Annotated in this window: 31 protein-coding genes and 2 riboswitches (1 of these 33 cut by a window edge); of the genes, 23 read left to right on the top strand and 8 right to left on the bottom strand. The window is 61.3% G+C overall.

The window, feature by feature from the left end; genetic code table 11:
• Nucleotides 1-1,322: 1,322 nt before the first annotated feature.
• Nucleotides 1,323-2,489: a tyrosine-type recombinase/integrase gene (locus SIN04_RS01005; protein ID WP_322843426.1), complete on the bottom strand. Its 1,167-nt coding sequence runs from the start codon at nt 2,487-2,489 to the stop codon at nt 1,323-1,325.
• Nucleotides 2,490-2,645: 156 nt separating this feature from the next.
• Between SIN04_RS01005 and SIN04_RS01000 the strand changes: the two genes are divergently transcribed.
• Together SIN04_RS01000 and SIN04_RS00995 are read left to right on the top strand one after the other, a co-directional pair.
• Nucleotides 2,646-2,942, top strand: a complete 297-nt coding sequence (locus SIN04_RS01000) for a hypothetical protein (protein WP_134493262.1) — start codon at nt 2,646-2,648, stop codon at nt 2,940-2,942.
• Nucleotides 2,932-3,516 carry a type II toxin-antitoxin system VapC family toxin gene (locus tag SIN04_RS00995; RefSeq protein WP_134493260.1) on the top strand — a complete coding sequence of 195 codons (585 nt, stop codon included), beginning with the start codon at nt 2,932-2,934 and terminating at the stop codon, nt 3,514-3,516. The genes SIN04_RS01000 and SIN04_RS00995 overlap by 11 nt, the downstream gene beginning before the upstream one ends.
• Nucleotides 3,517-3,618: 102 nt before the next feature.
• On the opposite strand, the gene SIN04_RS00990 is transcribed toward SIN04_RS00995, so the two are convergent.
• Entirely contained in the window at nt 3,619-4,041 is a 423-nt protein-coding gene (locus tag SIN04_RS00990; protein ID WP_134493258.1) for a type II toxin-antitoxin system VapC family toxin, read from the bottom strand.
• Nucleotides 4,038-4,316 carry a type II toxin-antitoxin system Phd/YefM family antitoxin gene (locus SIN04_RS00985; protein WP_134493256.1) on the bottom strand — a complete coding sequence of 93 codons (279 nt, stop codon included), beginning with the start codon at nt 4,314-4,316 and terminating at the stop codon, nt 4,038-4,040. Before SIN04_RS00985 ends, SIN04_RS00990 begins: the two co-directional genes overlap by 4 nt.
• A 601-nt stretch (nt 4,317-4,917) precedes the next feature.
• On the opposite strand from SIN04_RS00985, the gene SIN04_RS00980 reads away from it, so the two are divergent.
• The 4 genes from SIN04_RS00980 (at nt 4,918) to metE (ending at nt 9,958) form a co-directional block, all read left to right on the top strand.
• Nucleotides 4,918-5,493 (top strand): Uma2 family endonuclease, encoded by a 576-nt coding sequence (locus tag SIN04_RS00980; RefSeq protein WP_134493254.1) that lies wholly within the window; start codon nt 4,918-4,920, stop codon nt 5,491-5,493.
• A gap of 62 nt (nt 5,494-5,555) precedes the next feature.
• Nucleotides 5,556-6,629 (top strand): RHE_PE00001 family protein, encoded by a 1,074-nt coding sequence (locus SIN04_RS00975; protein ID WP_244606057.1) that lies wholly within the window; start codon nt 5,556-5,558, stop codon nt 6,627-6,629.
• Nucleotides 6,626-6,985 carry a hypothetical protein gene (locus tag SIN04_RS00970; RefSeq protein ID WP_134493252.1) on the top strand — a complete coding sequence of 120 codons (360 nt, stop codon included), beginning with the start codon at nt 6,626-6,628 and terminating at the stop codon, nt 6,983-6,985. The genes SIN04_RS00975 and SIN04_RS00970 overlap by 4 nt, the downstream gene beginning before the upstream one ends.
• Before the next feature lie 299 nt (nt 6,986-7,284).
• Nucleotides 7,285-7,498, top strand: a riboswitch (cobalamin riboswitch).
• Between the two features lie 105 nt (nt 7,499-7,603).
• On the top strand, nt 7,604-9,958 hold the full coding sequence (metE, locus tag SIN04_RS00965) for a 5-methyltetrahydropteroyltriglutamate--homocysteine S-methyltransferase (RefSeq protein WP_134493250.1): 2,355 nt from the start codon (nt 7,604-7,606) through the stop codon (nt 9,956-9,958).
• Between the two features lie 80 nt (nt 9,959-10,038).
• Here the strand turns inward: metE and SIN04_RS00960 are convergent, their stop codons facing one another.
• Together SIN04_RS00960 and SIN04_RS00955 are read right to left on the bottom strand one after the other, a co-directional pair.
• The gene (locus tag SIN04_RS00960; RefSeq protein ID WP_134493504.1) at nt 10,039-11,172 is read right to left on the bottom strand and encodes a ribonucleotide-diphosphate reductase subunit beta; all 1,134 of its coding nucleotides are present in this window, start codon (nt 11,170-11,172) and stop codon (nt 10,039-10,041) included.
• A gap of 23 nt (nt 11,173-11,195) precedes the next feature.
• On the bottom strand, nt 11,196-14,066 hold the full coding sequence (locus SIN04_RS00955; RefSeq protein ID WP_134493248.1) for a ribonucleoside-diphosphate reductase subunit alpha: 2,871 nt from the start codon (nt 14,064-14,066) through the stop codon (nt 11,196-11,198).
• A 102-nt stretch (nt 14,067-14,168) separates the two neighbouring features.
• Nucleotides 14,169-14,394: riboswitch (cobalamin riboswitch) on the bottom strand.
• Here SIN04_RS00955 and SIN04_RS00950 point away from each other — a divergent pair.
• The 4 genes from SIN04_RS00950 (at nt 14,390) to scpB (ending at nt 16,967) form a co-directional block, all read left to right on the top strand.
• Nucleotides 14,390-14,689 carry a hypothetical protein gene (locus tag SIN04_RS00950; protein WP_166796076.1) on the top strand — a complete coding sequence of 100 codons (300 nt, stop codon included), beginning with the start codon at nt 14,390-14,392 and terminating at the stop codon, nt 14,687-14,689. (Overlaps the previous riboswitch by 5 nt.)
• A 45-nt stretch (nt 14,690-14,734) precedes the next feature.
• Complete coding sequence (locus SIN04_RS00945) at nt 14,735-14,977, top strand: hypothetical protein (protein ID WP_166796075.1); 243 nt, start codon at nt 14,735-14,737, stop codon at nt 14,975-14,977.
• Between the two features lie 239 nt (nt 14,978-15,216).
• Nucleotides 15,217-16,272 (top strand): DUF1403 family protein, encoded by a 1,056-nt coding sequence (locus SIN04_RS00940; RefSeq protein ID WP_322843388.1) that lies wholly within the window; start codon nt 15,217-15,219, stop codon nt 16,270-16,272.
• A gap of 2 nt (nt 16,273-16,274) precedes the next feature.
• Nucleotides 16,275-16,967 carry an SMC-Scp complex subunit ScpB gene (gene scpB, locus SIN04_RS00935; protein WP_134493244.1) on the top strand — a complete coding sequence of 231 codons (693 nt, stop codon included), beginning with the start codon at nt 16,275-16,277 and terminating at the stop codon, nt 16,965-16,967.
• Nucleotides 16,968-17,406: 439 nt separating this feature from the next.
• On the opposite strand, the gene SIN04_RS00930 is transcribed toward scpB, so the two are convergent.
• Nucleotides 17,407-18,963, bottom strand: coding sequence for an ISL3 family transposase (locus tag SIN04_RS00930; protein ID WP_134493242.1), 1,557 nt, complete (start codon nt 18,961-18,963; stop codon nt 17,407-17,409).
• Nucleotides 18,964-19,038: 75 nt separating this feature from the next.
• Here SIN04_RS00930 and SIN04_RS00925 point away from each other — a divergent pair, with 75 nt between their 5' ends.
• The 13 genes from SIN04_RS00925 to SIN04_RS00865 all read left to right on the top strand — a co-directional run bounded on the left by SIN04_RS00925 (nt 19,039) and on the right by SIN04_RS00865 (nt 38,594).
• The gene (locus SIN04_RS00925; RefSeq protein ID WP_166796074.1) at nt 19,039-19,206 is read left to right on the top strand and encodes a hypothetical protein; all 168 of its coding nucleotides are present in this window, start codon (nt 19,039-19,041) and stop codon (nt 19,204-19,206) included.
• Between the two features lie 163 nt (nt 19,207-19,369).
• Nucleotides 19,370-20,245 carry a helix-turn-helix transcriptional regulator gene (locus SIN04_RS00920; protein WP_134493240.1) on the top strand — a complete coding sequence of 292 codons (876 nt, stop codon included), beginning with the start codon at nt 19,370-19,372 and terminating at the stop codon, nt 20,243-20,245.
• Entirely contained in the window at nt 20,242-23,658 is a 3,417-nt protein-coding gene (locus tag SIN04_RS00915; RefSeq protein ID WP_134493238.1) for a DEAD/DEAH box helicase family protein, read from the top strand. The genes SIN04_RS00920 and SIN04_RS00915 overlap by 4 nt, the downstream gene beginning before the upstream one ends.
• On the top strand, nt 23,659-25,182 hold the full coding sequence (locus tag SIN04_RS00910; RefSeq protein WP_134493236.1) for a type I restriction-modification system subunit M: 1,524 nt from the start codon (nt 23,659-23,661) through the stop codon (nt 25,180-25,182). It begins immediately after the preceding gene.
• Complete coding sequence (locus tag SIN04_RS00905) at nt 25,179-26,384, top strand: restriction endonuclease subunit S (RefSeq protein WP_134493234.1); 1,206 nt, start codon at nt 25,179-25,181, stop codon at nt 26,382-26,384. Before SIN04_RS00910 ends, SIN04_RS00905 begins: the two co-directional genes overlap by 4 nt.
• Nucleotides 26,385-26,393: 9 nt before the next feature.
• On the top strand, nt 26,394-28,073 hold the full coding sequence (locus SIN04_RS00900) for an AAA family ATPase (protein ID WP_134493232.1): 1,680 nt from the start codon (nt 26,394-26,396) through the stop codon (nt 28,071-28,073).
• Complete coding sequence (locus tag SIN04_RS00895) at nt 28,073-28,999, top strand: hypothetical protein (protein ID WP_134493230.1); 927 nt, start codon at nt 28,073-28,075, stop codon at nt 28,997-28,999. Before SIN04_RS00900 ends, SIN04_RS00895 begins: the two co-directional genes overlap by 1 nt.
• 113 nt (nt 29,000-29,112) lie before the next feature.
• Nucleotides 29,113-30,417: an SIR2 family protein gene (locus SIN04_RS00890; RefSeq protein ID WP_134493228.1), complete on the top strand. Its 1,305-nt coding sequence runs from the start codon at nt 29,113-29,115 to the stop codon at nt 30,415-30,417.
• A 7-nt stretch (nt 30,418-30,424) separates the two neighbouring features.
• On the top strand, nt 30,425-32,536 hold the full coding sequence (locus SIN04_RS00885; protein ID WP_322843387.1) for an ATP-binding protein: 2,112 nt from the start codon (nt 30,425-30,427) through the stop codon (nt 32,534-32,536).
• Nucleotides 32,533-33,765, top strand: coding sequence for an exonuclease SbcCD subunit D (locus tag SIN04_RS00880; protein WP_134493503.1), 1,233 nt, complete (start codon nt 32,533-32,535; stop codon nt 33,763-33,765). Before SIN04_RS00885 ends, SIN04_RS00880 begins: the two co-directional genes overlap by 4 nt.
• Before the next feature lie 3 nt (nt 33,766-33,768).
• Complete coding sequence (locus SIN04_RS00875; protein WP_322843386.1) at nt 33,769-37,554, top strand: AAA family ATPase; 3,786 nt, start codon at nt 33,769-33,771, stop codon at nt 37,552-37,554.
• Between the two features lie 47 nt (nt 37,555-37,601).
• Nucleotides 37,602-38,153, top strand: coding sequence for a hypothetical protein (locus SIN04_RS00870; RefSeq protein WP_134493501.1), 552 nt, complete (start codon nt 37,602-37,604; stop codon nt 38,151-38,153).
• A 3-nt stretch (nt 38,154-38,156) separates the two neighbouring features.
• Nucleotides 38,157-38,594 carry a hypothetical protein gene (locus SIN04_RS00865; protein ID WP_322843385.1) on the top strand — a complete coding sequence of 146 codons (438 nt, stop codon included), beginning with the start codon at nt 38,157-38,159 and terminating at the stop codon, nt 38,592-38,594.
• 102 nt (nt 38,595-38,696) lie between these two features.
• Here the strand turns inward: SIN04_RS00865 and SIN04_RS00860 are convergent, their stop codons facing one another.
• Together SIN04_RS00860 and SIN04_RS00855 are read right to left on the bottom strand one after the other, a co-directional pair.
• Nucleotides 38,697-39,599, bottom strand: a complete 903-nt coding sequence (locus SIN04_RS00860; RefSeq protein ID WP_134493499.1) for a hypothetical protein — start codon at nt 39,597-39,599, stop codon at nt 38,697-38,699.
• Nucleotides 39,600-39,657: 58 nt separating this feature from the next.
• On the bottom strand, nt 39,658-41,157 hold the 3' portion of the coding sequence (locus SIN04_RS00855) for an AAA family ATPase (RefSeq protein ID WP_134493498.1). It continues 1,125 nt past the right edge of the window; only the last 1,500 of its 2,625 coding nucleotides appear in the window; the start codon falls outside the window, past its right edge; it ends in the stop codon at nt 39,658-39,660.

The following is a 41,157-nucleotide window of genomic DNA, read 5'->3' as shown; positions in this document are numbered from 1 at the left end:
TGACGAGTGCAGCCCGACCTGACGCCCAGAAGTCACTTTATTGCCTGATGGTCGTCAAGATAGGCCATGATTCTCTAATTTCGTCCAGCAAAATTGTACTAACAGAGTATTAACAGGCAGAATCGCGCATCTCTTCGCACTAGGTCGCAAAGGAAGGGTTGCTGGATCGAGGACGCCGCGGGCGCTCGGTCGAGTTTTGGGATCGGCCTCGTCCGATTCGTTTCCATACAAGGCGTCGGCCATGCCCGGGGCGTCAGATGGAGTTACTCCTTGTCGTTCGGGACTGAACCACATCCACAGCAACCAAAAGGACGCTTGCCGCCGCCATGGTGGCCTGTGCTTCGTGGCACTGCTCGAAGGTACCTCCGCCCGCGAGGCATGATGCTCACCTGCATCGAGCTTCGAGCGCATCTGCGAGTTTGTGCAAACAACCCTCGCACCGCGTCAGTTCATCCGGCACGGATATCCCGCCGGCAATATCTGACGTATGCGCCGCAGCGACTTTGGCCATCGGATCGATCCTACCGCCCTTCAATTACGCCTCGATCTTGGCTGGGTGTTCCGAAGGCCGCTTGCTGCGTCGGATAGCGCTGGAGTAGATCTTCGTGCCGCCCGAGCCTGATTGCTCCGATTGTTCAGCAGACCAGGCTGCACGCCAACGGCAGCCCCCAAAGAAACTGCGATTGGATCTGTGTCAGAAGCTGCTACCGGAGCGCCGCGATCATATTTTGGTGGCGATAATTGTTAGCCGCGACGAACCGGAATGCCCGTGCATCATAAGTTCGGACGATCGAGCATGAGGTTCGAAAGCAGGCTCGTCGTCTAGCCTAAACCCAAATGCCGAGAGACATTTGTGGCAGATAGGTAGCAGAACCAGAACCGCAGAAAATGTCGCTCATGGCAAATAAGTTGAGCCAAGCAATCACCTCCACATGCAAGCGCGTCAGACGCTTCTCAGGAAGCCATGCCTCCGCGTGAGGCGAAAAGCTTGTCAGTTGACAAGGTTTGGGCGCGTCTACCGCGTGTGGCAGGTCACCCCTCCCTTCCATTCCCGGCCAGAGCCGCGGCGCGGATGCCTGCTGGCCACCAAGACTAATCGATGAAAGCAGGCGCGCGGGCGCGCCGTTAACCTCCTGACCGCGGACAGATGGAGTGTTCGGGCGCGGCGTTGCTGGCGAATTGGAAAGTCCAAAGGCATTCGTCGGATACGTCGGAATGGAGGCCACTTACCTGAGAGTGCCGAGAATTAGCGGAGAACCCTGTCAGCTGACAAGGTTTCAGATCCAGCAATAGGGCCTTGCTGGAGGTCAAGACAGCTGGCCCTAAACCAGCCGCGCGGCCTTCCCGAGCCGCCGCTCGGCGTCATTGTAATAGCTCGCTGCCTGCTGCACCGAGCGGTGCTGCGATTGCTGCATGGCCTCCGGCAGCGACACCCCTGCCCTGGCCGCCTCGGTCAGATAGCCCGAACGCAGCCCATGCGCCGAGTAAAGCTTCGGATCGAGACCCGCCGCCGCGACGCGCCGTTTCAGGATCGCATTCACCGCCTGCGGCGTCAGCGCCCTGTCGTCGAGCCCGCCCCATTGGTCGATCGCCCGAAAGATCGCGCCTTTCTCGATGTCGGCGCGCAGAAGCCATTCCCGCAGCGCCTCTACCGGACGACCAACCAGAAGCACACGGGCGTCGGCGTCGGCCTCGGCCGTCTTGGTGCGGCCAAGGCGGATCGAAAGACACGGCAGCGCCGGCGAATTTGGCTCGCTCGGGTCTTCGAGGACCGCTTGTTCCTCGACGAGCTGCTCGACGCGCAGGGCCGCCACTTCGCTGCGCCGCCGCCCGCCGGAGGCGAAGGCGACCAGAAGCAGCGCGGCGTCGCGCGTATCCGCCAGCCGGTCGGAGCCGCAGGTGGCGAGCAAGGCCTCGAGCACGTCGCGCGTCACCGCGCGCTGGCTTTTGCGCATGCGCGGCCGCGCCGTCGCGCGCACCGAAAGCCGGAGCGCCGAACGCAGCGCAGGCGATTTGAACGGGCCCAACGCTCCCTTCCAGTGATGCAGGGTCGACCAGCTGGCGAGGCGCCGACGCACCGTCGCCGGCGCATGCGGTCCTTCGACCCGTAAGAGATCGCGCGCCCGCAAGGAGTCCGCCACCTCGGACGGCATGCCATGAGCTGGCTCGCTCTCACGCCGGGCAGGATCCCAAAGATGATGCGCGACGAATTTCAGCGCCAGCGCTTCGGGCGCCGGCCAGGGCAGGGGGCTACCGGTCGACGCCAAAGCCCAGGCCTCGAGATAGGCGAGATCGGAGGCGAGCGCGCGCAGGCTGTTCTCGCCCATGCCTTCCCTGGCCAGATGTTTTAAGGTGGCGACGTCGTCGTCGGTCAGGATCTCGGCGAGCCGGTCGCGCCGGTCCATCGGCAGGATCGCCGCGAGGGCATCGAGCTCTAGCGCGCGGCGCGTGACGGGATTGCGCGAACGGGCAGGGGAGGGGGCGGTCATTTGTCGTCCTTGGGCCGACTCAAACGTCGCGTCAGCATAGCCGCTTCGGGCCGCCGCGTGAATCGGCGCATCCGGCCCGCGAAATGGTCTTTTCCCCCACGGGCTTGCGCTCTTGTTGAACATTTCATAGTATTTGTTTAACAGAAGGAGATGGCCATGACGGCGCATGCGCCCCCGGCGCCTACCACGGAGGAGGAGATCGCGCGGGCGCGCAATCGGCTCGTGCTCGATCAGGCGCGGGCCGTCGGCCTGCTGGGCTCGGCCAAAAGCGCCCGCCTGTCGGGCCGCGTGCCGGCGAGCCTGATCGAAGCCGCCAAGCAGCGCGCGCATGTCGCCTCGGACACCGAACTCCTGGAGCTCGCCCTGGCGCGTCTGGCGCTCGAAGACGACTTTGGCGCGCGGCTGGTACGGCGCAAGGGAAGCGTCCCGCCGGACCTCGATCTTGAGCTTTGATCTTGCCGGGTCTCTGCGCACGCTGAAACCGCAAAAGCGAACCGAGCCGCTGCGGCGCCGACCGGACGGCGATCTGTTCTGGGCCGAGGACGCGCCCTTGATCGGCGGCGCGCTGCTGCTCGATACGTGCGTCTATCTCGACGTGCTGCAGGGCCGCACGCCCGAGGCGGCGGACGCGCTGCTGTCCTATCGGGTCTGCTATCATTCGGCCGTCTGCCTCGCCGAACTGACGCATGCCTTCGGGCGGCTGGATCCCGCCCATTCCTCCACCAAAACGGTCCTGAAAACGATCGGCGACGTCTTCGCCGACATTCCCGGGCGGCGCCTCCACGCGCCGGAGAGCGCCGCCTGGGGCGAGGCCGGCCTGCTCGCCGGCGCGCTGTTTCGCCTGAGCGGTCTGCCGCGCGGGGCGGGGCACGAGCGAAAGCTCCTCAATGATGCGCTGATCTTTCTGCAGGCGCGGCTGCTCGGCGCCAGCGTGCTCACCGCCAACGTCCGCGATTTCGACTTTCTGAGCCAGCTCGCGCCGAACGGGCGCGTCATCTTCTACCGGCGTCCCGGACTCGGCCCCTGACGATTCGGGCCGGGCGTCCGCGGCCCCCTGGCTCCCGGCGAGAGGCGGCCTACAAGAAGGTCCCCGATCGAGGCGGCGTCCGGCGGTCGGGCCGGTTTTCCCTCAATCCTCCCAGGGGTTGAGCAAAGCCACGCCGAAAGGCGCAAAATCCTTGACGTTGCGGGTGACGAGCGTGAGCTCCCTGGCGAGCGCCGTCGCCGCGAAAAAACCGTCCATGGCGGAGAGCGCGGTCCCGGTTTTCCGGCTCTCGGCCATCAGGTCGCCCCAGCGCTCCGCAACCGCCTGATCGATTGGGAGAATCCGGCCGCCAAACCGCGCCGGAAGATCATTGGCGAGCCAGGCGGCGAGCGCCGAGCGGCGGCGGCCCTCATCAAGCAAGGCGACGCCGCGCCGGAGCTCGGCGATCGAGGCGACGCTCAGGAAGACGCGGTCCTCGTCGATGGCGTCGAGCCAGGCGAGGGCTCTGGCGCTTGGCGTTGGCCGCTGCGCCTCCGACAGCACATTCGTGTCGAGAAGGAAATTCATAGGGCGATGTCGCGCGGCGCGTCGCGCTGGCGCTCGAGGTCGAGCCCGGCGCCGCGAAGCGGAGAGGCGAGCAGGAACTCGGCGAGCGTGCCTTTTCGGAGGGTCTTCTTCGCCCATTCCTCGGCCGAGACGATCACGGCGGCCGGCTTGCCGTTGCGGGTGATGAGCTGAGGCGAGGCCTGGGCGCGCTCGACCACTTCGGAGAGGCGCGCCTTGGCGCTGGCGAGCGTCCAGGCGCCGGCGGCCGGGGCAGCGGTTTTGTCGGGAGCGGGCATGGCGGACCTCATGTGACTATCATGACTATAATAACCATATGCGCGCCGCGGCTCATCCGCAAGGGGCGACCGGGACGGAATCCGGAGCGGAGGCGGGCGCGGCCCGGATGTGGCCCGGATGTGGCCCGGATGTGGCCCGGATGTGGCCCGGGTTCGGCCGCATGGTCCCGAAATTCCGCCCGAGGCGCCTAAAATCGCGCCCGCGGCAGGCCAAATTCCGCCAAAACCCGGCCGAATCGCGCCAAACGCCGTCGCCATCGATAAGCTATACTTATCGATGGTGATAAACTCCGGAAACGGCTTCCCGGGTGACGGAAGCGATGTCTTCATTCGCTTCCTTTTAACTATTTTTACTTTATTTATCAATATGCTTTAAATTATCAAGGGACGCTGGGGCCGGCTTGACGTTTAAGAGTCCAGCCGAAGCGGGCAACGGACCCTTAGCCTTCCGATCAAGTGGCCCAAGGGACCAAATGAGGCGCATCAACGGAAAATCGCGATCCCGCGATCTGTCCCCATGAAGGAGGAGCCGGAACCGGCGCCCTCTCTTGCCGATTTCGAAGGCTCGTCTTAGACTCTCCTGATCAGAAAGGATCCCCCCATGGGCGCGATTTTTGATCGTCCGCAAATTCCGACGAAGCATCGCTTTGATGTCGATGCCTATTACAAATTGGCCGAGGCCGGCATTTTACCAAACCCCCATCGCGTCGAACTCATCGACGGGGAGATTATCGATTTGAATGCGATTGGCAGTCCGCATGCCGCAATCACGACGCGTCTTACCCGGCAGTTCATCCGCGCGGTCGGGGACCTCGCCATTATCAGCGTTCAAAACCCGCTTCGCCTCGATTCCTATAACGAGCCAGAACCCGATCTCCTGGTGCTGCGGCCGCGCGCCGATGATTATCAGGCGAATCATCCCGGCGCGGCTGACGTTCTGCTCTTGATCGAAGTCTCAGAAACCTCACTCGGCCATGATCGCGGGCGCAAGCTGGCGCTTTACGCGAAATTCGGCGTCCCCGAGGTCTGGATCGTCGACATCGCGGGAGCGGCCGTCGAAGTCTGCCGCCAGCCCAAGGACGGCGCCTATGTTTCGCAGGAGCGCCGGACCAGCGGCATGCTCGCGCCGGCTCTCGTCAAGGGAATAGAAATCGACGTCGCCGCGCTGCTCGCGTGAGGCGCGCCAATGCCGCGGCCGATGCGTCGGCCGAGTGTTGGCGCGGACTTGGCGAGGGGCGCTTGCTGGATGCGCTGAAGGCGCCGCTCGCCGCCGCCGAGGATGCGCTGGCCCGCCTCGACGAGCGCGTCCGCGCGAGCCAGATTCGAGAGGGGTTCGTTAGCCGGTCGCATTTTGGGGACGCCTGCGCCAGCCTCTGGCTCGCCGGCGAGCTCGTCATGCTCGAGGACCTCGTGCTGCACGACGCCCGCATGGACATAAGGTCGCCGACCCACGAGGTGACCCGCGCCCAGGCGGTGCTGCGGACGCGCCGCCAGATCGCCGGGGCCGCGCCGGACTGGGCTTTGAGCCCGGACGGCCTCAAAATTTTGCGCGGCGATAGCGAAAGCAGGACGGAAGAAGCGACCCGGGTAGGGGAGGGGCTGGATGGCGCCGACGCGGCGGCGCTGGAATTGCCCGGCGGCGCCGATCCGCTCGCCGGCGAACTCGCCGCGCTCGAGCGCGCGCTCAACCGCAGCGACAAACTCCTCGCTGGCGACGCCGCCCGGGCGAGGGGCCCGCGCGACCCGCTCATCTATGATCCCGATTGGGAGGGTGACGAGAAGCTGGAGGCCTGGCGGCGCGCCGGCGCCGCGGCGCCGGCCGAACCGCCGCTTCTGGCCGCAGCCCTGCTGTGGGACGCCTGGGAGACCAACCCGCCGCTCGAGCGCCAGGCCTGGCTCGGCGCTCTGCTCGTCGCGGCGACGCTGCGGGCGCGCCAGAAAACCCGGGCGCATCTTTGCTGCGTGAATTCGGCGCTGAAGCTCGTTCCGCGTGAGCGGCGCCGGTCCAGGGACCGCACAGTCCGGCTCACCGCCTTTTTGGAGGCGATCGCGGCCGGCGCGGAGGCCGGGATGGCCGACCACGACCGCTGGCTGCTGGCGCGGCGGCGCCTCGAGGGCAAGCTGAAGGGCCGCCGCTGCTCATCCCGACTGCCCACCCTCGTGGAGTTCATGCTGGCGCGGCCGATCGCCTCGGCCGGCATGATCGCCGCCGCGCTCGGCGTCACCCCGCGGGCGGCGCAGGACATGGTCGCCGAACTCGGCCTGCGCGAAATGACCGGCCGCGGCCGCTACCGGGCCTGGGGCATCTTGTGACGATCTTTGGCGGCTGTCCGCTTCCTTGTCGATTCGCGCCGGGCGTCGACGCCGATCGGCGCGTCAAGACCGCGTTGCGGTTCATCGAAGCGAGGTCGCTGCATCATGCATTTTACCTCGGGAGTTTCGCCGGCGGCCTTGACCCGGACGAGCGCCGCAAGGCGGTCAACTCGTTTCAGATCGGGCTTTCGCACGGGATCGCAGGCAAGCTGAAAAGCATGAAAGCCGAGCGCGACGCGGCCAATAAAATATCGTCCGGACGCGATCTCGCGCCGTTGAAGACATCCGTCATCGACGACGAAATGGCGAAACTCGAATTGTCGTTCGAGGCCAGAAGCCGGGCGCGCAGAAAGTAGATTTTGGTCGACGCCTATGAAGCCGGGCAAGTCGCCGGACGCCGCTTCGAGGTCAGGGCCGCCGTCGAGACGGGCGCCGCCGACGCGTAACCCGGTTAGGCCGCGTTTTGACTGTTGCGGCCGGGGCCGAAACATCCTTTTGATGGGCCCAGTCGGCAGCGGCGCTTGGCGACCGACATCTCGCACTATCTCCAAACCGAGGCAACGCTGAGCCGAACGCCCACAGCGGCGATGGCGTCGTAGACATAATCACATAAGGATATCCTTATATTTGCCTTGACTTGGATCGAGCCGTGCCGGTAAGTTGATTTCGCCACGGTTCTCTGAGCCCCCCGGGGGCGTCAGAGCTAAGAGGGAATCCGGTGCGCCGCAAGGCAATGCCGGAGCTGCCCCCGCAACTGTAAGCGGCGAGCCGAAGTCCACCATGCGTCACTGAGGCCGATCGGCTTCGGGAAGGCCGGACGGAGGCGACGACCCGTGAGCCAGGAGACCTGCCGCGGCGCCATATCGTCCCTGGGCGGGGTGTCCCGGTGGTTCGCGTGCGATCCGCCGGCATTTCGCTGGCGGCTGCTCAGCGTCCGCTTTGGCCTTTGCCCCCAAACATTTTGGGGTAAGCCGATGTCTATTCCTTCTCTTCCCGTCAGTACGCTCGGAACGCCGCGAATCGGTCCGCGCCGCGAACTCAAATTCGCGTTGGAAAGCTTCTGGTCCGGCAAATCCGGCGAGGCTGCGCTGCTTGAGGCCGCGGCAGGTCTTCGCGCCGCCAACTGGGCGCGTCAGCGCGCGCTCGGCGTAACGAACATTCCGTCGAATGATTTCTCTCTATACGATCACGTGCTGGACACGAGCGTCATGGTGGGCGCCATACCGGACGCTTACGGCTGGAACGGCGGCAAGGTCTCGCTTGCAACCTACTTCGCCCTTGCGCGAGGATCCGAAGGCGAGACCCAAGGCGCGGCCTGCGCCAGCGGCTGCGGCGCCCATTCGCATGGCGTTCCAGCGCTCGAAATGACCAAGTGGTTTGACACCAACTATCATTATCTGACGCCTGAATTTACGAAGGGGCAGGTCTTCACGCTCGCCTCGACGAAACCGGTCGATGAATATGTCGAGGCGAAGGCGCTTGGCTATCAAACCCGCCCCGTCCTCCTGGGGCCGGTGACTTTTCTCAAGCTTGGCAAGAGCAAGGATCCGGCTCTCGATCCGCTGTCTTTGCTCGCCAACCTGCTGCCGGTCTATGTCGATGTCCTGCGCCGCCTCAAGGCCAATGGCGCCGAATGGGTTCAGATCGACGAGCCCTGTCTCGTTCTCGATCTCGACGACGCGACGCGGCAGGCGTTGCGCGCGGCTTACGGCATGTTCGCCCACGCATCGCCCGCGCTGAAGCTCATGCTGACCTCATATTTCGGCGGCCTCGGCGATAATCTCGCCGATGCGCTCGCTCTCCCGGTCGCCGGCCTCCATCTCGACCTCGTGCGTGCGCCGGAGCAGCTCGACGCTGTTCTCGCGCGGGCGCCGCGCGGCCTTGTTCTGTCCCTGGGCGTGATCGACGGCCGCAACATCTGGCGGGCGAACATTCCCTCGATCCTCGATCGCCTCGCGCCAGTCGTCGCCAAGCGAGGGCCGGATCATATCGAGATTGCGTCATCCTGTTCGCTGTTGCACGTTCCGATCGACCTTGATCTCGAGACGGACCTCGACCCCGACCTGAAGAACTGGCTCGCCTTCTCCGTGCAGAAAATGGGCGAGCTTGCGACGCTCGGCAGGGCGCTCGCCGGCGGTGGAGATGCTATCGCCGCGACGATCGCCGATTCGGCCAGAGCCTTCGCCGCCCGTGCGGCGTCAAAGAAAGTGCATGATCCGGCGGTCGCGGCCCGCATCGCTGCAATCGCGCGTCAGATGGCTGAGCGGGCGAGCCCGTTTGAGATTCGCCGCGAATGGCAGCGGCGCGCGCTCGATCTGCCGGATTTCCCAACAACGACGATCGGCTCCTTCCCGCAGACGCCGGAAGTGCGCAAGGCGCGCGCCGCTCACGCCAAGGGAGCGCTCACGGATGCGGACTACGACGCATTCCTGCGCGCGGAGACGAAAGAAGCGGTGCGCTGGCAGGAGGAAATCGGCCTGGACGTGCTCGTGCATGGCGAGTTCGAGCGCAACGATATGGTGCAGTATTTCGGAGAACAGCTCTCAGGCTACGTGTTTACCCAACACGGCTGGGTGCAAAGTTACGGCTCCCGCTATGTCCGTCCTCCGATCATCTTCGGCGACGTGTCGCGCCCGAAACAAATGACCGTCGCGTGGTCGACCTACGCGCAATCGCTGACGAAGCGGCCGATGAAGGGAATGCTCACCGGCCCGGTGACGATGATGCAATGGTCCTTCGTCCGCGATGATCTTCCAAGGTCTGAGGTCTGCCGCCAGATCGCGCTGGCGCTGCGGGACGAAGTAACCGATCTCGAGGCCGCGGGCATCCGGATCATCCAGATCGACGAGCCGGCGATTCGCGAAGGCTTGCCTCTGCGGCGCGCCGACTGGCCGGCCTATCTCGCCTGGGCGGTGGAATGCTTCCGGCTCGCCGCTTCGGGCGTAAGAGACGACACGCAGATCCACACGCATATGTGCTATTCGGAGTTTAACGACATCATCCAGTCCATCGGCGCCATGGACGCCGACGTGATCTCAATCGAAACCTCGCGCTCGAAAATGGAGTTGCTCGACGCCTTTGTCGCCTATCGCTATCCGAACGAAATCGGCCCGGGCGTCTACGATATTCATTCGCCGCGCGTGCCGCCTGTCGGCGAGATGACCGAACTCCTCGTCAAGGCGACGAAGAGCCTGACGCCTGACCAGATCTGGGTCAATCCTGACTGTGGCCTCAAAACCCGCAAATGGGAAGAGGTGCGTCCCGCGCTCGTCAACATGGTCGCAGCCGCGAAGGACGTGCGCGCGGCGCTCGCGAAGGCAGCGGAATGAACGGTCCCAGGCAGGATCGCGGCTAAGAAATCGTGCACGAGATCCCGGCGGAGGACGTCCGCCGCCGGGATTGGCGCCGCTCATTCCCATGAGAGGGCGCCGCCGTTTTGATATTCGATGACGCGCGTCTCGAAGAAGTTCTTCTCCTTCTTGAGATCCATAACCTCGGACATCCACGGAAACGGATTGTCCGTCTCGGCGAAAACAGGCGCAAGGCCGAGTTGGGCGCAGCGACGATTGGCGATGAAGCGCATATATTGCTCGCATAAAGTCGCGTTGAGGCCGAGGAAGCCGCGCGGCATCGTATCGCGGCCGTAGGCGGCTTCGAGTTCCGCCGCATCCCGCAACATGCCGCGCGCTTCATCCTGAAACGGCCTTGTCCAGAGATGCGGGTTCTCCGCCTTGATCTGGTTGATGACGTCGATGCCGAAGTTGAGATGGATGCTCTCGTCGCGCAGAATATATTGGTACTGCTCCGCGACGCCAACCATCTTGTTGCGCCGGCCAAGCGACAGGATCTGCGCAAAGCCCGTATAGAACCACATCCCCTCGAAGACGACGTAGAAAGCTATCAGATCGCGCAGAAGCGCCTGGTCGGCCTCCCGCGTTCCCGTGGAGAAGGACGGATCCATGAGGCGGCGGGTGTGATTTATCGCCCAGGCCGCCTTGTCGGTGATCGAGGGCTGCTCGCGATACATGTTGAAGAGTTCGCCTTCGTCGAGTCCGAGGCTCTCCACGATATATTGGAATGTGTGCGTATGAACCGCCTCCTCGAAAGCCTGGCGCAGCAGATACTGGCGGCATTCCGGATTGGTGAGATGGCGATAGATCGCCAGCACGATGTTGTTGGCGACGAGGCTCTCGGAAGCGGCGAAGAATCCGAGGTTGCGTTTGATCGCGCGCCGCTCGTCCTCGGTCAGCCCATCCCTCGATTTCCATAGCGCGATGTCCGCCTGCATCGAAACTTCGGTCGGCATCCAATGATTGTTGCAGGCCGCGAGATATTTTTCCCAGGCCCAGCGATATTTGAGCGGCAGAAGCTGGTTTACGTCGGCGCGGCAATTGATCATCGCCTTGTCGTCGACCGAAACGCGCGCGCCGCCGCGTTCGATTGCGCCGAGGCCCGTAGCATCAGCCGCGGCCGCCGGATTGGCGGAAAAGCTTGGGTGAATGGCGCGGGCGGGATCGACCCTTGCTTCCGACCAGTCGAGCATGGTGGAATCTCCGGATTCGCTGATCATTGGCAGGCCTCGCAGGAGGGATCGTCGATCGCGCATGAGGCGGGCGCGGACAGAATGATCTGATCGGGCGCGGCGGCGACGGGCGCGATCGCCGACACCGCGTTAAGCTTGCCGTCCGTGCCCTTCAGCGTCGATTTTTCGACATGGGTGGCGGAGCGCGAGCGCAGATAATAGGTCGTCTTCAGCCCGCGCCTCCAGGCGAGCCGATAGAGCGCATCGAGCTTTTTGCCAGAGGGGTTCGCGATGTAGAGATTGAGCGATTGCGCCTGGTCGATCCATTTCTGGCGTCGCGCGGCAGCCTCGATGAGCCAGGACGAATCGATCTCGAAAGCCGTTGCATAAAGGGCTTTGAGATCGTCCGGCGCGCGGTCGATTTCGCCGAGGCTCCCGTCGAAATACTTAAGGTCCGAGACCATCACCTCGTCCCACAGCCCCCTCGCCTTCAGGTCATGCACGAGAGCGGCGTTCACGACCGTGAAGTCGCCCGACATGTTCGATTTGACGTAAAGGTTCTGATAAGCGGGCTCGATCGACTGGGCGACGCCACAGATATTCGAGATGGTCGCGGTCGGCGCGATCGCCATCGTGTTCGAATTGCGCATGCCGACGGATTTTACGCGCTCGCGCAGCGCCGCCCAATCGAGAGCAGCGGAACGATCAAGGTCCAATTCGCCCCGCGCGGCGGCCAGCAACTCAATGCTGTCGATCGGCAATATGCCTTTCGACCAGAGCGAGCCCTCAAAACTTGGGTAGCGCCCGCGCTCGGCGGCGAGGCCGACCGACGCCGAAACGGCGTGGAAGCTGATCGCCTCCATGCTCTCGTCGGCGAAGCGAATGGCCTCATCCGAGGCGTAGGGAAGCCGCAGGATTTGCAAGGCGTCCTGGAATCCCATCAGGCCGAGCCCAACGGGACGATGGTGGAGGTTGGAGCGGCGCGCCTCGGGAATCGTGTAGAAATTGACATCGATCACATTGTCGAGCATTCGCATCGCGATCCTGATCGTGCGCGCCAGACGCTCGTGGTCCAGCCCCGCCGCCGACACATGCGCCGCGAGATTGACCGAGCCGAGATTACAGACAGCTACTTCGTCGTCGGAAGTATTCAGCGTGATCTCGGTGCAGAGATTGGAGGAGTGCACGATGCCTGCATGACCTTGCGGTGAACGGATGTTGCAAGGGTCCTTGAACACAATCCAGGGATGGCCGGTTTCGAACAGCATGGTCAGAATGCGCCGCCAGAGATCAGCGGCGCGAATTTGCTTGAAGATGCTGATCTCGCCACGGGAGGCCTTCGCCTCATAGGATTCATAAGCCGCCTTGAAAGCGGGGCCATAGAGATCATGGAGATCGGGCGTCTCGTCTGGCGAGAAGAGCGTCCAGTTTGCGTCGGCCTCCACGCGCTGCATGAACAGATCCGGTACCCAGTTCGCCGTATTCATGTCGTGGGTGCGGCGACGGTCGTCGCCGGTGTTTTTGCGAAGGTCGAGAAATTCCTCAATGTCGATATGCCAGGTTTCGAGATAGGCGCAGACGGCGCCCTTGCGCTTGCCGCCCTGATTGACGGCGATCGCCGCATCATTGGCCACCTTGAGGAAAGGGACGACGCCCTGGCTCTCGCCGTTGGTGCCCTTGATATGCGCGCCAAGGCCGCGCACGCGTGTCCAGTCATTGCCGAGTCCGCCGGAATATTTGGCCAGCAGCGCATTGTCCTTGATCGATTTGAAGATGCCGTCGAGATCGTCGGGCACGCTCGTCAGAAAGCAGGAGGAGAGCTGCGGCCGCGGCGCGCCGGCGTTGAACAGCGTGGGCGTCGACGTCATGAAATCGAATGACGACAGCAGATCGTAGAACTCTATGGCCCTCGCCTCGCGATCGATTTCGCGCAGGGCGAGACCCATCGCGACGCGCATGAAGAAAGCCTGGGGCAGTTCGAAACGCGCACCGCGCACATGCAGGAAATAGCGATCGTAGAGCGTTTGCAGGCCGAGATAGTCGAATTGAAGATCGCGCTCCGGCCGCAAGGCGCCGGCGAGGCGCGCGAGATCGAAGCGGGCAAGTTCGGGGTCGAGCCGTTCCGCCGCGACGCCGACCCGGACGTAGGCGTGAAAATAATCGGCGTATCGCGCCGCCATCTCGGCTTGCGTCGCCTCTACCGGCTGGCCCGCGACGAAGGTCAGGGCCTCGCGCCGCAATTTGTCGAGCAACAGCCGCGCGCTGACCTTGGCGTAGTTCGGCTCGGTTTCGATGAGCGTGCGGGCGGCGAGGATCGGCGCCAGCGCCAGCTCCTCCCGGCTGACGCCGTCATAGAGGTTGCGTTGGGCCTCCGCGAGTATCGCATCGGCCGAAACGCCTTCAAGTTCGGCGCAAGCCTCCTCGATGACGCCGGCGAGGCGTGCGGCGTCGATCGTGGCGAGGGATCCGTCCGCAGCCTTCATCCGGAAAGCTGACGCCGCCGCCGGCTCGCCGGCGCTCGCCTTGGCGCGTTCGCGGGCGCGCTCCTCGCGATAGAGCACATAAGCGCGGGCGACCTTGTGATGCTCGCCGCGCATCAGGGCAAGCTCGACCTGGTCCTGCACATCCTCGATATGGAAGGTGCGCCCCGCGTCCACGCGACGGGTAAGCCCCGCGACGACCTGGTTCGTCAGCCCAGCGACGATGTCGTGCACGCGGCGCGACGCGGCGGCGGCGCCCCCCTCGACGGCGAGAAACGCCTTGGCAAGCGCAACTGCGATCTTCGACGGATCGAATGGCGTGACGACGCCGTTGCGGCGAATGACCTGATAACCCGGCTCGGCCGATGGTTTCGGCGCCGGCGGAGCTGGATGCGCGGCGCCCGTGGCGCGCGTGGTTTCGATCGTGAGAGACATCGGCTTGAACCCCAAACGTTGGGGGCAAAGGCCGAGCGGACGCGTGCAGGACGGCGGGCGCGGGCGCCCGATGCAAGCGAACCACCGGGACACCCCGCCCAGGGACGATACGGCGTCGCGGCAGGTCTCCTGGCTCGCGGGTCGTCGCCTCGGTCCTGCCTTCCCGAGATCGCATCGATCTCAGTGACAAATGGTGGACTTCGGCTCACCGCTTACAGTTGCGGGGGCAGCTCCGGCGTTGCGTGGCCCTGGATAGAGACCTCGCGCACCGGATTCCCTCTTAGCCCTCGATCTTGCGACTCGAGAGACCGTGACTACTAGATATGGTGGCAACTTTTGAGAATGGCGTCAATATCTATGATGCAATCAAGCGCCCGTCACGGATCATCGAGGTTTTTCTCTTTCCGTCGCAGCGTGTGCCCGGCCTCGCGCAGGCGATCGCGCTCTTCGTCCGGACGATCGGCGCCGACGCCCCAATCGAGCGCATCGTCCTGCGCATAGCGTATGCCGAGCGCGAAAGCGATCTCGGCCTTGGTCAATTCGGCGCCGAGATAGAAGGCGTGTCCGCCATCGGTCTAGACGTCGAGGTCGGAAACAGCGAGAAAGCGCCTTTCGCGATATGATGACCGTCACGATTATAGATATGCACGCCATCGACCGCAGTAGTGATGCGGAACTTCGAGGCCCGAGCGAGCGAGCCGTCGGCCGGGCAGACGTTGCTGGAAACTGTCATCGGAGCAATGCTCACGGCGCAAGCTGCTCCACAATCGGAATACGACAAGCTGCACAAAACCATGTTGGCGATTGCGCGCGATGACAAGATCTGCAGCCGACTGATAACGGATCCGGGCGTTGGCCCCGTCGTGGCGATCAGGTTCAAGACGGCCGTCGACGAACCGAGACGTATTTAAAGATCGAAGGGTGCGGCCCGTTGTTCGGACTGACGCCGAAGAAATTCCAATCGGGCGAGACGGACGTAACAGGAGGGATCACGCGCGTTGGCGACAGGATGGTTTCTACACTACACACCATTGTAGGCGAGTTTGCGCGCGATAATGCAATCTTATCGGACATTTCTAGCGCAAGACAAGCGCGGCGGAAATGCGCCATTTTACTCGCCATAAGCGCCGCCATGCGTTAGCCTGCCGGCATGGCGCCACGTCCCCGAATCAGCCTCGCCGCCCCGCCGGCCTTCCCCCCTTTCCCCAGCTGGGCGAGGAGTTTTGCGAGCCAAAACTCCGAGGGGAGACCGCGCCAAGGTGCGGGCGAGGGGAGGATCGACGCGAGGCGTCGATCCGAGGAGAGGGGTTTTGCAGACAAAAACGGCGCGGCGGGGCAGGCCGCCTCGGGAGAAGACGTTGCGGAGGCCGCCTTCCGCGCCGGCGCGGCGCTCGCCGCGCTGCATCCAATCGCCCGCGCCGAACACCCGCTCGGCGCCCTCTGGCGCCAGCGCCTGGCGCTCGCCTGCGCCGCGGTCCTCGCGCGGCAGGGCGGGCGCACGGAAGACGAGGCCGCGCTGCGCGACGCCTGGTATCTGCGCCGCGACGGCGACGATCCCGGGCCCGCCGGCCGCATCCTCAAAGCCTGGCGACGCCTCGGCGAGCCCGGCGCCATGCAAACCGACGACTGGACGCTTCGGCTGCCGGTCCTGCTCGAATTGCGCCGCGACGATGTGTTTGAGGACGTCGTCGCGATCGCCGCCGGGCTCGCCAAAGGGCAGGGGAGCGCCGTCGCCGCCGCCGCCGAGATCGCGGCGGTCACCCTACGCTTGCGGCCGGACGCCGAGGCGCTCGCCCTGTGGCTCGCCGACGCCGTGCTGGCGCATCGCCTGAACTGGCCGGCGCCTGTCCCGATGATCGCCGGCGAGATGCGGCGAAGCGATCTTTCCCGCGCGACGCAGCGGCAGGGCGACGGCGGTTGGCTCGCCGCATGCTCGCTCGCCTATTCCCGCGCGGCCGCCGTCGCCGCGGACCGCTACGCCGAGCTCGCCCGCCGCGCCGAGCGGCTCCTTGCGGTTGCGCCGCAACTGCGCGGCAAGGATGCGGATCTGATGATCGCCATCCTGATTGGCGAGGACGCGCAAGCCGCCAGGACCGGAAAGACCGTGACCGACCGTTCGAGCCGTCGGCTGTTCGATCGCCTCGTCGCGCTCGGCGCCGTGCGCGAACTGACCGGCCGGCCGACCTTCCGGCTTTACGGGCTCTAGCGATGGCCCGGCGCGCCAAACTCGAAACTGCGCTCGATGCGGAGCTCGCCGACCTGCCGCCCGAACTGAGATGGCGCGAATGGATGGGCCGGGTCGAAGCCGTGATTTTCGCCGCGTCCGAGCCCGTGACGCGGGAGGTTCTTGCCCGCGTCGTCGGCCGCGACTGCAATCTCGATCTTCTCATCGCGGACATTCGAGACGAGCTGCGCGGCCGGCCGTACGAATTGGCCTCGGTCGCCGGCGGGTGGCAGCACCGCACGAAGAAAGGGTTCGCGGACGCGATCCATGCCGCAGCAGGGAGCGGCGCCGGCGTTCGGCCGCTGTCGCGGTCGGAATCTCTTGTGCTGATGGCGATCGCCTATTTTCAGCCGATCGCGCGCGGCGAGCTCTCGGAATTTTTCGGCAAGGAGGTCAGCCGCGACCTCATCGGCGGCCTGCGCGCCATGGGCCTCATCGCCGCGGGGCCGCGCAGCCCGCGCCCCGGCGCCCCCTACGCCTTCGTGACGACGAAAGAATTTCTGGCGCAGTTCGGCTTCGAGTCTCTGCGCGACCTGCCCGACATCGAGATGCTGGAGGACGCCGGCCTGCTCGGCAAAGATAAGCTCCTGGCCGGGGCGTTTCCAATCTCACGCAATGACGAATTGGGTGATTTTGAAGGCGAGGACATCGATGCGTCGCCCGCGTTAAGCCGATAGCGAGGGTTCGAGGATTTCGAGGAAGACGTTTGAATCCCTCCGGCTCCGCCACATTGTCTAAAACGGCCCTATTGACGAACGACTTACCGCCGAAAGCCGCCGATAGCCGTCTTTCGGATGGGGTGTTTGTTTGGAGACGGTCGGCATGCCCGTGCATGGATGGATCACTGCATCCAGAGGCAGTTCAGGCCTGATTTAATCCGGGTATTATTGACGATTAAATTCTACCCGGGTATTAATTGCGCCGTCCTTTTTAGATGAGCGCTTCATGACCGATCTCCTGTCAAAACCCTGCACGGCATTCGAAGATCACAGATTGCAGCTCTCGGGTCCCTTGGCTGATGTCGCCATCGCCGTTAGACGGTCGGCCGAGAAGGGGACGGCGAGCGCAATTGTGAATAAGCATGGAATAAGGGCTCTGACACATATTTGGTGCACGTCATCCTGCTCCGATCAGGCGAGCTTCGAGTAGGTCGAGTTTTGCGCGTCCATACATCTGCCGTTTCACGAGTTTGAGCTTGGTGATCTGGCCTTCGGTTTGGCCGTTGGACCAGTGCGACGCGATGGCGGCGCCTATCGCGCTCTTGTCCTTCGCGACGCCCTTGGCAAACGACGTGACCAGACTTGATTTCGCACGTTCGATCCACGGGGCGAGTTCCTCGCCAGCGCGCTTGCGGATCATCGCATGGAACGCATTGATGACGGCTCGCGCTTCGATCAGCGGCGCGACCCCGCCTTCGATCGCGGCGATGGTCACGGTCTCCGACTTCGTGAGATTGTCGCGGCCCGTCGTCATGAGGCGCGCGATGGTTCGAGCCGACGGAACGCGGCGCAAGCTGTCGGCGTCGGCTTTTTCCGCGCGTCGACGTCGCGCCGTCCATTCCGAAACGACCCGCAGACATCCTCGGAAGCCTTGGCACTTCAAGCGCCGCCAAAGTTCGCAACCGTTTCGAGCGCCGGCCTGCCACTGGGCGTCGAGCCATTCGAGATAAGGCTCCAAGGAACTCTCACGCGACCGGAAGACGTCCGAACGCTGGCCCCTCAGCACCCGACGCACGAGGCCCCGGCTGTGGCCCGTGTCGCGCACGATCTCCTTGATCGACGCGCCGCCTCTGGCGCGCGCGAGGATCGTGGCGTTGATGTCCTCGCGTCTCAGGTAACCCTCATATTGGAGCCGTTCGGCGGCAGTCAGCAATTCGGGATTGATGATCGCCGCGCCCATGGCGGCGCGGATCTGGCGCATCGATTTGCGCACGGCGTCCAGAAAGGCGTGGCTTGCGTTTTCCATGAGATGCCAACGATCGGCGACTTGCAGGGCCGACGGGAGCGCCTTTGACGCTGCGAGGGAATAGCTGCCGCCGCGATCGCGCGCGACGACGGCGATTTGCGGCTGGCCGGCGAGCCACGCTTGCGCGGTCGCGGATTCACGATCCGGCAGGAGGCGTATTGGTCGCCGCCGTTCGAGATCGCAGATGATCGTGCCGTAGCGCTGGTTGCGCTTCCACGCCCAATCGTCGATGCCGACGACGGTGGGCGCGGGAAAGGGCGGACAGCCTCGCCGACGAACAACCCGCAGAAGGGTGTCGTTGCTTACCGGCACCATCAGCCGGCGGGCGAAACTCGCGGCCGGGCGCCCGCCGAGGGCAAGTCCGAGGCAATGGACGATGCTCTCCAGGCGCGCGGTTCGCCGCGCCCAAGGCGCCAGGACGTCCTTGCCGAAGCGCTCCGTGAAGATTGCGCGCGGACAGGATGGCGCGTCGCATCGGAAACGCCGTGCGACGACGATCAGGCGGACTTGTCGTCCTCCGAGCGGCAGATCCGCAAGCCGTCTCGAATAGCGGCTATCGACCCGCTCGGCGTCCGCCGCGCAACCAGGACAAGAACTGGATTTGCCCGTATGGCGCACGGTTATGATCGTCACCGCGCCATCGTCGACGGCGCTTTCAACCCGAAATCCAGGCGGCACAATCGTAGAGGGATGAAGGGTTCGCGACATCGGGCTGTTTCCTTTTTGGATTCAACGCGAGTCGGCGCCCCAACTGCATCAAATTTGAGTCTGAGCCCTTATTCCATGCTTATTCACAAGGCGGCTATCGGCGAACTCACGGTGCGGCTCGCCGAGCACGCCAAAACGCTGCGCCTGCCGGCGTTTGCAATTCCATCTGAGGCGGCAACCGCAACGCAGGACAAGATGATCGCCATCATTGGTGAGCGATGCGTCGCCCTCAGCGGCGAGTGAGCCGCGCTTAAAGCGCGGAGCCGCCCCTGGAGCTCCGTCCAGCGCTAGCGAAGTCAGGCCAACCGAGATCCTGCCAAACGTCACTCTTGACAGGTCCAATTCGATCAGTATAAAAAAACGATGGATAAAGAAACAAGTCTAATGGATCTTGGGGCCGAATTTGATGAACGCCGCGGACACAAAAGGATTTCGATGGGGGGTCGAGCGTAGGCTCGAATTCGTCGAATTCCGCCTGTTCTGGGAGGGCGGCGTCAACCGGTCGGATATCGTAGACGAGTTTGGTGTATCGGTTCCGCAAGCCTCCAAGGACCTCGCGCTTTATCAGGAACACGCACCCGACAACATTGTCTACGATCGCAGCGAAAAGCGGTACTTTGCGTCTGATGCGTTTCGTCCGAGATTTATCGAACTGGACGCTGCGGCTTATCTCGATCGCTTAGCGCCGAGGCCGACGGCGACTGGCGCCAAACCGGAAGACAGTGCACACGGCGCTCTGGTCGCCGATAGACTACCTATCCCCCAACGTCGCGTCGCTTCCAATGCTCTGCGGGCCTTGCTGGAAGCCGTGCGTGGAAATCGCTCGATTGAGATTTTGTATCAGTCAATGAGTGCTGCGCGTCCGGAACCGGTTTGGAGGCGAGTGTCGCCTCATGCGTTCGCAAGTGATGGGCTTCGGTGGCACACAAGGGCCTATTGCCATATTGATCAGAAGTTCAAGGACTTCATTCTGTCCCGGTGCCTCGATTGCCGAAATATTGGCGAAGCCGGAAGCTTCCCGAGATCTGACGACCTCTGGAACTCTCATTTCCAGGTTATCTTGATCCCGAATCCGAAGCTGACTGCATGTCAGCAGGGCGTTATCGCGCAGGACTATGCCATGATGAATGGGCGCGTTGTGGTGCCTGTTCGCCATGCCATGCTTTATTATTTCAGCAAACGGCTTCGTCTCGATCTTGCGTCAAGTGATCCACGAGAAACGCCGGTTGTCGTGTCCAATCGCGAGGAGTTTGACTCCGCGCTTTCGGAGGCGATGAGATGAAATCTCGTAACTTCGAAATCCTGCGAGGAGTTTGGCCCGAACTCGCATCGCTTGGCGGCTTTGCCGAGGCGTATACTCACGATGATCCTGCCAGTGCGCTCGTCAAGCTGCGGCTCTTTGCGGAAAACCTTACCAAGGACATCTATCGTGACCTGGGTTTGCCCAAGCCCGAGCACGCAACCTTTGTCGATCTGCTGGGAAATCAGTCCTTCGCTGCCATCACGCCGAAGGTGGTTCTCGACAAGCTCCACGCCCTTCGAATTCACGGCAACAAGGCTGCGCACGGTGAGCCTGCGACAACCCGAAGCGCGCTCTGGCTGTTGCAGGAAGCATTCGATCTGGGGCGGTGGCTATTTGTTCAGTATGGCAAAGGCGATGCCGCGCATATTCCGACTTTCGAGCAGCCAGTCCCACAGGGAGGTGACGACAGCAAAGGCCAGCTGAAGGGCGAGAAGCGGCGGGTTCTTGAAAAGCTTGCTGCGCAGGAAGCGCAGATGGAAGCGCTTCTGCGCGATTTGGAAACCGCACGGTTAGCTACAGCGACCGCGGAGAAGAAGGTCGAGGAGATCCAGGCGCTGGCATCCTCCAGCGCGGCAACGGCCAATCTGCTCGAGTTTAACGAGGCAACCACCCGGGCCAGAATCATCGACAGTCTCCTCGCAACGTCGGCCTGGAACGTCGCCCCGGGCGAAGCTGGCACCGCAGAGGTAGGCAAGGAGGTTGAGGTCAAACATCAACCCACTGCATCGGGTCTTGGTTATGCCGACTATGTGCTTTGGGACGACAATGGCAATCCGCTGGCGGTCATCGAGGCAAAGAAGACTGCCGTGGACCCGGAGCGGGGTCGGCAACAGGCGAAACTGTATGCCGATGGGCTCGAAAAGATGCACGGCCAGCGGCCGGTCATCTTTTATACCAATGGATACGACATTTGGATGTGGGATGACGTTCTCGGTTATCCGCCCCGGAAGGTTTTCGGCTACTATTCAAAGGACAGCCTGCAGTATCTTGTGAATTTTCAGCGCGCCGGTCGGAAAGCTCTGAACTCGCTCGAACCGAAGGTCGAGATCGTCAACCGGCTCTATCAGATCGAGGCGATCAAGCGCGTTTCCGAGCGCTTCTCTGACCGCCATCGGAAGGCGCTCATCGTTCAGGCGACCGGCACAGGCAAGACCCGCGTTGCGATCGCCCTGGCGGAGCTGCTCATTCGCGCCGGCTGGGTCAAGCGCGTTCTATTCCTTTGCGATCGTCGTGAGCTGCGCAAGCAGGCCAAGAACGCCTTCGGTGATTTCCTATCTGAGCCCATTCGCATCGTCAGCTCACATGTGAATCAATCGGCGAGCGAACGGATATTTCTCGGGACCTACCCCGCCATGCAGAAGGTGTACCAGTCCTTTGATGTCGGGTTCTTCGATTTGATCATCGCCGATGAGTCGCATCGCAGCATCTACAACGTCTATGGCGACATGTTTCACTACTTCGACTGCCTTCAGATCGGCTTGACGGCTACTCCTATTGATTTCGTGTCGCGCAACACGTTCAGCCTCTTTGGGTGCGAAGGGCAGTTGCCGACAGCGAATTACGATCTTGAGCAGGCGGTGCAGGACGGCTTCCTGACGCCGTTTGAAGTTTTCGAGCACACGACCCAGTTTCTGCGCGAGGGGATCAGGCTCGACATCCTGACCAAAGAGCAGATTCAGGAGCTTGAGGAACAGGGCGAAGACCCCGCGCAGTACGATTTCTCATCAGAGCAGATCGACAAGATCATCTACAACAAGGACACCAACCGCGCGATCCTCCGCAATCTGATGGAGAACGGGCTGCGCGACGCCATTGGGCAGCTTCCAGGCAAGAGCATCATCTTCGCGCGGAACCACCAACATGCTGTGCTCATGCGGCAGATGTTTGATGAGATGTATCCGCAGTACGGCGGGCGCTTCTGTCAGGTGATCGACAACTACGATCCGCGCGCGGAGCAGCTTATCGACGATTTCAAGGGTGACGGCGCAAACTCCGAGCTAACGATCGCGATCTCGGTCGATATGCTCGATACCGGCATCGACATCCCAGAAATCCTGAACCTTGTCTTCGCCAAACCAGTCCGTTCGCCTGTCAAGTTCTGGCAGATGATCGGGCGCGGAACACGTCTGAAGCCCGATCTGTTCGGCCCCGGCAAGGACAAGAACATCTTCCGGATTTTCGATCATTGGGGGAATTTCGAACGCTTTGAAATGGGCTACCGGCCGGCCGAGCCGACCCAGTCGAAGCCCTTGCTCCAGCTGGTATTCGAAGAGCGTGTCTTGCTCGCCGAGACGGCACTTCGCATGAGCGAAGTCGCGATATTTGACGAGGTGATAGAGCTCATCGCGAAAGACATTGAGGCACTGCCCGAGGAATCCGTCTCGGTGCGCGAGAGATGGCGTGAGAAGCGCGCGGTTTCCGTTCCGGCAACGCTCAAAGCCTTCGCGCCCGCGACCGTTGCGATGCTTCGACAGGTCGTCGCACCTCTTATGCAATGGCGAAACGTTCGCGGATTGAGCGATGCCTACGCGCTGGATCTCTTGATGGCTCGCGCCCAGATCGCAGTGCTGCGTAAGTCCGCTGATGTCGCCGATCTAAAGATCGATCTGCTCGATCGACTCTCGGCACTCCAGATGCACCTCAACCCGGTCCGGGAAAAGGCTGAAGTCATCAAGCGGGTAAAGTCCAATGAGTTCTGGAACGGCGTAACCGTCGGTGATCTGGAGTCTGTTCGCAAACCGCTCCGAGAAATCATGCATCATCGCGACCGCCAGGGCGCCATGCCGCTGCCGGCGAAGATCATCGACGTGACGGAAGATGCAACTGGCTTCCAGACAAATCGCCGGGCGACGAGTCTGAAGACCGTCGACATGAAGGCATACCAGCAGATCGTCGAGGCCGAATTGAAGCGGCACTTCGATACGAATCTGACGCTCAAAAAGATTCGCGCGGGCGAAGCCGTTTCGGAAGCCGACATTCAGGCACTTGTTTCGCTCGTCTTGATCCAAAGCCCGAATGCGAGCCGGGACTTGCTCCAAGAGTTCTTCGCTGACACGGCGCTTCCTTTGGATTTTGCGATCCGGTCGATCGTCGGGCTGGACCCGGAAGCGGTTGCGGCAAGGTTCGCGGAATTCGCGCGCCGGCATCCCAGCCTTACGGCGAAGCAGACACGCTTCCTCGGGTTGCTTCAAAACCACATCGCCCGCTTCGGGTCGGTCACGCTTGATCGCCTCTATGAGCAGCCGTTCACAGTGGTGGACGCTGACGGCCTGGATGGCGTCTTCGAGAAACCAGAGGAGATCGACGATCTTCTCGATATCCTCAGCGTTTTCGCGCCGCCCGCGGCAGCCAGCGGGGGCACAAAACAATCCCCTGAAAGGACGAAGCACTAAATGATTACCGGTGATCTGAAGCGCAGGGTGGACGCCCTCTGGACCGAGTTCTGGCAGGGCGGCATCACCAACCCGTTGACCGTGATCGAGCAGATCACGTTCCTCATGTTCGCACGCCTGCTCGACATCAACGAAACGCGCGACGAGAATCGCTTGAAGCGGACGGGCAAGTCGTTTCAGCGGCGGTTCTCGGATGACGAGCAGAGCCTGCGCTGGTCGCAGTTCCGGCACTTGGCTGCCGATGCCATGCTGCCTTTGGTGCGCGACAAGGTGTTTCCGCATTTTCGGAGATCATCGACGAGCGGCACTGCCTTCGCGGAGTTCATGAAGGATGCGCAGCTCATGATCCAGAAGCCGAGCCTTCTGGTGAAGGCGGTCAACATGATTGACCAGCTGCCGCTGACTGAAGGCGACGCCAAGGGCGATCTCTATGAGTACCTGCTGAGCAAGCTGACGACGGCCGGCATCAACGGCCAGTTCCGCACGCCGCGCCACATCATCCGGCTGATGGTCGACATGCTGGAACCCAAACCCACCGACGTAATCGGCGATCCGTCCTGCGGCACTGGCGGCTTCCTTGTCCAAACGATGCAGTATCTGCTGGAAACCTACACCTCGCCCGAGGGCGTGCTGGAAGAGACAGATCCCGAGACGGGTAAAGCCGAAAAGACCTACACTGGCGACCTACTGGAAGTGCACCGCGAGCATATTCGCAGCGGCATGTTCCATGGGTTCGACTTCGACGCCACGATGCTGCGCATCGCCGCCATGAACCTGATGCTCCATGGCGTCGATGATCCCGACATCCACTATCAAGACACGTTGAGCGCGGGCTTCACCGACAAGTTCCCGAAGGCTGCGGCCGAAGGCTTCAACGTCATCCTGGCGAACCCGCCATTCAAGGGCAGCCTTGATTTCGAGGATGTCCACGCCTCGCTCCTGCGTCAGGTGAAGACGAAAAAGACGGAGTTGCTCTTCCTCGTTCTGATCCTACGCATGCTGAAGAATGGCGGTCGGTCGGCGACGATCGTGCCTGATGGGGTTCTGTTCGGCTCATCGACGGCTCACGTTGCTCTGCGCAAACTGTTGCTGGATCACAATCAGCTCGAAGCTGTAATTTCGCTGCCCAGCGGCGTGTTCAAGCCCTATGCGGGCGTGTCAACCGGCATCCTTGTTTTCACCAAGGGCGGGCGCACCGACGACGTGTTTTTCTACGACGTTGAGGCGGACGGCTACTCGCTGGACGACAAGCGTGATGCCGTTGAAGCAAACGATCTCCCAGGCTGTTTGGCGGCATGGCGAACTCGCGATGCCAAACGCGACACGGACCGGACGCAGAAGGCTTTCGTCGTGCCAGCCCAAGAAATCCGAGAGGCGAACTACGACCTATCTCTGAGCAAGTACAAGGTTCGGGCGCATGTTGCGAAGGAGTACGACTCGCCAGTGGTCATTCTGGACCGTATGAAGAAGCTCAACGATGACATCGCGACCGACCTCGGCGAACTAGAGGAACTGCTCGGATGAACGGTGTGTCGCCATTACCATTGACCGACAAGGCCGAAGTAGTTCGAGGTGTCACCTTCTCTAAGGGCGACGCGGTTGCGGAGGCGCGGGCGGGTTACACTCCCGTTTTGCGGGCAGGCAATATTCAAGGTCATCTGATCTTGGATACCGATTTAGTCTATATCCCGGAACAAATGGTATCCGAGAAGCAAAGGCTCCGTCGTGACGATATCGTCATGTGCACGTCCTCCGGCAGTGCCGAGATTGTTGGGAAGACTGCGTTCGCCGATCAAGATTGGATTGGCTCATTCGGCGCGTTCTGCGCGGTGGTTAGGCCCAAGCCCGGCAAATGCGATCCGCGATACCTATTTCACTACCTCCAGACGCCGCGATTCCGCGAATGGACACGAAATTCGTCTGGTGTGGGCATTAAGAACATCAGGAAGTCGGAACTGGACTCTTATGAGGTGCCATTTCCGAACCTTGATGAACAACGCCGCATCGCGGCGATCCTCGACAAAGCGGACGCCATCCGCCGGAAACGCGAGCAAGCGCTTGCCCTAGCGGACGATTTCTTGAAGTCGGTGTTCTTGGAGATGTTCGGTGATCTTTCATCGAACTCTCGAAATTGGCGAACAAAGTCGATAGGTCAAATTCTGGAGCTTGAGCCACAGAACGGCTTATATCGTCATTCCAGTGACTATGGTTCTGGCACTCGAATCCTTCGAATAGACGGATTCTATGATGGGTATTTGAGCGCAGAGCGCGATATGAAGCGACTGAATATTGATCATCGCACGGTCAGAACATACGAACTCATCAACGGCGACATTGTTATCAACCGCGTGAACAGTCCCGAGTATCTCGGGAAGTGCGCGCTGATCGAAGGCCTGACCGAGCCAACGGTCTTCGAGTCCAACATGATGCGGTTTCGCGTAGATGCCAAGATTGCCAACCCGCGATTCGTTGTTGATCAGCTTCGATCCACTTATCTCAAGAACCAGATTGCCCGAGCTGCCAAGCCGGCCGTGAATCAAAGCAGCATCAACCAAAAGGATGCGAAGTCATTCGAGGTTAGATTGCCGCCTCCGGAATTGCAGAACAAGTACGCCGAGTTCGTAGCGGCCAAACTCAATGCGGACAATGGGCTCCAGTCTGCATTTTCAATGGCAATCTCATTGCTCGGTTCTCTTTCCCAGCGCGCCTTTCGTGGCGAATTGTAGGATCGCCCCATGCGCCTCAGCCGGATCGAGATCGAAAACTTCAAGGGAATCGGAACCGCGCAGACTATCGATCTGAAACCGATCACGCTGCTCTTCGGCCCGAACAGCGCCGGCAAGAGCACGATCCTGCAATCCCTGCACTATTTGCGCGAAATCCTTGAGCGCCGAAACGCCGATCCGGACCAGACCATCGCCGGCGGGCTAATCGATTTGGGCGGCTTCGCAACGCTGGTTCACGGTCACGACCTAAGTCGAACCATCGTCATTAAGGTTGTGATCGATGGTGCTGACGGTCACGGCACCGAGCGCCTGCCCTTGAATTCAGGAGCCTCCCTGACCGCGGCGGAATTCGACAACTTGCCGATCCGCTATCTTGTGGGTGAGAACACCGACTTGAAAGACTACGCCGTGGTGCAATCCATCGGCGTCAGCCTTTCAATCTCGTGGAGCGATTTGCTGGCCGGCCCATATGTTTCGGCTATCACAGTAATGATGGACGACGAAGAAGTCGCCACGCTCACGTCGCCGGCACAGGCAGGCCAGGCGATACTGTCGAAGATCAACTTCAATCATCATCTGTTCCGGCGCTTTCGCGACGCGGATGAGCCGCCGGAGCCGGAAGAGGAGCTGTCCCCGTATCCGCTCGCGGATGAAATAATCGAACTGTCGCGACAAATGTCCAGAAGCAACGAGGTGCAACTGCACGAGTACCGTGTTGGTGTGGAAACCTTCCTCGGGGCGCTTCCAGACCTCAGTCGGCCGATGGTGAGCGATCTTCGCGATCCAGACGTAAAGAAATTCGAATTGGAGAGCAAAACCCCACGGGTTCGCGGTCTGAACGCGCTTCTGGATGAATTAATTGTAGGGCCGCTCCGGCTCGTGCGCGACTATCTCAGCGCGATGACTTATGTCGGCCCGCTGCGCGAAATCCCTAGCCGAAAGTATCGACCGCGCCTTTCACCGGATGAATCGCGCTGGGCACAGGGCCTTGCCGCCTGGGATCTGCTCTACACCGATCCTTCAGGCAAGCTGCTGGAAGAGGTCAATGCCTGGCTCGGCGGCGAGGAGCGCCTGAAGACCGGCTATCGGCTGGAGAAGTTCCAGTTCAAGGAAGTTCCTGTTCCCAGCCGGTTCCACCAGCTGTTCGAGCGCGGGCTTTCCGAAGACGATCTTGGCGAGCTGCAAGAGCTTTACGCCACGCTTAGCGGCCGTTCGGAAATTGCCCTGCGCGATTTCGAGAAGGGCATCATCGTTGCGCCGAGCGACGTGGGCGTCGGCATATCGCAAATGATCCCGGTGATCGTCGGCTGCCTTCGAGGCCAGCAGGGCATTCTTGCGATTGAGCAGCCTGAGCTGCACGTCCATCCCGCCATTCAGGTTGGCCTGGGCGATCTTTTCATTCAGGCGGTGCAGACGAGCGAGAGCATCGTTGGCGCCGGCAAGACCCTGCTTGTCGAAACACATAGCGAGCACATCATGCTGCGCCTGCTTCGGCGCATTCGCGAAACAACCGAGAACGAAGTGCCGCCAGGCGCGATCGGTCTGTCGCCTGATGACCTGTCAGTGATTTACGTCGAAGGCAAAGATGGCGGCGTGCGCTTCCGCCCGCTGCGCGTTGATCCCGAGGGAGAATTCATCGACCGCTGGCCGAAGGGATTTTTCGAAGAGCGCGCCGAGGAGCTGTTCTGATGCTCTTCGAATATGCGGTTGAGCCGCGAGCGATCGGCTCGAGCTGGCAGAATTTCCGCTACCTGATCGAAAAGTTCGGTTTCGATCGTGGGCGGTTGATTTCACGCTTTCCCGGGAAATGGGAACGAGAAGTCTATGCTGCGGCGGCACAAATGAAACCAATCGAGCGCGCGCGCCTGGAAATCGCACTGGCTCAAGCAAAGCAAACGAAGTTTATTCGTTCGGGGCGACCCTATGATGCCGCGCATGGTACTTGGTTTCAGAACGCTGCCGCTCAGCACGCCATATCGCCCTTTCACGCGATAATCGCCGAACAGAACCCGACGGCTATTGCGGGAGTAGTCACTGTCGACGAAGTGGATGAACAGCATCCGCTGATGGTTTCGGCGCACACATGGGAAGTGGAACGCGTCGGCACGACGCTCGCAGTCGCTATGCGCCCGCTCCTGACATCTGCCAAGACCGTGCTATTTGTCGATCGGTTCTTTGATATCAGCAGAGCCTCGTATCAGGAGACATTGAAGGCTTGCCTCGATGTGATCAACGCGTCAGGTGCGGCTGGCGTGCGCTGCGAGATTCATTATTGCGATCATGACAAGAGACCGCCGCCGGAGTTTGTGGAACGCGAGGCGCACAAATGGATTCGCGGCGTTTTGCCGACGGGAATGTCGTTCGTTCTCTTTGGCTGGAAGGAGCGGGCGGGAGGCGCTGATTTTCACGCGCGTTATCTTTTGACAGACGTTGGCGGGATGAATGTCGAAGCCGGCTTCTCGGCGGAGGGAGCGCATCAGAAGGTTCAACTTGGCCTGCTATCTCTTGATCTCACCCAGAGCAGATTGAATGCCCTTGAACGGAAGTCAGCCGTCTACGACCTAGTTGACCCGGTGCTGGAGGTGCGTTCCGACGGTAGTGTTCATCGGATTTGATGTCTTTCTGCACACGCCCGCGCCTCATCGCGCAGCGCCGCTTAGTTGAAATAGGCGTACACCGCAGCCATCAAAGAAGAAAAAGGTCATGATTGCAGTGTTCGGGGGGAAGCATGGATAAGAAGCACTTTTATCGTGTAGGCAACCATTCAGGCGGCTGGGACGATCTGCCGACAGATCCCGACGAACTGGATGCGCTAACCAATAATGCTCGAAAGCATATCGAGCCGTGGCTCTCGGCTGTTTTCCAAGCTGAACACCTCAATCTGCTGCTCGGCAGCGGGTTCACCACAGCGGTGGGTTACATCGCGGGTGTAGGTGCCACGGGAATGGCCAAAGTCATATTCGGAACGCCGCATGACGCCGCGATCGATGCCCATGCCCAAGCGACAGCAACGGCCATGAAACGAGGTGCGGCAAATATCGAAGACCAGTTTCGAAGTGCGTTAGCTCTGCTTGATGGTCTGGGGGTTATCGACAAGGGCGCGGAAAAGACCCTCAAGGACGGCATCGATGCTCAGATGTCCGGATTTCTTACATCGCTGTTAACGACGGAGAGCAGAATTGTTTCTGGGAAAGACCCGGCATCAAAGGATTCTGCTCAAGGAGCCCTGCAATCATTCCTACTGAGTTTTGCGAGCCGTGCTGCATCTCGCGAGCGCTTGCACGTCTTCACAACCAACTATGACCGCCTGATCGAACATGGCTGCGATTTTGCGGGCCTTCGGATCATCGACAGATTCGTTGGCGCGCTCAATCCGGTCTTTCGGGCGTCGCGCGTCGAAGTCGACGTCCACTACAATCCACCAGGCATTCGGGGAGAGCCGCGGTTCATGGAAGGCGTCATTCGCCTGACCAAACTGCACGGCTCGCTGGACTGGTTCTTCGACAAAGGCGAACGGCGGATCTATCGAAAAGGAATCCCGTTCGGGGCGCCTGCGGATCATACCGACATTCCCAAAAAACCCGTCGATACGGTCATGATCTATCCGAATCCTGCAAAGGACATCGAAACGACCCAATATCCCTATGCGGAGCTATTTCGCGATTTCGCGGCTGCGGCTTGCCGACCTAACGCGGTTGTCGTGACATATGGCTATGGCTTCGGCGACGATCACGTGAATCGAGTGCTACTCGATATGCTCACGATCCCATCGACCCATTTGGTGATCATGGCCTATGCGGCTGACGATCGTCTCAAAGCATTCGTTGAAAAGACGCGCGACGCGCAGGTCTCGTTGTTGATTGGGCCGCATTTTTCGGATCTTGCGACCTTGGTTGCAAACTACCTGCCGAAACCGGCGCTCGACTACATATCGGGCCGAATGACAGAATTGTTGAAGCATCGTCCAGGCGACCCAAAAGCCAGCGACCCGCCTGCTGCACCGCCTTCAGCCTCTGCAACCGGCCCGGTATGAGGCGATCATGACAACTCCAATCGAACGATTGTCGGGTCTTGTTGTCGGTGTCGTCGAGTCGGTCGCGCCTGACGAAGTTCGGGTGCTTCTTGAACTGGACGCTCCACACTCCACGGCCTTGAATACCGGAGTGCCGGCGGGGTTTCCGCGTCTAAATGGGTATGTGCTCATCCCAAATGAAGCTGGTGCGACGGTCGCCTACATAACCTGGATTGGGATCGAACGCTCTCCTTATCCCAAGCGTGCTGGTCTGAAAGATTTCGGCCTGATCGATCTTCCTTTTCCGCTCCGGAAAATGTCGCTCTCTCCAGTGGGAACGCTGACATCCCGACGCGACCGCGCGTCGGGAATGACCAAATACGAACTCTCCCGTGGCGTCGTCGCGTTTCCGTCAGTGGGAGACCAGGTTCTTATCCCGACGCCCCCACAGGTCGAAGCCATCGTCGGTGCGAGGGACGATGACAAGAGAGTCAGAATTGGCTCCTCTCCGATGGCATCAAATGCAGCCATCATGGTCGACCCCGACAAGCTTTTCGGTCGGCATCTGGCAGTATTGGGAAACACCGGAAGTGGAAAATCATGCACCGTAGCTGGCCTAATTCGATGGTCTATGGAGGCCGCAGAGAAGGCCATTAAGGATGCCGGTAGGACGGGGGTGCCCAACGCGCGGTTTATCGTCCTCGATCCAAATGGCGAATACGCCAGGGCCTTCGCTGATCGGGGAGACGATCTGCGGTTGTTTCGTGTTCCGCCCGTGGTAGAAGGAGAGCGGCGGCTCGACGTCCCTGCGTGGCTCTGGAGTGGGCACGAATGGACCGCAGTCGCTCATGCCCAACCCGGCGCGCAACGTCCGCTGCTGATGCAGGGACTGCGAGAGTTGAAGGCCGGCCAGACGGAAGGTGTGCCGAGAGAGGCGACGATCCGCCGCTATCTTGGTTCTTATTCGATTCGAATATCGGCGATGTTGAACGCGGGCACTCAGGCTTTCGCGGGAGCTACAAAAGCGAGATTCGAGTGTGCGCGGCTCCTTGCGACGATCGCGTCAGATTGTTCCCAGTTTGGCGGAGAGGATCTGGATACGGCGAGTGACGCACTTGCTGCAATTGCAACCACGATTACGGGAATTGTCGATAGCCGACGATCAGGAAATTACTTCAACGACTTCGCGATTTCCGATCTGGAAACGATCCGCAGCGCACTGGACACGCTGGCTCAGACTCTACCGGATATCGGCCCTGCAACGGTCATCAGCGAGGACGCGCCACAGTTCTTTGATGTCAATATTCTCGCCGAACATCTAGACCGAATGGCAACCGAGCAAGGGGGAAACCTTGCCGGGTTTATCTCGACCCTCGGACTCCGAATTCGCGGAATGCTCGCGGACCACCGACTTGGCGCCGTGATTGGGCGCGATCCGCCGACTTCCTTTGAAGCCTGGTTGAAGGACTACGTGGGCGACGATGGCGCGAGCAACGGGCAGATTGCGGTTGTCGACCTATCTCTCGTTCCATCCGAAATCGTCCACATCGTCGTTTCCGTTTTGGCTCGGCTGATCTTCGAATCGCTCCAGCGGTATCGCCGCGGCCACCCGAATGGCCAGACCTTGCCGACCGTACTCGTTCTGGAGGAAGCCCACACGTTCGTTCGGCGCGGTAAGGAAGATGATGGTCCTGCCTCATCTCCAACCCAACTGTGCCGCGAAGTGTTCGAGCGTATCGCCCGAGAGGGGCGCAAGTTTGGGCTCGGGCTGGTGCTTTCGTCGCAGCGCCCATCGGAGCTCTCTCCGACGGTGCTCGCCCAATGCAACACGTTTCTGTTGCACCGTATCGTCAATGATGCTGATCAGAATCTCGTCGCGCGCTTAGTCCCCGACAATGTGGGCGGACTGCTGCGCGAGCTACCGAGTTTGCCGTCCAGGCAAGCTGTGCTTCTTGGCTGGGCAGCGCCGATCCCTGTTCTGGTAGAGGTGGATGAATTGCCCGATGCGCAGCGGCCGCATTCGGCAGATCCGGATTTCTGGAACGTTTGGACGCTGGCTGAAGAGCGAGGCGTCGATTGGGGCGCTGTTTCGAAAGCATGGTCGGGCGCTACTCCGGTGCAAAATCCGGAGGAGGAATGATCCGTATTCTGCACACGGCTGATTGGCATATCGGTCAAACGCTGCGGGGTTTTTCTCGCGAGCATGAGCACCGCAGGGTGTTTGAGCGGTTCGAAGAGATTGTCGTGGAGCGGGACGTCGATGCGCTCGTCATCGCCGGCGACGTATTTGATAGTCAAAACCCTTCCGGAGAAGCGCAACAGCTCTTTTACAGTACGCTCGTGCGGCTAAGCCGCGCACAGCCGCGCATGGCTACGGTGATCGTTGCCGGGAACCATGATGCCGCTGGTCGGTTGGAAGCGCCGCGGCCTCTGTTGGAGGCATTCAACATCCGCGTCGTGGGCGATGTTCGGCGGCATGAAGGGCGGATCGAGGCAGCACGGCATCTCGTGCCTATCGCTGACGCAAGCGGTGCGGTAGCCGCTCATGTGCTGGCGGTCTCCTACCCAACCGCAGCGTGCCTCCCAAATTTGACGCGGCTGGATGGCGAGGCGGGCTCGCCCGTCATCGCCGGGGTACGAAGTCTCTACGCGGAATTGGTCGATACGCTACGGGGGCAACTGGATGGTTTGCCGTTCGTTTTGACGGGGCACTTGCATGTCGCGGGCGGCATCGAGTCGGAGGGCGCCGAACGCCGAATCCTGGTCGGTGGTCAGCATGCCGTGCCGCACGACGTATTCCCTTCGGAAGCGAGCTACGTGGCGCTCGGCCACCTGCACAAGGCCCAGGCCATCGGTCGCGATACCGTTCGATATTCGGGATCACTGATCCCCTTGTCGGCGACGGAGCAGCCTTACGCGCATGGCGTCACGCTTGTGAGTATCGATGGCACACAGGTCGTATCCGAGCATATCCCGATCGACCGGCCAGTTCCTTTCCTCCGCCTTCCGGAGGCGGGTGATATGCGCTTGACCGAACTAGGCGATCATCTGACGGCATTGGGCCTCCCGTCGGATTTGGCAATTCATGAACGGCCATTCGTCCAGGTCAGGCTTGTCCGCGAAGGGCTATCGCCTGGATTCAGGGAGGAGATCGACCGCATCGCCGAGAGCTTTCCGGTGCGCATCGTCGATGCCCGCGTAGCTACGATACCCGGGGCGTTACATGAAGTGATCCTTGCCGATCCTATGATCCGGCTGGCCGAGCGAGATCCGGAGGATTTGTTCAAGCTTGCGTTTGAACGCGCGTTCGGCATCGCGCCGGATGCCGCGCATCTGGATGTTTTCCACCGAGCGCGGGCGGAGGCATAACCCATGCGCATTTTGGCTATCCGCGGCGAACATTTGGCAAGTCTTGCGGCTCCGTTCGAGATTGATCTTGCGGCAGGGCCTCTTGCTGGTTCCGGCCTTTTCGCTATCACAGGCGAGACCGGCGCTGGGAAATCCACCATCCTCGATGCGTTGTGCCTCGCGCTCTATGGCGAATATCCGCGCGTCTCCGTCAACCGTCGGGAAAATACGCCCGACCCCAGCGGAGAAGCGATTTCGATTCATGATGGTCGGGCAATCCTGCGCCGAGGCGCCGGCGGCGGATATGCCGAGGTGGATTTTGTCGGGCAGGATGGCGAGCGCTACCGCGTCCGCTGGGAGGCCAATCGCGCGCGGGGTCGGGCAAATGGGCGGCTTCAGAATGAGCAGCGCGCGCTGTATCGACTTGACGACGGCGGCGCCGTGGCGACTGGCAAGACTCTGGTCCGCGAGGCCGTGGAGGCGAGAACCGATCTCACATTCGATCAGTTCCGGCGAACGGTGCTCCTCGCACAGGGCGAGTTCGACGCCTTCCTGCTCGCCGCAGAGAGCGAGCGTGCGGAATTGCTCGAGAAGATCACAGGCACCGAAATCTACGCAGCGATCTCGATCCGCGTTCATGATGGCACGGAGGCACGACGAAGAATTGTAGAGCAATTGGAGCAGCGCCGAAACGACATCGGACTGCTTGATGACGAAGCCAGGCAGGCGCTGCTGAACGAGCAAAATCAGCTTGTTTCAATCGTTGCTCAAAAAGGCGCGGAGCGCGATCAACACACCGGGCGGTTGGATCATTTCAAGCGCGTGGCCGCCGCTCACAGCGACCTCGCACTGGCTGAGGCCCAGGGGGTCGCGGCGCGCGCGACACGCGAGGCCGCCGCTGATGAGTATCGGTCTCTTGCCGAATTCGATCTGGTCGAGCCGCTTCGTCCGCTAGCGGTTGATTTGCAAAATGCACGGCGAACGGCAGCGGAGGCCAAGTCCCGTCTCGACAGTTTGCTTGTTGCTCGCGAAGAAGCGCGGACGCTGGACACGGCGTCTGCAACGCAACTGGCGGACGCGGCAACCGCCAGCGTAGCGGCAGAAGACGTCCTCAAGAAATTCGGTCCCCTTTGGAGCGAAGCCGAAAGGCTCGATACTGAGTTGGCGGCAGCTCGGACAGAGTTCAATGATGCGATGGAAAAATCGCAGCAAGCGGAAGCGACACTGCGCGACAAAGCCGATGCGCTGGCAACGATTGATCAGACTCTCGGTCAGACATCAGAATCGTACCGCACCACCGCGGAGCAATTAAACAGACAATCGGATCGCATTATTCTTGCTGATCGTCTTAGCGATGCGATGGACTTGTTGGCGAAGCGGGGAGTTTTTCAACAGGAGCACGCTGCAGCCACGGTGGCGGCCGTTGGAGCGGAAGAAACAGATACGCGATTGCAAAGTGAAATAACCGCGCTGTTGGGAAAGGTCACCGAGGATCGCGAGCGAAAGGATGGCCTAAGTCGTGAAATCGGTGATCGTAGAGTCGGTCTCGCCGGCATCGACGAGGCAACGCTCCACAAACGAGACATCGATCTGCAGCGCGCGCTCGAGGCTCTACGCGAGGCAAGTACCGTCTGCGACCAGCATACTCGGGCATCGACAGATCTAACACGACGGGAATCGGAACACACGCTGGCGGCGCAGGAAGTAAGCACGGCGAAAAGCCAAATCGTTGAAGTCGAAGCGGACCAGCTCCGCGATCGGACCGCGCGCGCAGAAATTGTTCCAATCGCAGAGCTCGCCGACGAGGCGGTATCATCTGAGGCCATTCATCTGCGCAGCCTGCTGGCCACAAATTTGGCCTGTCCGGTGTGCGGCAGCACCGACCATCCCCATCTTGCACATCCCAGCGCGCTGAACGAAATAGCTGCTAGGCTTCGCCGCCGGCGCGAAGAACTTGATACCGTGTTGACCGCGACGGGCCAGCGTTTGGACGCTGCAACGCGCGCGCTCTCCGCTGGAGAGGCGCGCCAGGCGGAGACAAATCGCGGAATCGATGTGGCGCGCGGACAAGTTCTGGCTGCCAACAGCGCTTATGGCGAACAGTGGCCGTCGTTAAACGATCTCTGCACGAAGGCTGAGATCGAGGGGAGTGTACCTCCAGGTCTCAATGACCGAGCGGGGGCGGAGCTGGCGGCGCTCATCTCTGTCGCAGTCGCGCAACGGATGGCCATTGCGTCTCCACTCGCAGACGCTCGGCGTCTTCGGACGGAGATCGACGGTCTGCAGCGGGAGCACGACGCGCGCGGAGAGGCTGTCGAGACAATCACGCGGTCCATTGATCAAAAACGTTCTGATTTCCACGCTGCGCAACTGAAGGTGACTGAGTACACGGTCCAGGCGGCGGCCCTCGCTGAGCGCCTCACCTCCATCGGCCGTGAAATCACGCCGTTTCTTGCTGCGGCAGGTCTGACCGTTGAAGCCCTCGATGTCGATCCTTCCAGTGTTAGCGTTACGCTGTCAGCGGTCGCGACTGAATATAGCGCTCTGCGCGAGCAGGTTGGTGAGCTTGAAATGACACTCCGGCGTCTGGCGCCGGAGCGTGCGGCGGCAGGCGCTTCGCTGGAGCACGCGCGGGCGCAGGTGACGGCCACCGCACTTCTTCTCGATCAACGGCGTATGGCCGAGGGAGAAAAAGCGCGCGCCAGAGCGGAACTCCTCGGTGGCGAGGTGACAGCCACCCACCGCGCACGGATCAACGAGGCTTGCCGAACCGCCCGTGAGGCGTTCGCTTGTGCGCGCGAGGCGAAATCAGCCAACGATGCAGCATTCCAGGCGGCGGCGGCTCGTTACGACGAGGCTGCCGCCGGATTGGAGACGGCCAACGGCCGTAACGCTTCAGCCGAAGAGACATTCAACGCGGCCTGCCTGGATGTTGCCCGCTCGTCGGATCAGGTCGCCGCTCTGATGGAAACCGACCCAGCGTTGAGCAGAGCGTTGCGGATCCGACTTCAGGAGATCGATCGGAGTGTGAACGATGCCGGCGCTGCGGTCGTTCTGCGCCAGAATGACTTACACCGAGCGTTGGAAGGGTTCGACGAGACCACCGATGCCGAGGCGTTGACCGCGGTTATTGCCGCGCTGGCGGCTGAAATCGGCGACTTGCAACAGCGTATAGGTGTGCTGTCCGCTGCGCTTGCGCGAGACGACGAGGCGCGCCGCGCGGCGACAAGCCTATCTACGGAAATCGACGCTGCGAGAGCCGAACTCGCAATCTGGCAGGCAGTCGACGATGCTGTAGGCTCGGCCAGCGGTGATCGTTTCCGTCGCTTTGTGCAGGGCATTACCCTCGACCACATGGTGCAACTGGCGAATGACCACCTTCATGCATTGACCCCTCGCTATCGGCTCGCGCGGGGGGGCGCGTCCGATCTTACGCTGCATATCATCGATCGCGACATGGGCGACGAGGTCCGTGGGACCCGAAGCCTATCAGGCGGTGAACGTTTCCTGGTCTCGCTTGCGCTTGCGCTGGCTTTGTCGGGTCTCGAAGGCCGATCGTCCTTTGTCGACACACTGTTCATCGATGAAGGCTTTGGATCGCTCGATGCGGAGACGCTCGACTTGGCAGTAGATGCGCTGGAGACCTTACAGGGCAGGGGTCAGAAGGTTGGCGTCATCACGCATGTGGCCGCCATGATCGAGCGGATCGCCGTGCAGGTTCGCGTAGAAAAGCGTGGCGGTGGGCGATCGGAGATTAAAGTTTCCGATGGCATGGAAGCGACATGGCCTACCATGAGCACCGCGCAATAGTGTTAGGCGAAGCTGCTTCAGAGCGTTCAGATCGGAAGAGTGGATAGATGGAGAAGTATCATATCAAGCTGACGGAGAGCGAGGCAGGGACACTCGCGAAGATCGATCTCAGGGACTCTCATCGCAATCATGATGAAGGCCACGCAGCTTATAAAGCCAACGCGCAACCGATCCTCGCCTTGCTCCAGTCTCTGAGCGACAGGTCTGCGGTTCCCCAAGAAAGGCTGAACTACTGGAATGACCCCCGATATCACCAGGGAAGGATTAAAGCGTCGCGCAAAGGCCTATTCGAGAGAAATGGCTGCAAAGGCGCTGAAATCTATACACACCCGCATTTCCTCCCCCATTTTCGCTATTTTCTTTTCGGCGCCGAACTCCCTGACGCCGTAATTACCGCGTTTGAGGAGAAAGTCGGCAATCCGCAGTGGGTATCCTCTAGTGACATCGTGCCGATCGGTAAGTTCGCCCGGGATCTCACACGTCAATACCGTCTGGAAAAGACAGATGCTCCGGAGGAGTTCTTCAAACTGTGCCTCGACATGGGGCTCAGCTTAATGACCGCCGAGAGCGTCATGCGGTCGGTTAAGCAAATTCGATAGAGCATGGACAAACTGACGCTGAAGTATGTCTGGGGGCAGGAGCGGATACCGGTCGTACTGCGTCGGACGGGAAAAGGGCAGCGCTTGCGTGTTCGTCTCCCCTTCGCGGAAACGAACCGCCAGTGGCTTCAGAATGGCAGGCGAACGTCCCCGGTCTGGATTGACGACAAGAAATACTGGGAATTGCCGAAAGCTTGGTTCAACGATTTCGTCGAGCGGGCGTTGGCCAAGTACGGCAAGGTCTACGTTATTCAGCCTTACCGCGAGCAGGAGAAATGCTCCCCCGCGTGTCAGAACGCGATCGGGCATGAGTGCCAATGTTCCTGCATGGGCCTCAATCACGGTGCCGGGAATGACGGCAGCTGGTTCGAGGTTTCCGACACTTTCGCGACGCGTTGGGGCGACCAGGAGCTCGCCTGTCGACTCATGACCGCGAGGTAGCGTGCCCGGACAAATCCGGCATGTTGGGGTGCTTGCCGAGAGATGGCGAAACTACGATTTTTGCGATCGGGTGAAAAAAGCCAATGGTCCGCGTTGATATGATCAGGAGCGGCGGACCAGATTCTTGATCCACGCCATCGCCGTCTCAATGGCCCAGGCTGTTTGATGGGACGTCAAGGCAGGCGGTGGCTGGCTCCCCGCTCCATGACCGTGCGGGTTCCGCACGTGGACGAAGAAGGCCCTCAGCATGTCGCCCTCCCAGGGTTCTAGGAAGCGTCCGTTTTGCTGGCTGACCAGATTGTCTATGTAGTTGGCGGCACCACGCTCCCGGCCAGTCGACCAGCCTTTGTCGTCGGATATGATTTTGATGGTGCTTTCAAGCGCCTTTGCTGCATGGAAGGCCGCGTCGAGACGCTGGCTGTCGGCATGTTCGATTGCGTCTTTCAATTCGCGATCTACGTTTGACCACTTCGCTTCCCGCAAGACCGCCCAGCATGGCTCTGCTGTCCGCGTTTCGGTCAGCTCGTCGCGTGCGAATTGCAGCAGGCCGTTGTGATAGTGCAGATCCATGCGGGCTTGCCGCAAGCGACTGTTCAGCTCATCCACGGCACGCGCGACGGCACGCACCGCGTCTGGCTCGGTTGGACTGAGCTCTCGGGCTCGCTCTTCTGCGGAGCGAAACAGCAACTCGACCAGGCTCAGACGCATTTTCAGGAAGATGTCTGCGGTCCCGTGACGATCCTTCCATAGATCATAGGCCTCGGTCAGGAATTCACCGCAGACGGCATCCCAGGACGGCGCGTCGTAGAGGCGCCCGCGGCCCATCTCGCGCGCAAGCGCGTCGTGCGCGCGCTTGAAGAGGTCAGCATCCAAGCGCAGAGGCTCCACAAGATCGCCGAAGATGATGTGTGCGACTTGCACGAAGAGGTTGTTGATTTCTGGGCTCGGTCGGTCGGCCCAATAGATTTGCTGCGGGTAACGGCGAAGAAATAGGTCGTGGATCATGACCACCCACCGTCAACGCAGTCGGCCTGGCAATGTACTAGGGTCTGATAGATGAACATCATGCGGCCTGTTCCTGGCGGGTCCGGATGTCGGCGATCCACTTCGCCAGCGCGTCGATCTCACTTTCGATCACCGACGGCGCAGGCAGGAGGGGATTGATTTCTCCGGGCTGACTGTGGAGCAGTGCCGAACAACGGCCGAACGCTTCCCGCATCGCGGTGCAATCGGCCTCCGTGAGAATCGTGAGCTTGATCAGGCCCGTCGTGTCGACCTTGCGCGACAAACGACGGATGACCGGCCCAATGACCTCTTCAACGGCCCGCTCCCAAGTGGTGCGAAGCTGGTCCTGGAAGGATGTCACTTCCCGCAGCCATTTCGTCTGATCGCCGCGCTCGTTGTGGATCTTCACGTTGGCGAGGTGCGCCTTCATCCCGTCGATCACCTTGTCGAGCGGCATGACGTTCGCAGGCGGATCCTGGTGGCAATAGCCGGCATTCTCGGTGCCGCGGCTGATCAAACGGAAGGCAACAAACGTTGCCTCCCGGTCCTTGGTCGCCCGGCACGCTTCATCGAGGAGAAGCAGAAACGCCATGTCGTGGGTGAACACGATCACCTGGCGCGACTGGCCGGCCTCGGCCAGTCGGGCTGCGACCCTGTCGCGATGCAAATGGTCGAGCGAGGAAACCGGATCGTCGAACACGATCGCTGACTGCGCGTCGATGGTCGACAGTTCGGCGAGGAAAGCGGCGAGCGCGACGCAGCGATGCTCGCCTTCGCTCAGCACCTTGCCGACAGGCTCGCTCGGCTTGTTGATTAGCCGCACCTGGAAGAAGGGTACGCCGGCGGTGGTCTTGGCCTGCTGAAGCTCGATCGCCAAACCAGCGACGCCGAGCTTGTCCACCTCGATCGCGAAGCGGCCGCGAAGGCGGTTGGTGACGAGAGCCTGGGCGATGCGAGCGCTCTGGGTCGTGATCTTGTTCGTGGCCGTGTCCTTGCTCGCTTTCTCAAGCGCTTCGATGGCCTTGAGACGCTCGATCTGGGCGAGTACGTCGGCCTTCACGAGGCCGAGCCATTTGCGATCGGCCAGGCCGTCGCGCTCGGCAATAAGCGCGGCGCGTTGCGGAGAGTCAGCCTCCGATTGCAAGCCTTCGACGCGAGTGGCGATGCCGCTCAACACGGTACGCAGCCCATCGAAGGACACCGTAGCAGCAGGCGGGAGATCCGGCAGGATCTCTTGGCCGTGGGTTCGCAGGATCGCACGCAGCCGCCAGGCCAGGTGCAGGGTCTCGCGACGAAGGGCGTTCGCCAATTCCTCCTGGCCGATATCGTCGCGTATCAGCGCGACGAATGCCGGGAGATTCTTCATCTGGAACGCTTGCGACGACAGTTGCTCCAGCATCTCATCATACGCGTCCGCGGCTTCCTGTCCGCGGCGCTTGCTCTCGTCCTGTACGAAGGCTTCGAAGCTGCTGAGCCGCTTGGCGGCTTCCTCACTGAGCGGCTGCTGACAGAGCACGCAATGGGAAGTGGATCCCGTGACCGGAAATGGTTGTTCGGG

It is taken from the genome of Methylocella tundrae (assembly GCF_038024855.1).
GTDB classification, from domain to species: Bacteria; Pseudomonadota; Alphaproteobacteria; order Rhizobiales; family Beijerinckiaceae; genus Methylocapsa; species Methylocapsa tundrae.
Note: the sequence above shows the minus strand (reverse complement) of the source record. Positions and strands in the feature narration are given on the sequence as shown.

What these genes read in the sequence shown, in the direction of transcription:
- SIN04_RS00925 (WP_166796074.1), top strand. Translation starts at nt 19,039, where the DNA reads ATGCTTATTCACAAGGCGGCTATCGGCGAACTCACGGTGCGGCTCGCC.
- SIN04_RS00915 (WP_134493238.1), top strand. Translation starts at nt 20,242, where the DNA reads ATGAAATCTCGTAACTTCGAAATCCTGCGAGGAGTTTGGCCCGAACTC.
- SIN04_RS00865 (WP_322843385.1), top strand. Translation starts at nt 38,157, where the DNA reads ATGGACAAACTGACGCTGAAGTATGTCTGGGGGCAGGAGCGGATACCG.
- SIN04_RS00890 (WP_134493228.1), top strand. Translation starts at nt 29,113, where the DNA reads ATGGATAAGAAGCACTTTTATCGTGTAGGCAACCATTCAGGCGGCTGG.
- SIN04_RS01005 (WP_322843426.1), bottom strand. Translation starts at nt 2,489, where the DNA reads ATGACCGCCCCCTCCCCTGCCCGTTCGCGCAATCCCGTCACGCGCCGC.
- SIN04_RS00990 (WP_134493258.1), bottom strand. Translation starts at nt 4,041, where the DNA reads ATGAATTTCCTTCTCGACACGAATGTGCTGTCGGAGGCGCAGCGGCCA.
- SIN04_RS00985 (WP_134493256.1), bottom strand. Translation starts at nt 4,316, where the DNA reads ATGCCCGCTCCCGACAAAACCGCTGCCCCGGCCGCCGGCGCCTGGACG.
- SIN04_RS00910 (WP_134493236.1), top strand. Translation starts at nt 23,659, where the DNA reads ATGATTACCGGTGATCTGAAGCGCAGGGTGGACGCCCTCTGGACCGAG.
- SIN04_RS00880 (WP_134493503.1), top strand. Translation starts at nt 32,533, where the DNA reads ATGATCCGTATTCTGCACACGGCTGATTGGCATATCGGTCAAACGCTG.
- SIN04_RS00955 (WP_134493248.1), bottom strand. Translation starts at nt 14,066, where the DNA reads ATGTCTCTCACGATCGAAACCACGCGCGCCACGGGCGCCGCGCATCCA.
- SIN04_RS00920 (WP_134493240.1), top strand. Translation starts at nt 19,370, where the DNA reads ATGAACGCCGCGGACACAAAAGGATTTCGATGGGGGGTCGAGCGTAGG.
- SIN04_RS01000 (WP_134493262.1), top strand. Translation starts at nt 2,646, where the DNA reads ATGACGGCGCATGCGCCCCCGGCGCCTACCACGGAGGAGGAGATCGCG.
- SIN04_RS00950 (WP_166796076.1), top strand. Translation starts at nt 14,390, where the DNA reads ATGGTGGCAACTTTTGAGAATGGCGTCAATATCTATGATGCAATCAAG.
- SIN04_RS00945 (WP_166796075.1), top strand. Translation starts at nt 14,735, where the DNA reads ATGCGGAACTTCGAGGCCCGAGCGAGCGAGCCGTCGGCCGGGCAGACG.
- SIN04_RS00900 (WP_134493232.1), top strand. Translation starts at nt 26,394, where the DNA reads ATGCGCCTCAGCCGGATCGAGATCGAAAACTTCAAGGGAATCGGAACC.
- metE (WP_134493250.1), top strand. Translation starts at nt 7,604, where the DNA reads ATGTCTATTCCTTCTCTTCCCGTCAGTACGCTCGGAACGCCGCGAATC.
- SIN04_RS00875 (WP_322843386.1), top strand. Translation starts at nt 33,769, where the DNA reads ATGCGCATTTTGGCTATCCGCGGCGAACATTTGGCAAGTCTTGCGGCT.
- SIN04_RS00980 (WP_134493254.1), top strand. Translation starts at nt 4,918, where the DNA reads ATGGGCGCGATTTTTGATCGTCCGCAAATTCCGACGAAGCATCGCTTT.
- SIN04_RS00885 (WP_322843387.1), top strand. Translation starts at nt 30,425, where the DNA reads ATGACAACTCCAATCGAACGATTGTCGGGTCTTGTTGTCGGTGTCGTC.
- SIN04_RS00895 (WP_134493230.1), top strand. Translation starts at nt 28,073, where the DNA reads ATGCTCTTCGAATATGCGGTTGAGCCGCGAGCGATCGGCTCGAGCTGG.
- SIN04_RS00930 (WP_134493242.1), bottom strand. Translation starts at nt 18,963, where the DNA reads ATGTCGCGAACCCTTCATCCCTCTACGATTGTGCCGCCTGGATTTCGG.
- SIN04_RS00940 (WP_322843388.1), top strand. Translation starts at nt 15,217, where the DNA reads ATGGCGCCACGTCCCCGAATCAGCCTCGCCGCCCCGCCGGCCTTCCCC.
- SIN04_RS00905 (WP_134493234.1), top strand. Translation starts at nt 25,179, where the DNA reads ATGAACGGTGTGTCGCCATTACCATTGACCGACAAGGCCGAAGTAGTT.
- SIN04_RS00860 (WP_134493499.1), bottom strand. Translation starts at nt 39,599, where the DNA reads ATGATCCACGACCTATTTCTTCGCCGTTACCCGCAGCAAATCTATTGG.
- SIN04_RS00870 (WP_134493501.1), top strand. Translation starts at nt 37,602, where the DNA reads ATGGAGAAGTATCATATCAAGCTGACGGAGAGCGAGGCAGGGACACTC.
- scpB (WP_134493244.1), top strand. Translation starts at nt 16,275, where the DNA reads ATGGCCCGGCGCGCCAAACTCGAAACTGCGCTCGATGCGGAGCTCGCC.
- SIN04_RS00960 (WP_134493504.1), bottom strand. Translation starts at nt 11,172, where the DNA reads ATGCTCGACTGGTCGGAAGCAAGGGTCGATCCCGCCCGCGCCATTCAC.